The 57671-nt window shown below is 43.6% G+C and carries 57 protein-coding genes and 1 pseudogene (1 of these 58 running past the window's edge); 21 read left to right on the plus strand and 37 right to left on the minus strand.

Annotated features, from left to right (window positions below; translation table 11 throughout):
* The 6 genes and pseudogenes from RJ41_RS11370 to RJ41_RS11395 form a co-directional block, all read right to left on the minus strand.
* Window positions 1-602: pseudogene (locus tag RJ41_RS11370) on the minus strand (hypothetical protein); the annotation flags it as partial.
* Between the two features lie 407 nt (window positions 603-1009).
* Window positions 1010-1498 carry a DUF695 domain-containing protein gene (locus tag RJ41_RS11375; protein ID WP_039220731.1) on the minus strand — a complete coding sequence of 163 codons (489 nt, stop codon included), beginning with the start codon at window positions 1496-1498 and terminating at the stop codon, window positions 1010-1012.
* A 125-nt stretch (window positions 1499-1623) separates the two neighbouring features.
* The gene (locus RJ41_RS11380; RefSeq protein ID WP_039220733.1) at window positions 1624-1890 is read right to left on the minus strand and encodes a hypothetical protein; all 267 of its coding nucleotides are present in this window, start codon (window positions 1888-1890) and stop codon (window positions 1624-1626) included.
* 195 nt (window positions 1891-2085) lie between these two features.
* Entirely contained in the window at window positions 2086-2451 is a 366-nt protein-coding gene (locus RJ41_RS11385; protein ID WP_039220735.1) for a DUF7674 family protein, read from the minus strand.
* A 123-nt stretch (window positions 2452-2574) separates the two neighbouring features.
* Window positions 2575-2994 (minus strand): hypothetical protein, encoded by a 420-nt coding sequence (locus RJ41_RS11390; protein WP_039220737.1) that lies wholly within the window; start codon window positions 2992-2994, stop codon window positions 2575-2577.
* A 123-nt stretch (window positions 2995-3117) separates the two neighbouring features.
* The gene (locus RJ41_RS11395; protein ID WP_039220739.1) at window positions 3118-3555 is read right to left on the minus strand and encodes a GNAT family N-acetyltransferase; all 438 of its coding nucleotides are present in this window, start codon (window positions 3553-3555) and stop codon (window positions 3118-3120) included.
* Window positions 3556-3742: 187 nt separating this feature from the next.
* On the opposite strand from RJ41_RS11395, the gene RJ41_RS11400 reads away from it, so the two are divergent.
* Both RJ41_RS11400 and RJ41_RS11405 read left to right on the plus strand, forming a co-directional pair.
* Window positions 3743-4027 carry a type II toxin-antitoxin system TacA family antitoxin gene (locus tag RJ41_RS11400; RefSeq protein WP_039220741.1) on the plus strand — a complete coding sequence of 95 codons (285 nt, stop codon included), beginning with the start codon at window positions 3743-3745 and terminating at the stop codon, window positions 4025-4027.
* On the plus strand, window positions 4024-4305 hold the full coding sequence (locus tag RJ41_RS11405; RefSeq protein ID WP_039220744.1) for a type II toxin-antitoxin system RelE/ParE family toxin: 282 nt from the start codon (window positions 4024-4026) through the stop codon (window positions 4303-4305). Before RJ41_RS11400 ends, RJ41_RS11405 begins: the two co-directional genes overlap by 4 nt.
* Before the next feature lie 60 nt (window positions 4306-4365).
* On the opposite strand, the gene RJ41_RS11410 is transcribed toward RJ41_RS11405, so the two are convergent.
* The 4 genes from RJ41_RS11410 to cysK all read right to left on the minus strand — a co-directional run bounded on the left by RJ41_RS11410 (window position 4366) and on the right by cysK (window position 7205).
* Window positions 4366-4860 carry a P-loop nucleotide/nucleoside kinase family protein gene (locus tag RJ41_RS11410; protein WP_039220745.1) on the minus strand — a complete coding sequence of 165 codons (495 nt, stop codon included), beginning with the start codon at window positions 4858-4860 and terminating at the stop codon, window positions 4366-4368.
* Between the two features lie 133 nt (window positions 4861-4993).
* Window positions 4994-5323 carry a hypothetical protein gene (locus RJ41_RS11415; protein WP_039220747.1) on the minus strand — a complete coding sequence of 110 codons (330 nt, stop codon included), beginning with the start codon at window positions 5321-5323 and terminating at the stop codon, window positions 4994-4996.
* Between the two features lie 227 nt (window positions 5324-5550).
* The gene (locus RJ41_RS11420; RefSeq protein ID WP_039220751.1) at window positions 5551-6009 is read right to left on the minus strand and encodes a nuclear transport factor 2 family protein; all 459 of its coding nucleotides are present in this window, start codon (window positions 6007-6009) and stop codon (window positions 5551-5553) included.
* Window positions 6010-6239: 230 nt separating this feature from the next.
* On the minus strand, window positions 6240-7205 hold the full coding sequence (gene cysK, locus RJ41_RS11425) for a cysteine synthase A (protein WP_014949690.1): 966 nt from the start codon (window positions 7203-7205) through the stop codon (window positions 6240-6242).
* 271 nt (window positions 7206-7476) lie between these two features.
* On the opposite strand from cysK, the gene RJ41_RS11430 reads away from it, so the two are divergent.
* From RJ41_RS11430 to RJ41_RS11440, 3 genes are read left to right on the plus strand one after another with little or no spacing between them, the layout of a single operon-like run.
* Window positions 7477-8313, plus strand: a complete 837-nt coding sequence (locus tag RJ41_RS11430; RefSeq protein ID WP_039220753.1) for an AAA family ATPase — start codon at window positions 7477-7479, stop codon at window positions 8311-8313.
* On the plus strand, window positions 8313-9494 hold the full coding sequence (locus tag RJ41_RS11435; protein ID WP_039220755.1) for a vWA domain-containing protein: 1182 nt from the start codon (window positions 8313-8315) through the stop codon (window positions 9492-9494). The genes RJ41_RS11430 and RJ41_RS11435 overlap by 1 nt, the downstream gene beginning before the upstream one ends.
* Before the next feature lie 48 nt (window positions 9495-9542).
* Window positions 9543-10262, plus strand: a complete 720-nt coding sequence (locus RJ41_RS11440; protein ID WP_039220757.1) for a nucleotidyltransferase family protein — start codon at window positions 9543-9545, stop codon at window positions 10260-10262.
* 22 nt (window positions 10263-10284) lie between these two features.
* Here the strand turns inward: RJ41_RS11440 and RJ41_RS11445 are convergent, their stop codons facing one another.
* From RJ41_RS11445 to cmoA, 9 genes are all read right to left on the minus strand, one after another.
* Window positions 10285-11658: an MATE family efflux transporter gene (locus tag RJ41_RS11445; RefSeq protein ID WP_039220758.1), complete on the minus strand. Its 1374-nt coding sequence runs from the start codon at window positions 11656-11658 to the stop codon at window positions 10285-10287.
* A 100-nt stretch (window positions 11659-11758) separates the two neighbouring features.
* Window positions 11759-12973, minus strand: a complete 1215-nt coding sequence (gene moeA / locus RJ41_RS11450; protein WP_039220760.1) for a molybdopterin molybdotransferase MoeA — start codon at window positions 12971-12973, stop codon at window positions 11759-11761.
* Between the two features lie 138 nt (window positions 12974-13111).
* The gene (locus RJ41_RS11455) at window positions 13112-13825 is read right to left on the minus strand and encodes a phosphoglycolate phosphatase (RefSeq protein WP_039220762.1); all 714 of its coding nucleotides are present in this window, start codon (window positions 13823-13825) and stop codon (window positions 13112-13114) included.
* Between the two features lie 57 nt (window positions 13826-13882).
* Window positions 13883-15637, minus strand: coding sequence for a sugar phosphorylase (locus RJ41_RS11460; protein WP_039220764.1), 1755 nt, complete (start codon window positions 15635-15637; stop codon window positions 13883-13885).
* Window positions 15638-15642: 5 nt separating this feature from the next.
* Window positions 15643-16866 (minus strand): glycosyltransferase family protein, encoded by a 1224-nt coding sequence (locus RJ41_RS11465; protein WP_039220766.1) that lies wholly within the window; start codon window positions 16864-16866, stop codon window positions 15643-15645.
* Between the two features lie 12 nt (window positions 16867-16878).
* Window positions 16879-17688, minus strand: a complete 810-nt coding sequence (locus tag RJ41_RS11470; protein WP_039220770.1) for an HAD-IIB family hydrolase — start codon at window positions 17686-17688, stop codon at window positions 16879-16881.
* A complete protein-coding gene (locus RJ41_RS11475; RefSeq protein WP_039220772.1) occupies window positions 17685-18557 on the minus strand; it encodes a kinase in 873 nt (290 codons plus the stop codon). The genes RJ41_RS11470 and RJ41_RS11475 overlap by 4 nt, the downstream gene beginning before the upstream one ends.
* A gap of 94 nt (window positions 18558-18651) precedes the next feature.
* Complete coding sequence (cmoB, locus tag RJ41_RS11480) at window positions 18652-19650, minus strand: tRNA 5-methoxyuridine(34)/uridine 5-oxyacetic acid(34) synthase CmoB (RefSeq protein WP_039220774.1); 999 nt, start codon at window positions 19648-19650, stop codon at window positions 18652-18654.
* A gap of 57 nt (window positions 19651-19707) precedes the next feature.
* Complete coding sequence (gene cmoA / locus RJ41_RS11485; RefSeq protein WP_039220775.1) at window positions 19708-20439, minus strand: carboxy-S-adenosyl-L-methionine synthase CmoA; 732 nt, start codon at window positions 20437-20439, stop codon at window positions 19708-19710.
* 172 nt (window positions 20440-20611) lie between these two features.
* Here cmoA and RJ41_RS11490 point away from each other — a divergent pair, with 172 nt between their 5' ends.
* Window positions 20612-21247, plus strand: a complete 636-nt coding sequence (locus tag RJ41_RS11490) for a response regulator transcription factor (RefSeq protein ID WP_039220777.1) — start codon at window positions 20612-20614, stop codon at window positions 21245-21247.
* Window positions 21248-21442: 195 nt separating this feature from the next.
* Here RJ41_RS11490 and RJ41_RS19380 read toward each other — a convergent pair whose 3' ends face one another.
* From RJ41_RS19380 to purM, 5 genes are all read right to left on the minus strand, one after another.
* The gene (locus tag RJ41_RS19380) at window positions 21443-21685 is read right to left on the minus strand and encodes a hypothetical protein (RefSeq protein WP_039220897.1); all 243 of its coding nucleotides are present in this window, start codon (window positions 21683-21685) and stop codon (window positions 21443-21445) included.
* A complete protein-coding gene (fadE, locus tag RJ41_RS11500; RefSeq protein WP_039220778.1) occupies window positions 21669-24131 on the minus strand; it encodes an acyl-CoA dehydrogenase FadE in 2463 nt (820 codons plus the stop codon). Before fadE ends, RJ41_RS19380 begins: the two co-directional genes overlap by 17 nt.
* A 386-nt stretch (window positions 24132-24517) precedes the next feature.
* Window positions 24518-25279 (minus strand): DUF3108 domain-containing protein, encoded by a 762-nt coding sequence (locus RJ41_RS11505; protein ID WP_231506486.1) that lies wholly within the window; start codon window positions 25277-25279, stop codon window positions 24518-24520.
* The gene (purN, locus tag RJ41_RS11510) at window positions 25239-25889 is read right to left on the minus strand and encodes a phosphoribosylglycinamide formyltransferase (RefSeq protein ID WP_014979424.1); all 651 of its coding nucleotides are present in this window, start codon (window positions 25887-25889) and stop codon (window positions 25239-25241) included. Before purN ends, RJ41_RS11505 begins: the two co-directional genes overlap by 41 nt.
* Complete coding sequence (gene purM / locus RJ41_RS11515; protein ID WP_039220781.1) at window positions 25886-26926, minus strand: phosphoribosylformylglycinamidine cyclo-ligase; 1041 nt, start codon at window positions 26924-26926, stop codon at window positions 25886-25888. Before purM ends, purN begins: the two co-directional genes overlap by 4 nt.
* A 304-nt stretch (window positions 26927-27230) precedes the next feature.
* Between purM and RJ41_RS11520 the strand changes: the two genes are divergently transcribed.
* Entirely contained in the window at window positions 27231-28682 is a 1452-nt protein-coding gene (locus RJ41_RS11520) for a DUF2066 domain-containing protein (protein WP_039220783.1), read from the plus strand.
* A 6-nt stretch (window positions 28683-28688) separates the two neighbouring features.
* Window positions 28689-29426 carry a DnaA regulatory inactivator Hda gene (gene hda / locus RJ41_RS11525; protein WP_039220786.1) on the plus strand — a complete coding sequence of 246 codons (738 nt, stop codon included), beginning with the start codon at window positions 28689-28691 and terminating at the stop codon, window positions 29424-29426.
* A gap of 77 nt (window positions 29427-29503) precedes the next feature.
* On the opposite strand, the gene RJ41_RS11530 is transcribed toward hda, so the two are convergent.
* The 4 genes from RJ41_RS11530 to arsC form a co-directional block, all read right to left on the minus strand.
* Complete coding sequence (locus RJ41_RS11530; RefSeq protein WP_039220788.1) at window positions 29504-31471, minus strand: hypothetical protein; 1968 nt, start codon at window positions 31469-31471, stop codon at window positions 29504-29506.
* Window positions 31472-31514: 43 nt separating this feature from the next.
* Window positions 31515-31937: a DUF2069 domain-containing protein gene (locus tag RJ41_RS11535; RefSeq protein WP_039220793.1), complete on the minus strand. Its 423-nt coding sequence runs from the start codon at window positions 31935-31937 to the stop codon at window positions 31515-31517.
* 77 nt (window positions 31938-32014) lie between these two features.
* Window positions 32015-32605: an NAD(P)H:quinone oxidoreductase gene (wrbA, locus tag RJ41_RS11540; RefSeq protein WP_039220796.1), complete on the minus strand. Its 591-nt coding sequence runs from the start codon at window positions 32603-32605 to the stop codon at window positions 32015-32017.
* Window positions 32605-32958 (minus strand): arsenate reductase (glutaredoxin), encoded by a 354-nt coding sequence (gene arsC, locus RJ41_RS11545; RefSeq protein ID WP_039220799.1) that lies wholly within the window; start codon window positions 32956-32958, stop codon window positions 32605-32607. Before arsC ends, wrbA begins: the two co-directional genes overlap by 1 nt.
* Before the next feature lie 218 nt (window positions 32959-33176).
* Between arsC and RJ41_RS11550 the strand changes: the two genes are divergently transcribed.
* Window positions 33177-33689, plus strand: coding sequence for a TlpA family protein disulfide reductase (locus RJ41_RS11550; RefSeq protein ID WP_039220802.1), 513 nt, complete (start codon window positions 33177-33179; stop codon window positions 33687-33689).
* Window positions 33690-33706: 17 nt separating this feature from the next.
* Here the strand turns inward: RJ41_RS11550 and bepA are convergent, their stop codons facing one another.
* The gene (gene bepA, locus RJ41_RS11555) at window positions 33707-35170 is read right to left on the minus strand and encodes a beta-barrel assembly-enhancing protease (RefSeq protein WP_039220805.1); all 1464 of its coding nucleotides are present in this window, start codon (window positions 35168-35170) and stop codon (window positions 33707-33709) included.
* A 346-nt stretch (window positions 35171-35516) separates the two neighbouring features.
* On the opposite strand from bepA, the gene RJ41_RS11560 reads away from it, so the two are divergent.
* Window positions 35517-36590 (plus strand): AI-2E family transporter, encoded by a 1074-nt coding sequence (locus RJ41_RS11560; protein WP_039220808.1) that lies wholly within the window; start codon window positions 35517-35519, stop codon window positions 36588-36590.
* A 160-nt stretch (window positions 36591-36750) separates the two neighbouring features.
* On the opposite strand, the gene bcp is transcribed toward RJ41_RS11560, so the two are convergent.
* Both bcp and RJ41_RS11570 read right to left on the minus strand, forming a co-directional pair.
* A complete protein-coding gene (gene bcp, locus RJ41_RS11565) occupies window positions 36751-37215 on the minus strand; it encodes a thioredoxin-dependent thiol peroxidase (protein ID WP_014949662.1) in 465 nt (154 codons plus the stop codon).
* The gene (locus tag RJ41_RS11570; RefSeq protein ID WP_014949661.1) at window positions 37193-37756 is read right to left on the minus strand and encodes a glycine cleavage system transcriptional repressor; all 564 of its coding nucleotides are present in this window, start codon (window positions 37754-37756) and stop codon (window positions 37193-37195) included. Before RJ41_RS11570 ends, bcp begins: the two co-directional genes overlap by 23 nt.
* Before the next feature lie 178 nt (window positions 37757-37934).
* Here RJ41_RS11570 and dapA point away from each other — a divergent pair, with 178 nt between their 5' ends.
* The 6 genes from dapA to RJ41_RS11595 all read left to right on the plus strand — a co-directional run bounded on the left by dapA (window position 37935) and on the right by RJ41_RS11595 (window position 44351).
* Window positions 37935-38819 (plus strand): 4-hydroxy-tetrahydrodipicolinate synthase, encoded by an 885-nt coding sequence (dapA, locus tag RJ41_RS11575; protein ID WP_014998514.1) that lies wholly within the window; start codon window positions 37935-37937, stop codon window positions 38817-38819.
* 12 nt (window positions 38820-38831) lie between these two features.
* A complete protein-coding gene (gene bamC / locus RJ41_RS11580; RefSeq protein WP_039220813.1) occupies window positions 38832-39935 on the plus strand; it encodes an outer membrane protein assembly factor BamC in 1104 nt (367 codons plus the stop codon).
* Between the two features lie 12 nt (window positions 39936-39947).
* Window positions 39948-40661 carry a phosphoribosylaminoimidazolesuccinocarboxamide synthase gene (gene purC / locus RJ41_RS11585; protein ID WP_039220816.1) on the plus strand — a complete coding sequence of 238 codons (714 nt, stop codon included), beginning with the start codon at window positions 39948-39950 and terminating at the stop codon, window positions 40659-40661.
* 187 nt (window positions 40662-40848) lie between these two features.
* Complete coding sequence (locus RJ41_RS11590) at window positions 40849-41727, plus strand: DMT family transporter (RefSeq protein ID WP_039220819.1); 879 nt, start codon at window positions 40849-40851, stop codon at window positions 41725-41727.
* Window positions 41728-41778: 51 nt separating this feature from the next.
* Complete coding sequence (locus RJ41_RS18930; RefSeq protein WP_276203240.1) at window positions 41779-41952, plus strand: GGDEF domain-containing protein; 174 nt, start codon at window positions 41779-41781, stop codon at window positions 41950-41952.
* Window positions 41953-42017: 65 nt separating this feature from the next.
* Window positions 42018-44351: a sensor domain-containing phosphodiesterase gene (locus RJ41_RS11595; RefSeq protein ID WP_039220822.1), complete on the plus strand. Its 2334-nt coding sequence runs from the start codon at window positions 42018-42020 to the stop codon at window positions 44349-44351.
* 38 nt (window positions 44352-44389) lie between these two features.
* Here RJ41_RS11595 and RJ41_RS11600 read toward each other — a convergent pair whose 3' ends face one another.
* Together RJ41_RS11600 and RJ41_RS11605 are read right to left on the minus strand one after the other, a co-directional pair.
* Entirely contained in the window at window positions 44390-45487 is a 1098-nt protein-coding gene (locus RJ41_RS11600) for an NADH:flavin oxidoreductase (RefSeq protein ID WP_039220823.1), read from the minus strand.
* A gap of 266 nt (window positions 45488-45753) precedes the next feature.
* Window positions 45754-46110: a hypothetical protein gene (locus RJ41_RS11605; RefSeq protein ID WP_240485788.1), complete on the minus strand. Its 357-nt coding sequence runs from the start codon at window positions 46108-46110 to the stop codon at window positions 45754-45756.
* Between the two features lie 226 nt (window positions 46111-46336).
* Here RJ41_RS11605 and RJ41_RS11610 point away from each other — a divergent pair, with 226 nt between their 5' ends.
* Window positions 46337-46579, plus strand: coding sequence for a DUF2164 domain-containing protein (locus tag RJ41_RS11610; RefSeq protein ID WP_039220826.1), 243 nt, complete (start codon window positions 46337-46339; stop codon window positions 46577-46579).
* Between the two features lie 101 nt (window positions 46580-46680).
* Here the strand turns inward: RJ41_RS11610 and yfaE are convergent, their stop codons facing one another.
* The 4 genes from yfaE to ubiG form a co-directional block, all read right to left on the minus strand.
* A complete protein-coding gene (gene yfaE, locus RJ41_RS11615) occupies window positions 46681-46953 on the minus strand; it encodes a class I ribonucleotide reductase maintenance protein YfaE (protein WP_039220829.1) in 273 nt (90 codons plus the stop codon).
* 12 nt (window positions 46954-46965) lie between these two features.
* Window positions 46966-48096: a class Ia ribonucleoside-diphosphate reductase subunit beta gene (gene nrdB, locus RJ41_RS11620; protein ID WP_039220832.1), complete on the minus strand. Its 1131-nt coding sequence runs from the start codon at window positions 48094-48096 to the stop codon at window positions 46966-46968.
* A 122-nt stretch (window positions 48097-48218) separates the two neighbouring features.
* The gene (gene nrdA / locus RJ41_RS11625; RefSeq protein WP_039220837.1) at window positions 48219-50540 is read right to left on the minus strand and encodes a class 1a ribonucleoside-diphosphate reductase subunit alpha; all 2322 of its coding nucleotides are present in this window, start codon (window positions 50538-50540) and stop codon (window positions 48219-48221) included.
* Between the two features lie 544 nt (window positions 50541-51084).
* The gene (gene ubiG, locus RJ41_RS11630) at window positions 51085-51789 is read right to left on the minus strand and encodes a bifunctional 2-polyprenyl-6-hydroxyphenol methylase/3-demethylubiquinol 3-O-methyltransferase UbiG (protein WP_039220840.1); all 705 of its coding nucleotides are present in this window, start codon (window positions 51787-51789) and stop codon (window positions 51085-51087) included.
* A gap of 302 nt (window positions 51790-52091) precedes the next feature.
* Here ubiG and gyrA point away from each other — a divergent pair, with 302 nt between their 5' ends.
* From gyrA to cmk, 4 genes are all read left to right on the plus strand, one after another.
* Window positions 52092-54806: a DNA topoisomerase (ATP-hydrolyzing) subunit A gene (gene gyrA / locus RJ41_RS11635; RefSeq protein ID WP_039220843.1), complete on the plus strand. Its 2715-nt coding sequence runs from the start codon at window positions 52092-52094 to the stop codon at window positions 54804-54806.
* Between the two features lie 143 nt (window positions 54807-54949).
* Window positions 54950-56035, plus strand: coding sequence for a 3-phosphoserine/phosphohydroxythreonine transaminase (gene serC / locus RJ41_RS11640; protein WP_039220845.1), 1086 nt, complete (start codon window positions 54950-54952; stop codon window positions 56033-56035).
* A 1-nt stretch (window position 56036) separates the two neighbouring features.
* Window positions 56037-57323 (plus strand): 3-phosphoshikimate 1-carboxyvinyltransferase, encoded by a 1287-nt coding sequence (gene aroA, locus RJ41_RS11645; RefSeq protein WP_039220902.1) that lies wholly within the window; start codon window positions 56037-56039, stop codon window positions 57321-57323.
* Window positions 57324-57491: 168 nt separating this feature from the next.
* On the plus strand, window positions 57492-57671 hold the 5' portion of the coding sequence (gene cmk, locus RJ41_RS11650) for a (d)CMP kinase (protein ID WP_014976668.1). Its footprint extends 492 nt past the window's final position; only the first 180 of its 672 coding nucleotides appear in the window; it begins with the start codon at window positions 57492-57494; its stop codon lies off the right edge, out of view.

A 57671-nucleotide genomic window follows, 5' to 3' on the forward strand; every position in this document is an offset into this window, starting at 1 on the left:
GGAATGGGCCGGAACATGCAGTTAAACCGTTTGACGTCACGAGAACGCTTCACAAACGAATTATTTGGGCTTATTTCAGATATGTCCTTTAACGCTATGGTTAACGGTGCATAAAGTCCGTAGCGGATGATTAAGTTTTTCCCATGAATTGAAATGGGGCGCTTACCAACAGCTTTGTATTCTGCCAAGAAAAATATAAGCCCGAAGAGTGTAAGTCCTGTTGTGATATTTGCGGCGACGCTTGACCATAAAAAGTGAAGGAGTAAGTGGACAAGTGGCATTTCGATAATTATGAGGAGTATAAAGCCAAATAAGTTACTCTTAGCGTCATCCTTTCTATCGTAGAAAAAATGTTGTTCGCCACGATATGCGTTACTTTCAATTTGAGAAGCAAAAAGTGCAAAGCTCCAGACGCGTCCTTCAATTGCTAGAATTGAGCTGAACAGCGAAAATCCGAAAATTTTCTCGATAGGATTTGCTACTGCTAAATCTGGATCTTCTTTGTTCGCAAGCGCAGCGCGAACGGCTAAACATACCGTAACTATTGCTATGAGCTCTAACACAAGAATGATGGCTATGACAAAATAACGCACCACTTTCAAGGAAATGAAAAATGACTTTGTTTTGTTCGGGAATTACAAGGCTTCCTATGAACACGGAAGTACTACACAAAATTGCCGCTTTTAAAAGTGCTTTTTGTTTATCTGATTCGCAAAGAAAGCACAAAATTGGGAGTGCTAATAGTGCGTCTAGCATAAATAGCCACTCATATTTGGCATTCCCATATTCGTTTAGGGCATTTGAAGTCGCGTAATAATACCACCACCAAATCGAAATGATGGTCAGAAACACTAGTGGAATTTTGCTTTTAACACTCGGGTTCATAAAATCCTTTTAGCGGTATAACATTAAGCTAAGCGGCGCAGTTGCGTGGGGCATAATGGCGAAGCCGCCCCGCGTGTATGCGTCCCAGCGACCGAAGGGAGCGAGTTAAGCGCATTGTTATGTTTCATAGCTGTTCGAAGTACCATTTTGCTTGTTTCCATTCGAGGTCTTGCTCCATGTGCCAATCAAAAGGGCTGGGATGTTTTTGGTTGTCAATTATATGCTGAAGGTGTGCATGAGCTATTTCCGGGTCATATACGCGCCATACTAGGCGACGAGTTTTATTCCAAGTTTCGCGAACAAAAAATAACGCATTCCCACCCGACTTAATATCCTCATCGAGTTTGTCACAAAACGGTTCGACGATCTGTCTTTCTTCTTCGGATGGCATTCCATTTTCGATACTATCCGTGAAGTCGATTATGACGGAAAGGTGCCAGCCAAAAACTCTTTTAGGTTCGAAGTTTTTGAGCGCAGAATTCAATACCCCAACGCATGGAAGTTTGTCCGCTTCCCACTCCATGACAGTGTAAGTTTCTTCCGGTAGTGTTACTCGCACTTTGTTTTCCTTAACCGGTTGATTTTTCTTCTTTCCAAAGAACCTACTTAACATGGTTTTCCTCCTGAAATATAACACGCGCATAAAGAGCAAAATATGTGGGCTATAACACTAAGCGAAGCGCAGGGAGGCTGCGTGTATGCGCCCCAGCGAAGGTAGTGAGTGTGTTAATTGGGTTGTTATGTGCGTAGTTTTATAAGAGCAAAGCGCTCTTGCTTTTCTAAAGCAAATCCAATCATAAGTACCATACAACCCCCCATTGGTAGCCAAGTTGTACCTGCGAACAAAACCAGTGAAAGACCATAGGAAAAAGCAATCAGCCATTTTACAGGGCGGGGCAATCGAAAATATGAAACTGTGAATAGTGTCGGCTTGTTAACGTAGAAAGCAATAAGCCCGATTAATATGACTGTGAAGAGAAAATAACCAATAAATGCAGAATCCATTCGCTGTACTCCCAAAGTAGGTTTTAACCTAAGTCTAAATTAAATCTGATTATGACCAAATGTTCAATAGCACATAATTTTAAGCTAAGGGGGGCTAGCACCTGGGCTAAAATCCGAACGAAGTGAGCAGCCCACATGTTTGCGTCCCAGCCCTCGCAGCGGGCGAACTTGATTTTTGGTTAGGAGCGTGCATTTTTAAACCACTACCCTTGGTGGTTTACCATGAAAGTCCAAGTACAATTTTCTTAGATTATCTGGCACGAGAGGCCAGCCACGTTCAATACCTTCTTTGGTACCTTTCCAGAATAAGTGTTCTGTATAATATACATCTATGTACTCGAATTCCGCCTTGGTTGCAGTATCTAGTTTCTCGCTCATGTACTGCAACTGTTCTAGTGCTTCTTCTAAGTCGCCTTGGTTTAACAAAATAGTTGTTAAATTTGCGAACTCTTTCATTAGAAATGTGAGTGCCCAACTCTCATGTTGTTCCATAAGAGGAACAACGTCAGGAAATTTAGTGCGGATTTCTTTTAAGAATCGTCTTATTTCTGATTTAGCCATTGATTTCGAAGAAGCTCCTAACTTTAAGCTAAGGGGGCGAAACGCATGGCATAATAGCCGAAGTCGCCATGTGTTTTGCTCCCAGCGAGCGAAGTGAGTGAATTGGGCGTTTTGTTATGAGTCTTACTGTAAAAAGCCATCAGATACTCTTTTTAGAGTCTCAGTTGCACCATCCTGATTATCCTTGTAGATAAAAGTATCTTCCGTCACGGAGAGCACCGTCACACATATTTCTCCAGCATTTGCCATTACCCTATAAGTATCGAATAGGAAAACAATGCAGCTTTGGTTGTCTTTGACTTCCCAATTACCGAATGCAAACCAAAACTCTTCTTTATTTTCCTCCAAATAACCATAGGCATGAAATTTTCCTTCTGGTATGTAGTGCATGTATGAAAGGATTTCGCCATCCTCTAAATAGAATTCTGCCCATAAACCATGCAGCTTTGCTTTAAGAGACTCACCAGAACTCGTCTCCGCAAAAACTGGTGTTGAGAAAATCAAAATAAAAGATGCTAGTAAAACTAAAAAAATTCGATTCATACGTGACTCATAACACCCCACAAAGGGGCGATGATACATGGGCAAAAATTAGGAACGAAGTGACGCAGCCCATGTGTTAGCGTCGCAGCGAGCCTGCGAGCGACTACAGCAGATTGTTAGAATTCATAGCTTAATAAGAGCGAGCATATCCTCACCATCTTCGTCCATGCCGATTTCTTGAAACCCAAAGCTGGAATAAAAATCTTTAGCAACAGGATTAGTAGGGTTATAGCATATTTCGATTTCTTTAACGCTGGGAGTTTGCTTTATAGCCTCAATTGCCAGCGTTAAAGCTATCCGACCTATCCCTTGGTTCTGATAATTCTTATCAACCATAAACCGCCAGATTGAAATTTTGGATACTGATTCTTTAACCCACATGAAGAAGCCAACGGGTTTATCGTCGAAGCAGATGGCCTTACAGGTGTGACCTTCGTTATAAAATGACTCAACCAATGACCACATGTTGCACGCGACGTAGTCTTCCTGTGCTTCAGTGACATCAAGGTCACAAACTGACTCATAATTTTTCTTGTTTATTTCTTCCAATGAAATTTGCATGTTCATCCTGAATTCTAACACCCGCATAACGGGCAAAAATACGTAGGCTATAATACCGAGCGAAGCGAAGGGAGCCTACGTGTTTTTGTCCCAAGGAGCGCAAGCGACCGAGTTAATGCGTTTGTTAGTTGCCGTAAATTCAATAGGTGTGCTAACATTTGTGTGTACATTTCATAAGGAGTTTACCATGGATACCCGTATTCAGTTTAGAGTAGATGAAGAAACTAAACGGCTAGCTCAGATAATGGCCGAAAGCCAAGGACGCACTTTAAGTGACGCTTGTAGAGAGCTTACGGAAGAACTCGCTGAACAGCAACGAAAAATAATGACTCATGATCAGTGGCTTACTGAAGAGGTTAATGCTGCGTTCAGTAAATTAGAGAGTGGGCAAAGTAAGTTTGTCAGTCATGAAGAAGCGAACTTGGACATGGAAGCTCGAAAAATGAAAATTAGGAATAAAGCCAAAAAATGATCTTATGGGAAAAAAGTTCGTTGGATGATCGTGAGGCTATATTCGAGTTTTTATACGAATTTAACCCATTAGCAGCTGAAAAAGCTGATGCAATAATTGAGAAGAAAGTTGAAAACTTGAACCAGCAACCTCTTATGGGAGTGGAGAGAGAGGGTATACCGGGAAGACTGTTAATAATTCCAGAGGTTTCAATGATCGTTTCATATTTTATAAAAGACGACATTATTCACATTCTTCGAGTTTTACACCAAAAGCAAAAATTTCCTGTAGGCAACTAACGCCACGCTCTGCGGAAAATTAGGAGCTCCAGCGAGTAAATTTTCCGTACCAGCACTTTGTTATGCACTTTTTGCCACTGCGATTAGATTGAAGCCTTCATCGGGGATAGGAGCCATAAAATACTTTGTAACCTGTTCAAACATATCTGGTGTATCTGTTGCCGATCTTTCTGGCTGTTCTTTTCGCCGTTTTTCAATCTGCTTTAAGCAGTCCGCATTTGGCAGGTCGATGTATATCAAATTATGTGGAGCCTCAATCTCGGAGAAAATACCCCGAAACCAATCTCTTTGTGACAGAGTATTTGCCGGAAAGTCCATTACTACATTAGTTCCTGCAGATAACATAGATTGAACAAGTTTTTTAATCTGAGGCTTAAGTAGATTTGAATATTCGATATAGTCATTGAGTGACGAAATCTTATTTGGGTATACTGACGCGAGCCATTCATCTTCTGAAAGCAATACTGCATTGTTTTTCTGTGCGATTTCACGAGCTTTAGTTGACTTTCCTGAACCCATTTTTCCACAGAAGAAGGTCAATGTTCCTTTGTTCATAGTTGCTCTCTATTTTGAAGCCTAACTTTTAAATAAGGGGCGATAACGCGTAGGGCATAATAGCGGAGCGGCCCCGCGTAAATGCGTCCCAGCGAGATAAGCTTGAGAGCGCCTTTAGTGTTTTGTTATGCGCCTAACCCACTGTATACGATAGTGTGACTGGTGAGCCAATAGAAAAAGAAGCCTTAGAGATAATATTTGGCAAAGTTATGATTCGTGAATCGTATTCAGTTGCAAATGAAACGAAGATATCTGTATTTTCCACTTCTACATTATGTGAAGTTACGAAACTTGCTACAAATTCCAGTGTTGATGGAGTTAGCGGCACACACACTACAAAACCACCCAATTTTCTGTTTGGTCTACAAGATGAGGCTTCATCAATTGATTTGATTTCGTTGGCTAATTCTTCTGAAAGCGAAAAGAATCTGAAGCTGATATCTAATTTAATGTCTGAATCCATTCAAAGTGTCCGTAGGTGCCTAACAATTTAGTATACGGAAAAAATCCTTTATGCAAGGTGGAAAAATTCCGTATATCAGTTTTGTGTTGTTCTAAGTTATCACTCCAAAACAACACATTAAACAAAAGATAAATGTAACTGAGCTTAAAAGCCGGAAAATATCCTTTTTATTTTTACTTATCGTAAAATTGGTGAGCTGTATATAAAAACAGTATTTGGTTTGATTGTTATAAATAGGCATCAGGGTGAATTTTGTTTACCTTCCACTCACCGTCTTCCTTAATCAAATCAAGGCTTCTTAAGTCTTCTACTTTTTCACCATTGTAATTGCCGCTTAAAAATACGGTGATGGTCGACTTTTCTGAAAACTCGTTTCTGCCTATTTTACCTGCACTTTGTGGAGTAACTGTTACCGTGTCGTACTTCAAATTAAGCAGATGGCGCTGAACGTTGCTGTTCGTGTGATATCGCGTGAGTATGCGCGACATTTTTTCGCTGGAAAGTTGAATAGCTGTGTCTAAATTATCATCTTCGTAAACACTTTTTAGGAACATAACTGTGGTGTATTCAGGTGTGCTCCCATCAAGCATCCCGTAGCGTCCAATGCCTTCTTTCTTTTCACCACACGCCGATAAAATCAAAACTGTAAAAAGCCCTAATAGGGCGTACCACATACGCGTTTTCATTTGGGTTACCTTAATCTAAAGAGGTCCGTTTCTTATTGATAGTTTCATATCTTTACGAAGTCAACTAATCGACTGCGTAGATGTTTGCATACCGGATTATTCACAAAAATTAGTGTAAAAGCAAAGGGGCAAAAAATGCTATTTAGCTATCGCAATAAAATGATTTAATTTGATGCATAAAAAAACGAGGCGCAAGGCCTCGTTTATGAATTAATAAAATAGCGAGAAGGTTATTGAACTTCTTCTTGTTCGTCGAAGGCACCAGCAAACAGAGGGCTACTTAGGTAACGTTCTGTGCCGCTTGCTAGAAGTACTACAACCACTTTGTCTTTGTTTTCTGGGCGTTCAGCAAAACGCTTAGCAGCAACAACGGCTGCACCAGAAGAAATACCTGCAAGAATACCCTCATCGGTCATTAGCTTGCGCGCCATGTCCATACATTCTTCGTTGGTAACTTGCTCAACTTCGTCAATTAGGTCTAGGTCTAGGTTACCTGGAATGAAACCTGCGCCAATCCCCTGAATTTTGTGTGGGCCAGGGGTTAATTCTTCGCCCGCAAGCGCTTGGGTAATTACTGGAGAGTCTGTTGGCTCAACGGCAATTGAAGTGATCGCTTTACCTTTTGTATTCTTAAGGTAGCGACTTACACCCGTGATAGTACCACCCGTACCAACGCCAGCTACGAATGCATCTACTTTACCATCGGTATCTTCCCAAATTTCAGGGCCGGTGGTTTTTTCGTGTATAGCTGGGTTTGCCGGGTTGTCGAACTGTTGAAGCAATACATATTTGTCTGGATCTGATGCCACAATTTCTTGTGCAGCGGCAACGGCACCTTTCATGCCCTTAGGCGCTTCAGTAAGAACAAGGTTTGCGCCCAAAGCTTTTAGAAGTTTGCGACGCTCAAGGCTCATGCTGCTAGGCATGGTTAGCGTTAGCTTATAACCGCGAGACGCTGCAACAAACGCCAAAGCGATACCTGTGTTACCACTGGTCGGCTCTACAATTTCTTTACCTTCGGTAAGGACACCGCGTTTTTCAGCATCCCAAATCATGTTTGCGCCAATGCGGCACTTAACGCTGAAGCTTGGGTTACGCGATTCAATTTTTGCGTATACATTACCTGATGTTACGCGATTTAGCTTTACTAGTGGCGTGCGGCCAATAGATAGGGAATTGTCGTCAAATACGTTCATTATAAATCCTTACCTCGTTCCTTATTTTATAGGAAACCCCGTCTGTCGTGATCTGTACGACCTTTTTAGTAGTTAATAATTCAACGCGTGTGATAGTTAATAATTCACAGCCTGAATTAGGGGATTTCGTCATACCCCTATATCATTGGTCCCAATCAGTAAAATGCAAAGTGCTTTTTAGCTATATGTTATATCTATGGGCAATCATGAGAAGGCCTTGATATTATAGTTAAAATTGCAAAGACGAAAAATTATACGGAGTACAACAATAATGGCTTTTAGTGGCACGTCTAATTATATCGCAACCAAAGACTTACAGCTGGCGGTTAACGCAGCTATTACGCTAGAGCGTCCGCTTTTAATTAAAGGCGAGCCGGGCACAGGTAAAACCATGCTTGCTGAAGAATTGGCCGAGAGTTTAGGCACCGAACTAATTCAGTGGCACATTAAATCAACCACTAAAGCACAGCAAGGTTTGTACGAATACGACGCAGTGTCACGTCTTCGCGACTCTCAACTTGGTGATGATCGCGTTCACGATATCAGCAACTACATCGTAAAAGGTAAATTATGGGAAGCCTTTAGCGCAGAAAAGCGCCCGGTACTATTAATTGACGAAATTGATAAAGCTGACATTGAGTTTCCCAACGACTTGCTGCTAGAGCTCGATAAGATGGAGTTCTTCGTTTATGAAACGCAGGAACGTGTAGTCGCGAAGCAGCGTCCTATTGTTATTATTACATCGAACAACGAAAAAGAGCTGCCAGACGCTTTCTTGCGCCGTTGTTTCTTCCACTACATTCAGTTCCCGAATCCAGAGGAAATGCAAGAAATCGTTAACGTACATTTCCCAGATTTAAAGAAAAAGCTGCTTGATGAAGCGTTAAAGGCCTTCTTTGAAATTCGAGATGTACCAGGGCTTAAGAAAAAGCCTTCTACCTCTGAACTTATCGACTGGCTTAAGCTCTTGGTTGCTGAAGATATTCCACCAGAAGCGCTTCACTCAAAAGACGGAAAAGCTGCTATTCCACCACTTTACGGGGCACTACTTAAAAACGAACAAGACATACATTTGTTTGAAAAACTGGTCTTTATGGCGCGTCGCTAATGCTTATTCAGTTTTTTTATACACTGCGAAAATATCAGGTTAAAACCACGCTGCGCGAGTTGCTGGATTTGCTTAGTGCGCTTGAAAAGCACGTGGTGTATGCCGATATCGAAGCGTTCTACAGTTTGTCGCGTACCATAATGGTGAAGGACGAAACTCAGTACGATAAGTTCGACAGAGCGTTTGCGGAGTATTTTGAAGGTGTTGAATCTGTCGATTTGTTTGGCAAAGAGATTCCTGAGGAATGGCTGCGTAAGGAAATTGAGAAAAATTTAAGCCCTGAAGAGCGTGAGGCACTGCGTAACGCCGGTGGCCTTGAAGAATTGATGGAAACGTTGAAAAAGCGCTTAGAAGAACAAGAAAAGCGTCACCAAGGTGGAAATAAATGGGTGGGCACCGGCGGAACATCCCCGTTTGGCGCTTATGGCGACAATCCAGAAGGTGTGCGAATAGGGCAAAAGGGCAATAGAAAGTTTTCGGCAGTAAAAGTATGGGATAAACGCGAGTTTAAAAACCTAAGCTCTGATGTAGAACTGGGTACGCGTAACATAAAAGTGGCCCTTAGGAAGCTACGCAAGTTTGCTCGCACAGGCGCAAGTGAGCAGCTAGATGTGCCAACAACCATAGGTGAGACAGCTAAAAAAGGCGGTTTACTCGATATCCACATGTCACCAGAACGTCACAATGCGGTAAAAGTGTTGATGTTTTTTGATGTGGGCGGCTCTATGGACCCACACGTAAAAAGTACTCAAGAGCTTTTCTCTGCGGTACAAAGCGAGTTTAAATACTTAGAGTACTTTTATTTCCACAACTGCGTGTATGAGGAGGTGTGGAAAGATAACCTTCGTCGCAATAAAGAACGCATTCCTATTTGGGATATCATTCATCGCTACGGAAAAGACTACAAGGTTATTTTCGTAGGAGACGCTACCATGGGACCGTATGAAATAACGTATCCAGGTGGCAGTGTAGAGCATTGGAATGAAGAGCCGGGCAGTGTGTGGATGCAGCGTTTATTGAACCACTTTAACAACGCTGTGTGGCTTAATCCGCAAGCTGAGAATTATTGGCCGTATTATTCGTCTATCAAAATTATTCGTGAAATTATGGAAGACAGAATGTATGGGCTAACGCTTGAAGGGTTAACGGCTGCTATCAAAGGGCTTAGCAGAAGCCGCTAAGCCCTTTGACGTGTCACGTTTTATTTCTTTGATATAACGGATATTGAATTGAAGTCGGAAAATTATGCCGTAGCACTCGTGGTGTTGGCGGGCGGAAAGAGCGCTCGCTACAAGGGTAATAAGCTTTTATCGGAACACCCAATTTCTGCGCTTTCTCTTATACAACACAGTGTGGGGGAGGTAGTTAGTGCGCGCAATGACTTAGCGTTAACCAGTGAATTACCCATTACCGTTGTTACGGGTAGATGGCATGATTCCGTAAATTCGCAGCTAAAACATTCCCCATGTAAGGTTTCTGAACTACCCATCAGTATCGTTCACAACGCTAATTGGGATGAAGGCCTTGCATCAAGTATTCGCACTGGACTCACGCATCTTTTAAGCCATTCATCACTGTCGAAATCAGTATCCCCGACAGCAAAGGGCTCGTGTACAAGACCTACTCATGTGCTATTCACGTTGGCCGATTTGCCGAGTATTAATGCACAAGACTTCGTTCGCCTTATCAACGCTTCTTATGCGAACCCTAATCACATAGTATGTAGTGAATGGCAAAAGCAGGGAGAGAACAATAGTCGATTAACCGTGCCTGCTATCTTTCCTGAAGCGGTATTTAGTGAACTGCTAGCGCTAAGTGGCGATATGGGGGCTAAGCCGGTTATTAAGAAGTATGCGAAATTAGGTAGGGTAACGGCTGTGTCTATACCTAACGCACAATTTGATATAGACACGCCACAAGACTGGGACAAACTAAAAAGCAGGGGGTAACTGCTTTGGTGCAATTGAACGGTTATGCATTCGCGATATGATGCGCAGCACTGGGCCTTTGGATGTAAAGAAGGCGTGCACCTAGCATAACAGCTGCAGCACTCAATCCTACAATGAAGCCAATCCAAAACCCTGCTGCGGCCATTGGTTCTGCCGTTATCCAGTTTGTTCTACCTAAAATAACGCCTGTAGGTAGACCTATTAACCAGTAGGACACAAAGGTAATAATAAACATCGCTGTTGTGTCTTTATAGCCGCGTAATGCATTAGCCGAAATCACTTGAACCGCATCAGACAATTGGAATAACGCCGCATAAATCAATAACGCATTTGCCAAGGTATATACGGCTTCGTCGCTGGTGTACAGGCCAATGATGAATCCCTTTGCTAGCAGGGTGAAGCTAGCCGTACACGCAGCGGTGAAAAAACCGATCAGAATAGCGGTTCGAGCTGCAATTTTTGCCTGTCGTGGATTATTTTGCCCTATGCGATAGCCAATGCGAATTGCTGCTGCCATACCAATGCTCATAGGAAACATGAACATCAGGGCCGAGAAATTCAGTGCGACTTGGTGGGCCGCTACCGTTGTGGCACCAAAAGGGGCTAATAACAACGCAACCAGTGAAAACAGCGTCACTTCAAACAGGATAGTCATAGCAATGGGCAAGCCCATTTTGAAGGTGCGATTTATGGTTACCATGTTAGGTTTATACAATTGTCCGAACAAATTGTACTTTTGCAGGGCAGGGGCAAAACGAACATAGATAACGGTTGCTATAAGCATAGTGTAAATAACAATGGCCGTTGCAATACCACAACCCGCACCGCCCATAGCTGGTAATGGGCCTACACCATAGATAAACAGGTAGTTCCCTACAATGTTCGCCATCAGCCCGATAACTGTAATAATCATAGTGGGTTTGGTTTTACCCAAGCCTTCACAATAGTTTCTAAGCCATTGGTAAAGTGCAAATCCAGGCATAGCGAACAGCACATAAAGTACGTAGTCTACGGTAATGCTAAATAGCTCGGGCGCCATAGGGAACAGCGCGACGATGCTTTCAGTAAATGGAATTAAGCCTGCTACCGCTAATCCCACAAAGAAAACCAGATAACCAGCTTGCTGACTTGCGTCGGCAATACCACTTAAATTTTTGTTTCCCTGCAACCGTGAAATGATTGGGGGAAGTGCCAGCGCTATACCCTGTATAAAGCAAAGCAGTGGCACAGTGATGCTAAATCCAAGTGCTACCGCAGCCATGTCGGTTGCACTGTAACGCCCAGCCATAATAGTATCGCTAACGCCCATTAGCATTTGAGTAATCTGCGCAACCAACAATGGCCATGCTAGTTTTAAAATGTCTCTTCCTTCTAAAAGAAAGCGTTTCTTATTCACGGTAATGTGTCTCTATATGGGTCGCCTAGGGCGATAAAAATGCAGAAAATAAAAACGAGCTTAAAAGCCTTAACGAAGTAGCGTTTCAACAACGAACTTGTTAAAAATGTAGCGGTATAACCGGAACCGTATCGCCAACTTTTAACTCACTTATATCTTCATGTACTACCATTAGGCAGTTAGCAGAAGTGATTGAAGTCATAACGCCAGAGCTTTGTGACTTAAATGGTGTGACTTCCCATTCACCTTGATTATTTCTTACCATGGTTGCACGCTGAAAGTCTCGGCGGCCTGCACGTCGCTTAAGAGGTGTCGTAATGCTAGCGTTAACAAAGAACTGCTCGTGCGGTTGTACTTGCCCTTGCATTTTTTTGATAACAGGCACAACCAATAATTTTGCGGTAACAAATGAAGACACAGGATTGCCCGGCAAACCGCAAAACAAGGTGTTGTTTATTTTACCCAGAGCAAAGGGTTTACCCGGTTTAACTGCGACTTTCCAAAAGTCGATAGTGCCCAATTCAGCGATGATATCTTTTACATAGTCGGCATCGCCCACAGATACACCACCGCTACTTACCATTACATCTACACGCTCGCTCGCCTCAATGAAGAGTTTACGCAAAGAAGCTTCGTCGTCTTCTACAATGCCGAAATCAACAAGCTCTACGTTTTCATTGCTTAAAATGCTGCTTACACCAACGCGATTAGACTCGAAAATTTGTGTCGATTTACAGGGTTTGCCAGGTGCAGCAAGTTCAGAACCAGTCGCGACTACACCAACGCGAAGTTTTCTGAATACTGCCACCTTACTGTTTCCTTGGGAGGACAGCAGCATAAGGTGTTCGGCGTGAAGGCGCGTGCCCTTGCTTATTAGTGTATCGCCACTAGCGATATCATTGGCCTTTTTACGTATATTCTCTTGCGCCGATGGAATTTTATTGATCAAAACCGCGCCATCATGACTTTCGGTATTCTCTACCATTACAACGGCGTTAGCATTGGCAGGCACCGGGGCCCCCGTCATTATTTTAAATGCTTTGCCTTTTTCAAGCGGCTCATCAGCACTCATGCCAGCTGTAATTACACCCTGTACTTCGAGTTTACCACTGTGTTTAAGATCTTCTGCATTTACGGCATAGCCATCCATTGCTGAATTATCCCAGGGCGGGACATCAACATGGGCAGTTACATCTTGGGCCAAGATGCGGTTGTTGGCGTCAAAAATGCTCACTTGATCAATGTCGTTTATCGCTTTTGCAGCGTCTAATGCTTTAGTGAGGGCTTCTTCTAGTGAAAGCCATTTAGATGACATACCAACAACTCCATGAAATGATTTAACACGCGGATATTACAGAAAAAGCGGCCTTATACCAAAGGTTAAAGCGTGAAATAAAAGAAAGTATGCGTAAACGATGCAATTGAAGTTGTATCAACGGCTATGTCAGATAAATTAAGAAGCGAGCGTTAATATCTCTTCAAAATCGTCGAAAACCCAGTTAGGTTTATATTTTGCGATGCTCTCACCATAGTTATACCCGTAGGTAAGCCCTATACTTTTTATGTTCGCGGCTTTTGCGGCAACAATGTCATTTTTAGAATCTCCAACCATTACACACTGTGAGGGCGAAACACTAAGCTTTTCACAGGCGTGCAGAAGGGGAAGGGAAGAAGGCTTTTTTTCCGGTAAACTATCACCGCCAATGGTAAGCGAAAACAACGAAAATATTGAGAACGATGAAAGAATAGGCTCAATAAATTCCGAAGGTTTATTAGTGATTAATGCTAGCGTGAACCCTTGTTCTTTTAGCGCGTGAAGTGTTGAGAACACGCCGTCGTACAGCACTGTACTCTTAGTATCTAGCGTTCGGTAATAGAACAGAAATTTTTCTAAAGCGGCATCAATCTCGTTTGATGTGTAATGGTGTCTGATCTCCGCACTGCCGCTCAATCCGCGTTCTACCAGAACACGAGCACCATTTCCAACCCAGTGTCTAATTGTCTGCTCGTTATAAGTTGGTAATTGGTAGTCGTTTAATGTTTGATTTAACGCTGTTGCCAAATCAGGAACAGAGTCCACCAAGGTTCCATCTAAATCGAAAAAAAAGGTATTAATTTCTTGCATTACAAACTTTTGATTTGCTAACTCGTGTGACAAGCATAACACCGCAGTATCCTTACCGCGGTAGATTTATCAGTCGACTGGCGTTATAAGCTCAAAGATTCATTCAAAATCTTGGTTGCTGATCCACAGCACTTGATAAGGCTTCATTTGTAAGAAACCACTAGAAAGGGCTATCTCGTCACGGGTGATGAGATCAATCCAATTATCTGTGCCAATAAGATTTATGTCAGACAGCAAAATTGTTTGTTCTTCGTCTGAAATATTACTAATACAGAAAATACTTTGCTTTCTATCGAGACTTTGTCGCCAGTAGCCAAATAATTGATTACCAAGCTGCAATGTAAACTGCGTTGCATTGGGGTGAAATGCGGGCTGCGCTTTACGTATGCGTATAAGCTGCGAGATTCGAGTGAGTACTTTATGATGCTGTGAAAAGGGCGAGTCTAACAGAGCCTCTAATTCGTTAAAGTCCCAACGTTTTCTGTTGATTGAACGATTTTGTCCTGTATTAGCGACTTTTTCGTAATCGTTGGATGTGCCGAGTAAACTGTGGATGTAAATTCCTGGTATACCTTCCATACCTAACATGATGGCGTGAGCACAAATAAATCGATCCACTTGATATTTATCAGGGCCCTTGGTGGTTCCTTGCAGCGCGTCGAACAGGGTGATGTTTATCTCGTAAGGCTTTTGCTGACCGTGATCAGAAGCGCGCCACGACACCTTGCCGCCAAAGTGCTGCATGGTGTGCACAAGCTCTGAAATTTCTTCATCTGACAGTAGGCCTTCCGCCGGACGCAAGCCAATACCATCGTGCGAAGCGATAAAGTTAAAGTAGGCTGTGCCGTTTTGCGCCGGTGGCATACTCATCATCCAGCTTTTCAAATACGTACAATCACCCGTCACTAATGTATTTACAAGTAAGGGCGGAAGCGAAAAGTTGTAGATAGCATGGGCTTCGTTAGCATTACCAAAATACGTTAGGTTTTCCCTGTTGGGAATATTGGTTTCGGTAATGATTATGATTGATGGATCAACATGTTCAATCAGCGTTCGGATCAAACGTATGACTTCATGGGTTTGGAACAAGTTGATGCAGTTAGTGCCAACAATTTTCCAAAGGAAAGCCACAGCATCTAAGCGAAATAGCTTAGCGCCTTTATCAATATACAATTTTATAATATCAATAAACGCTAGCAATACTTTGGGGTTTCTAAAGTCAAAATCAACTTGGTCGTGACTGAAGGTACACCATACATGTTTGGTGCCGTGCGCGGTTTCCGTTTCACGCAGCAAGGGCGACACACGAGGGCGAGTTACCATGGAGAGGTCATCAGATGGGTCTGCTGTGAAGAAAAAGTCAGATCCTGGTCCTTCACCCTTCACAAAGTTATCAAACCACACGCTTCTTGCAGAACAGTGATTTATCACTAAATCCGTCATTAGCCCATAGTCAGCGGCAATAGCTTCTATGTCGTCCCATGAGCCTAATGCCTCGTTAACGGTTGAATAGTCAATCACCGAAAACCCATCGTCCGAACTGTACGGAAAAAACGGTAAAATATGAACGTTATTTACCGTGTTCTTACAATAGCGGTGTAAGAACTTATTTAACGTAACCAAGGGGCGCTCACCCTCATCAATAACGCTATCACCATAGGTAATCATTATGATGTCGTCTTCATCCCAATAATTGTGATGAGACTGAGGTGAAGCAATATCCGTTTGCTGCTGAATGCCTATTGTGTTCATTAAATCCGTCGCTAGCGTCTCATACGAGACGTCTAGCGATACATCGGCATAAATGCTTTCTAAATGGTGTTTTACTTTGTCATGGAGATGGTCCCATGCCATATTACTTACTCCATATATTCTGCAGTATCGGCTTCAACCGCTTCTAATAGTCGCTCTAAGATATCGGGTACCGCACTGGTTACACGGTTCCAGCTTGGTATAAACGGTGTTTCCATAGGGTTTTCTAAAAAGTTTTGCCCCGCTTTCATAATGTTGCTGGCAAACATTTCTACTGCTTTTTCTTCGCTGTGAATATCTAAGCTTAGACCATTCATTACCGCGTCATTGTGGTAGGTTTCTATAAAATCGAGCGCAATACGGAAATAGGTGGCTTTAATAGAACGGAACATTTCGTTGCTAAACGTATAGCCTTGCGTGGCAAGTTTTCTGAAAATGGCTTTGGTAATGTCGATAGACATTTTAGACAAACCACCTTGGTCGTTATTAAGCGATAAATCCTGATGTTTATGGTCGTAAATATCACATATATCTGCCTGACACAGGCGGTTGTGCGAATAGTTGCGGTGCATTTCAGAAAGCACACCAATTTCTAAGCCCCAGTCACTTGGAATGCGAATATCGTTTAGTACGTCGCGTCTAAACGAAAATTCACCCGCTAATGGATAGCGGAAGCTATCCATAAACTCCAAGTATTCGTTGTCTCCCATTATCCGTTTCAATGCACGAAGTAGTGGGGTAACAAGAAGGCGTGAAACGCGGCCATTAATTTTGCCGTTAGCCACACGCGCATAGTAACCCTTACAAAACTCGTAGTTAAACATGGGGTTGGCTACAGGGTAGATAAGCTTTGCGAGCAAATCTTTGTTATAGGTAACAATATCGCAATCGTGTAGTGCAACAGATTCTGCTCGATTCGATGCTAGTACGTAGCCCATGCAGTACCAAACGTTTCGGCCTTTACCTAACTCCTTTGGCGCCAAGCCTTGAGCCTGAAGCTCTTCATCAAGTGCTTTAAGGCGAGGACCGTCGTTCCATAGCACTCTGTGATGCTGAGGAAGTTTGCCGAAGAATTTTAGTGCGTGTTTGTACTGATCTTCATTGGCTCGGTCTAGACCGATGACAATTTCTGATAAGTAGGGCACGTCTGTTAATTCGTTGACGATATGTGGAAGTGCGTCGCCTTCTAATTCAGAAAAGAGCGACGGTAAAATAAGTGCCATAGGGCGCTTTTGTGAAAACTGTAGAAGCTCTGCTTCAAGCTCTTCGGTAGGACGACGAGCTAAGTTATGTAAAGTAGTAACCACACCATTTTGATAAAAATCAGCCATGTGTCCTCCTGATCATAGGGATAGCAATTGAGTAAGCATTTCATTCCAGCCTTCAGGGCCGGTTAGGGTGCTGGTATAGACCTCTTCTTTTTTTACTGCTGGTGGAGGATTTACCGGGGATAAAATGCGAATGGGGACGTGCGCCGCTTCAAGCATTGCAACGTCGTTCTTACCATCGCCAAGGGCGATAGTGTTAACTTTGGTGGTATGCTGTTTTTGATATTCATTGGCCAACCATTTCAGTGCTTGGCCTTTATCGCAATTACCTGAAATATGAATGAAGCGGCCGCCTTCCAGAGGGAAAGCACCGCGATCTTTTACTACCTTTAAAAAGCGTTGTTTTTCTTCGTCAGTGCCAAGCCACAAAACCGGTTCGCCGAACTGGCGCTTAGCAGCAAGTGATGCTGAACGTTCATCAAGACCTGTACACTCCTGAATCTCTTCGTTCGACATTTTAGAAAATTGCTTATATTTGCCCTCAAATTCACTTCCGATTTTTTCTAATAGCTTAATCCAATAGTTTTTATTAGAAATGAAGGCTTTACACCAGTAACCATCTATCCAAACCGTACCGCTGGGTTTTTGTTTGAAAAAGCCATGAGGGATGAAAATAGCAGCGCCATTTTCAATAATAAAAGGCCCGTCTAAACCAATACTCTCGCGAAGCGGTTGTAATTCAGCAAAGGTTTTGCTGGTAGTGGGAATAACGGGAATGTCCTTTTTTTCTAATGCCGTTAAAGCCGGTTTCGCCGCCTCAAAAGAGTAGGTATGGTGGTCTAACAGCGTGCCGTCCATATCGGTGAAAACAAGCGTTTTCGTCATCGTTTTACGTCCTGTTTAGTTATCGTTCTTGTTTCATCTAGATAAAACACGGTGTCGCACTTTTCAGGCAAGTGACATAATGCGTGTTCAGTGATGCGTTGGTAGTGTTGCACAAAGTTTGCCACTTCTTCATCAGACATCACTCCATCGCTATCTTTTAACGCTTTTTGGGCGAGTTTATGTTCTTGTTCTAACCGCCATTGATAAACACAATCGAAACTCGGTGCCTTCAGCATAATGCGGTAGTCTATTTTGTCGAACAATGTTTGATAATCGCCCGCTAGTTCAGTGTTTACGAAAGAGCGCCAAATGCCCAATGGATCCTCTATTTCTTCAAGGTGGTTTACTGGCCACTTAAGTTCGCTAGATGTTTGCGCAATAGCGCCCACACACCATCCTTCAAGTATGATGAAATCGGGTGAAGATTCGATTACAGGCCACTGTTCTTTGGGGATCGGGTTATCTGTAGCTTTGTTAAAGCGGGGCAGCGATGTACGCGTGCCTTTTTCTAAACTGCGAAACGTATTTAACGCTAGAGGAATGTCATGGGTACCCGGTACCCCACGAGTTGATAGAAGCGGGTGCACTTTTATCGCTAGCGCATTTCGCTGTGACTGGTCGTAGTAAAAATCGTCAATTGAGAGTGATACCACTTTTTTGTTGTGGACCGAAGTAAGGAAGGACTCGATAAAACTGGTCAGAGTTGATTTACCTGAACCCTGACTGCCATTTATGCCCACGATAAATGGTTGTGTTGCACCTTTTTGGTGCTTAAGCAGTTGCTCGCATAATGGAGTGAACCATTTTTGTGCAGTTTCTGCATAGGTACTAGGCAATTGATGCGTCGTTAGAAAGCCATGTATATCCATGTTGTCACCTTAATCAATGCAGAATTCGTACGTTCTTCTTGATTACGGTAACAACATTTGTGCCAATAGAGTACTATGGGCGTGGGTATACTACCTACTTCTTATTAGCGACAATTACGGCCCGTTGTGGTGCAGGGTAACCTTCGATGGTGCGAGTAATATCTTCCGGATCGAGAAAATCTTTCAAAGATTGGGTTTCCATCCAAGGCGTTGCGCGCTGCTCATCTAGGGTTGTGTGGTTGATATCTACAACGCGAATATTTTCAAAGCCTAAGCGGCCTAACCAAACAGAGAGGGCTGCAGTGCTCGGTAAGAACCACACATTTCGCATTTGTGCATAGCGTTCACCCGCCATCAACACTGTGTTTTCATCACCATCTACTACCAGTGTTTCAAGTATCAACTCGCCACCTTTTCTTAGCTGGTCTTTAAGTTGCTGCAGAAACGCCATTGGGTCTTTACGGTGGTAAAGTACACCCATAGAAAACACAGTGTCGAAAGCTTTCAGCGGCTGCATATCTTCAATGCCCATAGGCAGAAAATGTATGTTGTCGGCAACGGCATCAGTATTACTAATAAATTGTTTAATGGCGTGAAATTGAATTAGAAACAGTTGGGTAGGATCTATGCCAATTACCTTGCTGGCACCTTCGCCAAGCATTCGCCACATGTGATAACCACTACCACAGCCTACATCCAATACGTTTCGATCCTTAAGTGAGGCAATGTGGGGTGCCACGCGCTCCCATTTCCAATCTGAACGCCACTCAGTATCAATGTGAATGCCATATAGGTGAAACGGACCTTTTCGCCACGGCATAAATTGCTTTAACAGGCCCTCTATTTGCTTTTGAGTATATTCATCAACGTCATTTTCGGTGCCGACGGAAACGCTTGATGATAAATCAACAAAGCTTGGATATGTGGAGGGTAGTTTGTTAAGTAAGCGGCACCATTTATCAAATTCACCATGCTTGGCGTTTCGCTGCCAGTCATTCATTTGTGCTGGTAGCGTTTGCAGCCAATGTGATAGCGGGCTGTCAATTAACGATTTATAGCAATCGTTAAACCAAGTCTGTTCTAGTTTACTCATAATATTCTTTGTATATTTTAAAAGTCGAAATGGTGCGTATGGACAACGCGCTCGAGATTAACCCTTAATAGCGACCATAGATGTGAAGTTATAGCACTTGTACCACATTACAACATCGGCAAACCCCACCTTTTTTAAGCGGCTCTCATGCTCACTGAACGTGTCAGTTAGCATTACTTTCTCTAACGCAGCACGTTTTTGGCTGACCTCAAGTTCGCTGTAACCGTTGTCGCGCTTAAATTGATGATGTAAATCTATCAGTAATTCATTTCCATTAAGGGTAGGGTGACGAATTTTTTCAGACAACACCAACATGCCGCCAGGGTTCAACCCATCGTAGATACGTTTTAATAGCGCCTCACGGTCATCTGGAGGAATGAATTGTAAAGTAAAGTTCATTACAACCATTGAAGCGTTGTTTATTTCAACGTTTTGAGCATACCCGTACTCAATGGAGATTGGGTTTGGTAGCGAAAACGTTTGTACAACGCGTTTGCATCGTTCAACCATTGCTTCAGATGCGTCAATACCTACTATTTTGCATGTATTATTGGGCAACGATCTAGCTACAGATAAACTCGCGGCTCCAAGGCTACAGCCAAGATCATAAACAGTCGAGTTTTGAGATACTACTATTTTGGCAAGCTCACCTATCGTGTGGACAATGGTTTCGTATCCAGGCACCGAGCGCTGAATCATATCTGGAAACACATCAACTACAGACTCATCAAACTTAAAGTCATCTACTTTGTTGAGTGCCTTTGCGTATATATTGTCGTGTTTCTTCACTGCGAGCCTTTAATTTGCTAATTTGGGCGCAATTTTACCGTCTGACGCGTAAATGCCAATGGAAAACACTAAATTTGTTGAATTTCGTATTATTTTTGAGGATTAGGTCTTTTCGTTACTGGTCTAAAGTATTAATCTATACCCATATTATAATAAGGAAGCAGTAACGCTAATGACGAGAATTCTAGTAGCAGACGATCACCCATTGTTTCGCGAGGCTTTGAGCGGCGCGTTAGAACCTTACTTTGAAAATGCACAAATTATTCAAGCTGAAAGCTTGGATGATGCGTTGGCAAAGCTAAACGAATTTGACGGCGTCCAGCTAGTGCTTCTTGACCTTAACATGCCTGGTGGTGAGTATTTCAACGGTCTTATCACGCTACGCGAGCAATATCCAAATATTCCTGTTGGTGTGGTTTCGGGCAGCGATACTGTTGAGGTTGTCGCTCAAGTAATGAGCCTAGGTGCGCAGGGCTTTATCCCTAAAGTGTCGCAAACTCGAGAAATTGCTCAGGCTATTGTAGATATTATTGGTGGTAAGAAGTGGCTTCCTGATGGTATGGAAGAAGAACTAGAGAAAGTTGACGATGAGCTAAAAGTACTTCTTCAGCGTTTCCGTGAACTTACACCGAAACAAATCCAAGTGCTTTCTTATCTGAGAGCAGGCTTAATGAATAAGCAAATCGCTCACGAAATGAACGTAACGGAAGCAACAATAAAAGCACACATCAGCGCCATATTACGTAAGCTAGAGATTAATACACGTACACAGGCCGTGTTGCTGATGGATAAACTTCAGCTAAGTTAAGTCGTCTTGAAGGTATAAAAAGACCGGACTATTCGTCCGGTTTTTTATGTTTTTAAAATTATCACGCCGCTTTCGGTTACAATACCCAAGCCCTTATCTGGCATATGCTAAAACTCCTTTTTGCGTTTTAATAATAGCGTCGACGATGACATACCATCAGTCTACTGAACTTGGCTTGTCGGCCATATCCTTAGCTTATATTTCCGCTAGCTGTACGAGCGTCGGATTACAATGCAGTACCTTGCGTTTTTGCCCGTTATCGTTAGCAATTACTAAAGATAAAGCTTGTGCTTGCTCACTGGTGCCGCATGTAGCGGTATCGGCAATGATGTTGGCATGACGGACAAGTACCAACAGTGTGGAAATGACGCGCTTATGACAAAAAAGGCCGCTATCGCGGCCTTTCTTTCTAAATGGTGAGCTAAGCAGCTTTACCACCACGCTTCTTAGCAACGCTAGTAGAGTTTACTTTCGCTACTAATTCTTCGTGGTCGAAATCATCGACATTGATTGTACGAAGTCGTCCAGCTTCTGTCTTACGAAGAAGGTTTGCCTCTTCTTCGTTGATTACACCTTCGGCTAGTGCTTCGTCAGCTAACACGTCTAGACGTGTAAACGGAAGCTTAGCTTTCTTATGCTTACAAATGCGCTCAAAAATAGGCTCACTTGCCAGTACATCATCAAGCGTTTGCTCTAAATCACCAAATAGGCTGCCTTCTTCGCGGGTAAGGTACTGACCATACCCTAGACGGCTACGCGCAGTTGACGGCGTTTGAAGCATTTGCGCAATGGCGTGTTCTGTTTTATCAGAAGGCTTACCAACACGTCGGCCAAACGGAATCACCATAACGCGAAGTGCTGCAGCGATTGCGCGGTTAGGGAAGTTAGCCAAGAAGTCATCAATTGCCGTTTCGATATCGTGCAACGTAGTTTGCATTGCCCAATGCAGAAGCGGAAGATCTTCTTTTAAGCGGCCTTCTTCGTCGAAGCGTTTAAGGGTAGTACTTCCCATATAGAGGCCACTTAGGATGTCACCTAAACGCGCTGACAAACGCTCGCGACGCTTAAGATCACCACCAAGCACGCCCATAGACACATCGGTTAGTAGTGCTAAGTTTGCACTGTAGCCTTGAAGTAGTTTGTAGTAACGTGCCGTTTCGTCAGTGAACGGTGCGCTGCTGAATGCACCATTGGTTAACGAGAACCAGATACTGCGAACGGTATTAGCTACCGCAAAGCCAATATGACCGAATACCGCTTTATCAAACGCTTTCAAAGCTTCTTTCTTGTCTTCGATAGACGCAGCTTCTATTTCTTTAAGTACATAAGGGTGACAACGCATTGCACCTTGACCAAAGATCATCATGTTACGGGTTAGAATGTTTGCGCCTTCAACCGTAATTGACACTGGTACACCTTGATAGCCGCGACCAAGGTAATTGTTTGGCCCAAGCATAACGCCTTTACCGCCGTGAACATCCATCGAATCATTAATGATTTGACGCATCTTCTCGGTTAAGTGGTACTTACAGATAGCCGAGATAACAGAAGGTTTCTCACCAAGGTCTACACCCACCGTTGAGAAGCGTGTTACGCCATCCATCAAATATGCATTACCACCAATGCGTGCAAGCATTTCTTCAACACCTTCCATATGACCTACAGGCATACGGAACTGGCGACGAATACGTGCATATGCACCTGTTGCAAGAGATACTGATTTAGCACCACCAGCAGCAGATGAAGGAAGGGTAATACAGCGACCTACCGACAAACATTCAACCAGCATGCGCCAGCCGCGACCTGCCATTTTCGGACCACCAATGATGTAATCGATTGGAACGAAAATATCTTCACCCTTAATAGGGCCATTTTGGAATGGTGTGTTAAGAGGGAAGTGACGACGACCAATCTCTAAACCTTTAGTGTCGCGAGGAATAAGGGCACATGTTATGCCAGGCTCTTTATTGTCACCTAGAAGACCTTCTGGGTCTTGAAGTTTAAAAGCAAGACCAATAACCGTAGCAACAGGCGCAAGGGTGATGTAGCGTTTGTTAAACGTTAGGCGCATACCCAACACTTCTTCGCCATTCCACTCGCCTTTACATACAACGCCAACATCAGGGATCGCACCTGCATCAGAGCCAGCTTCTGGGCCTGTTAATGCAAAACAAGGGATTTCTTCACCGGCAGCAAGACGGGGAAGATAATGATCTTGTTGCTCTTTTGTACCATAGTGCTGAAGTAATTCGCCCGGGCCCAATGAGTTTGGTACACCGACTGTGCTTGATAGCACCGCGCTAACGCCTGCAAGTTTTTGAAGAACGCGAGACTGGGCATATGCCGAAAACTCTAGACCGCCATACTCTTTCTTGATGATCATCGCGAAGAATTTGTGTTCCTTAAGGAACTGCCAAATTTCAGGTGAAAGATCAGCATCTTTATGGTTTATTTGCCATTCATCGACCATTGAGCACACTTTGTCACAAGGACCGTCTAAGAATGCTTGCTCTTCAGCAGTGAGTCGACCTTTCGGAATGCGGTGTAATTTATCCCAGTCTGGCTTGCCGCTGAAAATATCACCGTCCCACCATACCGTACCTGCGTCGATAGCTTCTTGCTCAGTGCTCGACATTTCAGGCATAACTTTGCGGTAGAAGGCTAGCAGCTTCTTAGAGATGTGCTGCTGTCTGATATTTGCAAGCGTGAACGGCAGTGTTAAAGCAAGGAACACTACCCAACCAAGCAGGCCGATGTCACCGAAAAGGGTGCCTAAAATCATAACACCTGCGCCCATGGCAACCGCTGTTACCAAGCTGGTTCGCTGATAACTAGCTACCGCTAGTGTCAGAACGACCAGTAAAAACCATATAAAATCTGCCATACTTCACTCCTGAAAGGCGTTAAACGTTACGCTAGTCTTATCTGGAGCATAGTGAGTTGCTTTATGAAAAGCAGTCACAGATCGAGGTCAGACCAGCATGCTGTAAACCTATTATTTAATAGGGCAAAGATCAAGATTTTTACATGAATATTCTATTAACAACGACATAAATAATAGGGTAGTGCGTTATCCGCTCTATAAGTATAGTCGTTGCTTATAAATACTGATTTAGAATGTGAATTGTGTTGCGAAACGAGAAGAGGTTACGTGAGGATAAGACAGCAACAGTGTAAATAAAAAAGCACGTCTGAATGCTAGTTCATAACGTGCTTTATTCAACAATTGTGAAAAAGTTGTTGAGACAAAAAACGGTTTATCTTTACGCTTTACTGCGTCTCAAACGATTTCAGTTTGATATCGCCCTGTTCATCGCCTTCTTTGAACTGTTGCAGACGAACTAACGTGTAGTTAAGTGATGGCGCAAACCAAGCAAACGTCTCACGCTTATTTGAGTCGCGAATAAGCTTAACTTTTACAGTTTCAATTTTACCGAAAGGTAAAGATAATACCTCTTCATCCACCACTTGAACGCCGTAGTGACGAAGTTCGCCACGATAATTCACGAAGTGGTATTCTAGCGATGTCTTACCTTCCGCTAACTGCTTTGCAAGGTCAATACGATAAATTTGGTTATCAAATTCACCGTTCCAATCAAATGTTTCGCCATTCTCGACTGCAATTTTGCCTTGTCCCTGATGACTAAACGTTACCTTAAGCTCTTTATCAGGCCCTGTGCCAGAACGATTATAGTAGTACTCAGAGGGTACGACGGTATTATCATTAACAGTAAAAATAGAATGTTCACTGCGTTTGTCAGACAAGAAAAACTTAGACACTTTTGACGTGTAAATTAGAGAATACTGTTGGTCACCTAATTTCGAGAGCTCAATATTCGCTTCGCCTACGTCGTCACCCCATTTGTATGCGGTATAGGTTGCCTTGTAGGGCTGAAGCGGTAGCTCTGCACTATCAGTATTTTCTGTACTAGGGTTTGCTTGCGCGGCCACTGAAAGCGATGCTGCTAACAGTGCGCCTAAAGCAAAAGGCTTAGTCGCTTGCATAACCAGATTCTGGTAATTCTTGCTCATCTAAAACTGCCTTATTGTTTCGCATCGATAATCGGCCTGCACTAAACCAAGATAGTACAAGCGGATAGATACGACGTTCTTGTTCTTGAACACGCTCGGCCAGGTCGCTTGCTGTGTCGTCTTCAAACACAGGTACGCGGCTTTGAATGATAACAGGGCCGCCGTCGAGCTCCGGTGTAACAAAGTGCACGCTAACGCCGTGCTCCTTGTCTCCATTGTCGATAGCTCGCTGATGCGTATTCAAACCTTTGTACTTCGGCAACAAAGATGGATGAATGTTCACTAATTTTCCAGCAAAGCTGTCGACGAACTCCGGTGTTAAGATACGCATAAAGCCCGCAAGAACAACACAGTCTGCGCCAAAAGCCTCAATTTGTGCTTTGAGCGCCCCGTCATAAGACTCTCGTGAATCGAAGCCTGTATGATCTAAGCAAACCGCATTGATCCCGGCTTCTTTAGCACGTTCCAGACCATAAGCAGTAGGGCGATTACTGATCACGCCGCTGATTTCCGCATTCAGACGGCCTGCTTTTATTTCATCGATAATGGCTTGTAAATTGCTGCCATTACCTGAAATAAGTACGCATAGTTTGGTTACACTGTTACTCACGCGTTGATCTCTACTTGCTCTTCGCCATCTTTTGCTGCGATATCACCAATAACCCAAGCATTTTCACCGTGTTGTTTAAGAATATTCAGTGCAGCATCGGTATCGCTTTCGTCAACAACGATTACAAGGCCAACACCACAGTTAAACGTGCGGTACATTTCGTGGCGAGTCACGTTACCGTTTTCTTGTAACCAAGAGAAGATTGCAGGCCATTCCCAGGTGCTTTCATCAATAACCACTTTCGCATCTTCAGGTAGCACGCGAGGGATGTTCTCCCAAAAACCACCGCCCGTGATGTGAGAAATAGCGCTCACTTGTACTTCTTCAAGCAATGCCAATACCGATTTTACATAGATTCGAGTAGGCTCAAGAAGTTGGTCGATGATAGGCTTGCCGTTTAGGTCGGCGTTTACATCTGCACCACTAACTTCAATGATCTTCCTAACTAATGAGTAACCGTTTGAGTGAGGGCCCGATGAACCAAGTGCAATTAGTTTTTGACCTGGTTTAACGTTAGTGCCGTCAATAACCTTATCAGCTTCAACCACGCCTACGCAGAAGCCTGCAATATCGTAGTCGCCATCGTGATACATTCCAGGCATTTCGGCTGTTTCACCACCAATTAAAGCACAACCTGCTTGCTCACAGCCGGCGCCGATGCCGGTAACAACCGACGTGGCTACATCAACGTCAAGCTTGCCAGTTGCGTAGTAATCTAGAAAGAACAGGGGCTCAGCACCTTGAACAATAAGGTCGTTTACGCACATTGCTACTAAGTCGATACCAACACCGTCATGACGGTTAGCATCCATAGCAACTCTTAGTTTTGTACCCACGCCGTCAGTACCTGAAACAAGTAGCGGCTTTTTATATTTAGTAGGCAGTTCACAAAGTGCACCAAAACCACCCAGATTACCTTTTACTTCTGGTCTATGGGTTTTCTTGGTAACAGATTTAATGCGTTCAACAAGTTGATTACCTGCATCGATATCTACGCCTGCATCTTTGTAACTTAAAGAGGTTTTATTTTCGCTCACGGTTGGGCCCTGAAACTAAGAGGTAGAAAACCGCGGATTCTACCAGCAAGTCGTCACAAGTCCAATTTGTGAAGGCTATTTTATGCGCTTTTTGATCTTTTTTATTTTAGGGGTGAAATTAAACCCAATATAAAAGACAATAGAAGGCTATCTTTTGGTGAACATCTTGCTTGATAAAATGTCTCGCTCTAAAAAGTAGAGTGAATTGCGCGCGGGTTAGTCCAAGTTTACCGTATATAGGTAAACGAGATTAACTGACGATTCGATAGGTAAGGAATTGATTTTAAGAGAGTATGGAGTGTCAATGTTAACGGCAGTAAAGCGTAACACCAATGGAACTAATTTAACGAGAGTTAGCTTGAAAGGCATTCTGGGCATTTCATTTCTTGCTGCGCTGACTTACGCCCCCTTTATAAATGCGGCTCAACGCGTTGTGGTCAACGAAGCGCAGATTCAAGTTGAAGATCAAACTCAGCGTACCCAACAAAACGCGCTTAAAAAAGCATTAAGGCAGGTTTTTGTGAAGATGTCGGGCAGCACAATCGTGCTCGATAATGCCGGTGTTAGAGCAGCGTTATCGTCGCCTCAATCGCTGCTTCGTTCCTATCGATTTGCTTTTGACAAAGGTAGAACGTATTACGTTGCGGAGTTCGATCAAGCAAAACTCAATGAACTTCTTCAGCGTGAAATGCTACCGCTCTGGGGTGATAGACGCCCTGAAACGATAGTGTGGCTTGCGCAGGAAGACGAAAACGAAACTCGCGTCATCTTAGATGAATCTCTCAATACAGAATTACAACATACGCTCAAACAAACAGCGAAAGAACGAGGCGTACCATTAAGCTTGCCTTTAATGGACCTTACCGACAATGTAAATATTTCTACCTATGATGTGTGGGGACGATTTGTTGAGCCTTTGCGCAAAGCATCTACACGCTATAGCGTCGACAACATTATTGGTGCCAGAGTTTATCGTAACGACGCGAGTGCAATTCCTGATTTGCCGGAAAACGTTGTGCCTTCTGGCACAGTAGAGTCTCTTGATAGCGTGCTAGATGAAGAAGCACAGTTTAGAGCACAAACTGATGAACAAAGTTTCGATGAGCGAAATCCGCGTGTAGATAATACGGACGCACAGCGCACTTTTTCAGATAACGTTGAGTCCGGTGCGATGAATAACGGTGTTGATGCTCAGTTAAACGACGGTTATGACGAAACAAACCAAAACTTAAATAATGCTGACGGAACCTCGGCGAAGGAGCTGGCGCAGGAAGAGAGCACAACGATGCCGTTCACCATGAACGAGTTTGCCAACTATGCGAAGCGTGCCGATGAAGGTGACTATGCACTAGACTGGGTGTTCGTTGGTGGCGGTAAGGTTAGCTATGGCAGCATATACGGTGATTCGCCCGAAGTTCTTGGCAATCAGTTAATCGATGCCTACTCAAATTATTTATCGTCGCTTTATGCCATCGTAGGAATCGAAGCGTCTGAGCGAGAAGTTATCAAGGTATCGATTGCCAATATTGGCTCGGTAAAAAGTTACGCCAGCGCTACTGACTATTTAAATAGTTTAAGTGTGATTGAAAACGCTACACTAGTAGAGCAATCTGGTTCTGTTGCCACGTACTCACTTACATTAATTGGAACGGTGGACGATTTACTTAACAGTATTAAACTAGAAAGCAAATTACGTCCCGTAACCGATTCGTACGGACAATCCGTGAAAGGACACAGTTTCTATTGGAGCAATTAATTTAGCATGCAGCTGCCTTTGCCTGTCACGCTACCTGTTGACGAAAACTTCGATAGTTTTGTCAATAAGGGTAACGAAGAAGTAGTTTCAGTCCTTGAGCAGATTGCAGATGCGCCGCCACACTGGCGCGAGGCTCCTGAATTGGGGCCTTTAGCATCGCTTCAGCTGCCTTTGCTTACTTTACTAGGCAGTACCGCTATCGGTAAAAGTCACTTATTGTTTGCCACTTGTCATCAACTAGCCGAAAAATCGGTTAGTCACCTTTATTTAAATCTTAATAATTACGAAGCGTGGTCGCTCGATATTTTTGAAGGCCTAGAGAATCTTTCGTTAATCGCATTAGACAACATTCACGCGATAGCGGGCGATTTACGTTGGGAAGAAGCGTTGTTCGATTTGTTAAACCGAGTGATTGAGACTAAACAAACCATGGTACTTTGTTCTAGTCACCTAGGCCCATCTAACCCGGCTTTTGTTTTACCTGACTTGCGTTCTCGCTTGGCGTGGGGGGTTATTTATCACGTAAACCAACTGGATGACAATGGTCGTGAAGAAGCCGTGCGCTTACGTGCAGCGGAACGTGGATTAAAGCTATCAAACCAAGCACTACAGTTTCTTTTGCACCATAGTGAACGAGACCTAAAAAGCCTCATGTCACTATTAGCCCGTTTAGACACACGCTCACTCCAAGAACAAAAACGCTTATCGGTGGGCATGGTTAAGCGCGAGCTTAACCTAAGATAGTCTAAGCGCGAGCTTAACTTAAGTTAGCCAAAGCGCGAGCTTAACCTAAATTAGTCAAAGCGCTGCTGTGTTGCCGTTTATTGTTCTTTTCTTAAACTATGAGCGCTTGATGTGGTGCTAAATTCTTCTGCTACCGTCATTAGAGTTCCATCGGAAGTAACCGAATTGTTTCCGCCTTTCTGTAGCATTAACTTATCGCTCGCAGACTGTACGTTTGGATTTGTACTAGACGCAGAGTCCCGCCAAGTAATATCGTTCGGAAGCAGATAAGAGCTTGGAAGTGACGCTTGAATAGCAGGTACATCGAGTTCGGGTAAAATTCTACTTAATACGTAATCTACGCGCATAGTAACGTTATCATCATTAACACGGTTTCTCTGAGCCCAAGTGGGAATGAAACTGCCGTCTTCCAGTGTCTCTCTTGTAAATACGCCTACATCCGCTTCTGCCTCAAGCCGGTAAAGCATCATGAAGCGCTCGAATAACATGGCGAGATCTTCTCGTTCCGTAAAGTAAGAATAGAAAGCAACCGCACCATCATCCTCAAACCAATTTGCCACTTGTAGCGCGGTATAATTTCGCTGCGCGCTTGAAGCGGTTGCACCGCCGTATCGAACTTCGGCCAAAGCATGGAGTTGTGACGACGTAAGAGGCAATGAAGTTGTTAGCCCCGTAGAAATGGGAGAGCTGTCATCATAAGACGACAGTGGGCTCGCGCTATTGCTGAGTTGTTGCCATTCGGTGTAGTCGAAAAAGTCATTGGCGTGAGCTAGCTCGTGGTATAGCAAATAGCTTAATGCTGCTTCTACGTCGCTCACGTCACGTGGAAGTCTATCTGCTACGTTCGCTGTGCTGATATTAGGGAAATAATAGACCCCGTTTTTCACGTAGCGCCATGACGTCGTAAAATCGAGCTCACTACCAAAACCACTTCTATAATCTGGGCGAGTATTTAGCGTGTCTCGCTCTTGAGGTGTGCGCCAAAAGTTGTTGGCATCTAAGTAAATGGCACCAGTGGCTACCCAATAAAATGACGGGCGGATATCGTAAGAAATCACAATCGCGTTAGTTGCGCGTAGTAACTTAAGTATGTCATCACGGGTTGCTGAAGTTTCTAAATACGTTCTAAATGCATCGCCCATCCACGGATGCGAGACGTATGTTCTATCTAAAATATCATCGATAGTGGGGCTTTCGGTGACTTGGCCAATCAGTGGTAGCTGAGAGAACGTACAGCTGTTTGAAACCTGATTGTTATAAACACAATCAACAAGTGCCGACGCGTAAGGGCTGTCGGCTCTATAGGGCTGCATATGCGCGCTTACCGTTTCGGGAATACTTGTCTCGTCATCTACAAAAAAGCCGCTATTGTTAATGTCGATGTTTTTCACTAGAACTTGCGCGCTATCGGTTAACACCTCGCCATTTGAGAGTGTAACGGTACTTTCTATTTCAATGATTGTGTCGTTGCTGACTCGAGGCGCTTGAAAATATATCGAATGAGAATAATCGCCATCATCAAAGTTGAAGTCATTGACGATTGGTCCAGACGTTTGTTGCCACGTGATATTTGAGATTGTTAACCCTTGCGAGTTAACGGTGTCAACGCGAAGAGAAACTCTGCCGCCTTCGGATGCCTCATGACCCAATCGTAATGCGGCAATCGGCGCGCTACTTTCGTTCGTTTGTAACGTTATGGTGTCTGTAAGCGTTGTGCCATTTTCTAAGCTAACGTTTACGGCGATATCAAAGCTACCTGAAGAGGTAACATCAAAGCCGATAGCCTGCGTGTGAGCACTGAGAGGCTGCTGTGATACGCCTGAGACTTGCCAATTGATGTCTACAATAGCGTGGCCAGTAGGCGAGGCGACAGCAAAGTCGACCGCATCGCCTACAACGGCGTTTGTAGGGCCTGAAATGCTAATGGTTGGAGGAATGGAAGGAGTGCTTGGGGCTGAACTATCGCCTGAACCAGAACCTCCACATGCTGCAAGTAACGATAATGATGCGATTACTAATGTAAATTCAGGCAAATGGCGTGTCATATTAACCCCTTGGCAGCATGTGTTTTCGCTGTGTATTACATGATCATTGTTGACCTTGCTCAAAGCGTGCTTTTTCTTCTTGCATCTCTTCTTTAAGCTTTTTAAGGCCCAAACCCAATTCACGACCACGTTTTCTAGCAAACGCACTACAGCCGACAAACATACCCGTGCATAGAATAATCTCTACCACAGCATACCAACGTTCATCAGGTACAGCGTATGCCACAGTGCATCCGTGAATGAGGTAAAACAAAACGACAAAATTGGCCCATGCGTGAGTATATGGCTTGCCTTTTAATATACCCCAGTAAGGTAACAATAAAGGTAAAATATAAAACAAGGCAATAAACAAAGGAGAGTAAGTATGCTCTTTAGTAAATGTAAATTGCCACAGTGTTATCCATACGATTAACCCGGTGTGGCTTATAAGTGCGAGATAGCGATAAAAACGCGTATCTGGTGCCATGGTAATGTCTCCGAAACAATTTGTTTTTTTAATGTTCTTTATAAGGTCTACGTTTTATGCGCCAAATAACGTAACTGTTAGGCGTTGTCTGCTAGTTTTTTAGCGAACATTGCAAGTCGCTTACCCTGAGCAATGCATAGCGCTTTTTCATCTTCACTCAATTGCTCTGGTGCACTTAAACTGTGATGAGCGACGTGTGTTACACCGTAAGGGCTGCCACCCATTGTGGTGTTGTGTAGAGCAGGCTCACTGTAAGGTAGCCCGCAAATCACCATGCCGTGATGGATAAGGGGAACCATCATGGAAAGTAATGTGGATTCCTGGCCGCCGTGCATGGAAGAAGAAGATGTAAATACGCACGCAGGCTTATCAATCAACGCGCCTTTTAACCATTGACTGCTTGTAGAATCCAAAAAGTGCTTTACTGGCGCTGCCATATTGCCGAAACGTGTAGGGCTACCTAGTGCCAAGGCACTGCACTGTTCAAGCTCCTGAAGAGAAACCTCGGGTACAGCACTAGATGCCGCGTCATTAGCTGCATCGCTGATACTCTTGACTGTACGTACTATCACAGGAACATCTAATGACGATACACCTTGAGCGATGGCATCAGCTAATCGCTTTGTGCTGCCGTTGCGGCTGTAATAAAGCACGAGAACAGGTTGCACTATACAATTTCCAAAACAGATTCGGGCGGACGACCAATTCTGGCTTTCTCGCCATTAATAACAATGGGACGCTCTATCAACTTGGGCGTGTGAGCCATAGCTTCAAAAAGCGCATTGTCAGACAGTGCGCTGTCACCTAAGTTAGCATCTTTATATTCTGCTTCTTTAGTACGCATCATATCTCTAACCGATCCAAGGTTAAGTTTTTTAAATATCTCTTTCAGTTCTTTTGCGTCAAGAGGGTGCTTTAGGTATTCAACAATAACAGGCGCTATACCTTGCTCTTCAAGTAGTGCTAGGGTTTGTCTGCTCTTTGAGCATCGAGGATTGTGAATAATAGTAATGTCTGTCATAAATACTCTTGTTCATGATTATATGAATTGGCGCGAACTATTGCGTTTTTGCCATAGAATATCAAGCAGTTTACCGATAACGGGTAATAAATTCGTACTATTCTTTGTTTACAGCATCGTTTCTGGAAAACGGTATTTAAGAAGCGTGGTTGAATTTATGTTAGTGCGCGAAGTAAGAATCTGGCACTATGAAAAAATAATCAAAATTAGAAGGTTATATGTTGTTGTCACAGCCAAAAAGCAATGCAGGAAAAATAAAGCCTATACTCTTCCTAGTGCTGTTAGCGCTTGTTGCGTTTGCCGGTGCATATACGTATCAGCGTCTTCAACATGACTTTGAAACATTAGATGGAACTGCTTACCTTTGGCAAGATCTTGAGGGGAAGTGGGTTGTGGTAAATTACTTTGCGCCGTGGTGTGCACCATGTCTACGAGAAATGCCTGAGCTCGTTACATTTAATCATTCGCTACCTGATGATACCCGTCTTTTTGCTATTAATTACGATCTTAAAACGAAGCCTGAACTCAAAGCCATGGCTGAGAAGTTTGATATTGATTTGCCTGTTATTATAAGTTCGCCAGAAACTAAACTGCCCATGCAAAAACCCCCTTATTTACCAGCAACGTTTATTCTTGGACCTGATGGGAAAATAAAGGATACGATAATGGGAGAAATTACGGCAACGCATCTGCGTCAGCGCCTAGCTGAATTGAAGGGCGCTGACGAATAGCAGGGACGTGCGATGGTCTAGAGTCGTTGTAAACGCTCTTCTTGGTCGCGAAATTGTTTTATTCTCGCTCTAATTCTTTGTTTTTCAAGATGATCATCGCCTGCGAAATTATACGCATATTGAAGTTCGTCAACCGCGCGGTTATAAGCACCATAAAGTGCATATACTTCCGCTTTGCTCTGATGCATTTGCGAGAAACGTTTCGACTTTTGATACGCCTCACTCATTAACTGATGTGCCAGTTGATAATCTTTTTTAACCAGCAGGAAATCCTTAAGTAGAGACACCGCTTCTTCATATTTGTTTGCGCTTATGTAAGCATTGGCCTGGTTTAATGCCAATACTTGATTTCTAGGGTTATGCGTAACGTGAGGTCTTAGCATTTCAACGGCTTTTAAAGGCTCACCTAGCGAAATATAGATATCTGTCATAGCGTCGAGATAAAAGAGGTTTCCTCTATCTTTTGCTATTAACTCATCCATAATGTCTTTGGCTTTTTCGATTTTTTCGGCGCGCATATAAGCAAGCGCTAAACCATATAATGACGCTTCTTTACTGCGCTGTACGTCTTGAGCCACTGCCGCTTCGAAATATTCTACAGCGTAATCAGCTTTAAACGAGTAGCGTGCCTTTATACGTGCTTTAGCCAACTCGAATTGCTTGTTAATGGGTAAGTAGCGTCTAGGATAGTCACCAGCGCGATTTCTCGCATCAGCAATACGGGTTTCGGTTAAAGGGTGAGTGAGCAGCCTTGCGGGTGGACGAGAAACCATACGGTATTCTTCTGCCATTGTTGAGAAAAACGATGCTGCAGCATTGGGATCAAAACCGGCTCTCGCCAGCATAGCAATGCCTATTCTGTCTGCTTCTTGTTCGTTGGAGCGGGTGTAGTCGATTTGCATCTGTGCTGAGGCTGCTGAACCTGCCTGCATGGCGGCAATGCCCGCTTCTGGGTTAGCCATTGCAATGAGTACACCGCCGATAAGTGACGCCAAGGCTAGGGGAGATGAGCGCTGCTGCGCCTGCATACGTCGCGCTATGTGGCGTTGAGTTACGTGAGAAATTTCGTGCGCTAGCACCGAAGCCAGTTCACTTTCATTTTCAGCACGACGCATTAAACCTGTGTGAACACCAATGTGACCGCCAAAAAACGCAAATGCGTTAATGGCATCATTATTGACCCAGAAAAATTCAAAAGGAAACTTGGCGTTGTCAGCATGGACAACCAATCGGTTGCCAACATCCTGTAGATATTCATCCAGAACCGGATCTGAGATTACTGGACTTTGACCGCGCATTTGCCGCATTACGGCATCGCCTACGATCATCTCCTTATCAAGCGATATGGCGTCTGACGCAACAACACCTATTTCAGGTAACGCATTTTTATTACTGTAATTGGCATCTTGTGCAACAGCCGTGAGGCTCGATGTGAGCACGAAGGAAAGGGCAACCAAAGATGCTGAAAACTTTTTTCTCATGAACCTACAATCATTGTATATGGTTAATACTGCTTAATCCTTAGAGCGCTAAGTTGCTAAACAGTTTCAATTTTTATTTATTTCTTATATGCGTTATTTTCGAATAAACGAGACAATATCGCCTACGCTATTTCGTTTATGACACGACGTTTGTACCAATGCGACACACAAACGCATCCAGTTTATTCTTTTACTGTTGTAACAACCACTCTACACATTAATGCTTATACTGTAAAAACATCATACCAGTTTGATTTTGAAAGATTCTTAACTACTACTTATTGCTAATTGCCTGCGCTATCAACTATGATGCGTGTCCTATTCTTGGTTATTTCTAGGCGTTCCTATGATTAGCGTTTTTGGTCGATGGTACCGACGCAAATTTTCCGATCCAGATGCAGCGATGCTGCTGATTTTGATTCTTCTAACTACAACAGTATTGCTGTTGTGGGGCGAACTAATTATGCCTGTGCTGGTTGCAGCGGTTATAGCTTATTTGCTTGACTGGCCGGTAAGTCGCTTAGTGAATGTTGGTGTTAGTCGCACCTTGGCATGTGGCGTTGTATTGCTCGGGTTTATCACCATCACTATTTTAACCTTGATTGGTCTGGTTCCCATTATTTCCAAGCAGAGTGTAAACCTTATTCAGGAAACGCCGTTAATTTGGCAAAAAGCTCAAGAGTGGATATTGACGTTGCCAGATAAGTATCCAGATTACGTGCAGGTGTATCAAATCCATCAAATGATGGAAGGGCTAAATGACAAGTTAGTAGAAGTGGGGGAAACCCTAATTTCTGCTTCGTTCAGCAATATTGCCAATTTAGCCGCACTGCTAGTTTATATGGTGCTGGTGCCCTTGATGGTATTTTTCATGCTGAAAGATAAGCTTTTCTTTCTAGACAGCATTTCTCGTTTGTTGCCAAAAGAGCGCCGCTTAATCACCCAAGTGGGCCACGAGATGAATTCTCAAATCGCTAATTATATTCGCGGCAAGGTGATTGAGATTATTATAGTTGGCGTAGTGAGTTGTGTAACCTTCGTGCTTATGGATTTACGTTACGCCATCTTACTTGGGGTTTTAGTCGGGTTTTCTGTACTTATTCCATATATCGGTGCTGCAGTGGTAACCATACCCGTCGCAATTGTTGCAATGTTTCAGTGGGGTATATCGCCAGAGTTTTGGTATCTAATGATAGCTTACGGCATTATCCAGGCGTTAGATGGTAATTTACTGGTTCCGTTATTGTTCTCTGAGGCGGTAAGTCTTCACCCGCTTTATATCATTGTTGCTGTTCTGGTGTTTGGCGGTCTTTGGGGCTTTTGGGGCGTCTTTTTCGCTATTCCTCTCGCTACCCTCGTGAAGGCGGTAATTACAGCGTGGTCTAGTAACCCCGTTATTGTACCCGAAGAGGCAAAGTAGTTATTCCCATTTGGCGAACCAGTCAGCGCCATCCAGTACGAGATTCAAAACGAGTACTGATTCAAATAGGCGTTATAGGTAAACACTGATACGAATTGAGTAAGTATAAAAAAGCCCCGAAAACATAATGTTATCGGGGCTTTTTAAATTCTATACCGGTTTAGCTGTTTAGATAATCAAGTACTACGGTGTGGTGTTCTTTTGTTTTGAACTTGTTGAAAACGTGCTCAATAACACCGTTTTCATCCACGAGGAATGTTTGACGATGAATGCCATCATACTCTTTACCCATAAACTTTTTAGGTCCCCACACACCAAAAGCGTCGGCAACGGCGTGGTCTTCATCAGAAAGCAACGTAAAGTTTAGGTTTTCTTTTTCGATGAATTTAGGCAGGCGTTTAACTGCATCAGGGCTAATTCCTAGCACAACCACATTTTTCGCCGTTAGTTCTTCGTTTACATCGCGTAAGCCCTGGGCTTGTACTGTGCAACCTGGCGTCATCGCTTTAGGGTAAAAATAAACCAGTACTTTTTTACCTGCGAAATCAGCTAAAGATACGGTTTCATCATTTTGGTTCTGCAATGAGAATTGTGGGGCTTTATCACCAGCTTGTAACGTTTTCATTGGGATCCTTTTTTTGTTTGTCTACAACTTTGCCTGTCACATTTAACGAAGTGAACAGGGACATTAGATCAGATTCTAGTGCGTCTACATTTTCATTAGAGGGAAGAGAAACAACAAATTTGCAACGCATGTTGTCTTTACCCGATGTCTTGTCTTTAAATGTGCGTTGTCTAAATGCGCTTATCATTGCATGACGCTCGGCAAAAAAGCCGGTTACCGCTTTAATCAAGCCAGCTGCGTCTTCTCCGCTAAACTCGACATTAAAAAGATGGGCGAGGTTTTGCTTTTCGTGATGGCTAGTGCGCTTCATCATAGAAAGCAGGTCAAGGCGCTGAAATAGCGCAGGTAAAATACATTCAGCTTTTGTGATAGCGCTTTGCGTTCCTTCTATGATCATGGTCAGCGAGAACTCTTTGCCGTAAATGGCTTGCCTGCTATCTAGAATATTGCACTGAGCTTCTGATACCGTCGTTGCAATTTCGCTTAAAATGCCACTTTTGTCTGTCCCTAGAATGGTGACGATAAGTTGGTGTTTCGACATCTACTTCACTTCAATGTTAATAATGTCGGGATGTTAGCACAGAGTTTTTTTATAAGTCAGCGCCTTTTTCTGGCCTTTGAATAAGATATTGTCAAATTCTTGTCATTTTACTTGCGCTATTACTTGTGTTTAAGCACCGACATATTTACCATGTGCGCTCACATTTTTCGGAGAGATTATGTTTACTGGTAGTTACGTTGCACTCGTCACGCCGATGTTCGAAAACGGCGATATTGATTACAAGTCTTTAGAGAAACTTGTGAAGTTTCATGTAGAGCAGGGCACCCACGGAATAGTGTCGGTCGGGACTACTGGTGAGTCAGCAACGCTACCTTTCGATGAGCACATTGATGTGGTTAAAGAAACCGTTGCAATGGCATCGGGAGCAATTCCGGTAATTGCGGGTAGTGGCGCAAACTCTACGGCAGAGGCTATTTTTCTTACGGAGCAGTTAGGCTCTACAGGTATTGACGGTTTCTTAAGTGTTGTACCTTATTACAACAAGCCTCAACAAGCTGGCATGGTCGCACACTTCAATGCAATTGCAGACGCCAGCGACTTACCGGTTATTCTTTACAATGTACCTGGCCGTACTGTTGCCGACATGCTTCCTGAGACGGTAGCAAAACTAGCAACCCACAAAAATATCGTTGGTCTTAAAGACGCAACCGGTAATATCGCACGCCTTAAGGCTACTCAGCCATTGGTTCCAGATGACTTTGTACTACTAAGTGGCGACGACGGCTCAAGCTGCGAGTTTATGTGTGAAGGCGGCCACGGCGTTATCTCTGTTACCGCCAACATAGTGCCAAAAGCGATCGCGCAGATGTGTGAAGCTGCACTAGATAAGAATTTTGATAAATGTCGCGAGATTGATGAAACCATCAAGTTGCTTCATAGCGAGCTATTTATTGAGCCAAATCCAGTAATGCCCAAGTGGGCATTGTACAAAATGGGCATGATGGAAAGCGCAGTGATGCGATTACCTATGGTTTTACCGGAACTATCAAGCCAAAAACGTATCGAAGAACTACTAAAAAAATACGCATTGATTTCTGGTTAATAAGGAACACAGATGAAAAGAACGCTGGCTATAGCAAGTTCAGTAGCGATGGTTGCACTTGCAGGTTGTTCAAGCCAAATAGATAGAAAAACCGCGTCTGGCAGCTACGAATACTTAAAAACTAAAGAACAAGAAACGCTTAAAGTACCCTCTGACTTAGATGCACCTGCTTTTTCTCGTGATTTTACATTACCTGAGCTAGGCCAAGAGGCCGACCCGAAGCTAGTGGGCAAATCTTTGATGATTCGTTCGCCTGCGCTTGTTTTACCATTAGTAACTGGCTCTCACATTGAAGAGGGAAAAAGCTCAGCAACCATTTGGTTTGACCAAGTTGATGACAGCCAGCCATTAAGTCGAGCAATTTGGAATTCGCTTTTGAGCTTCCTTGATGAGCAAGGGATTGGTGTTGATAGCTTTAGTCCGGAAGAAAAAGTGCTGGTCACTGACTGGATGGTTATGACTAAAGAAATCGAAGGTCCTTGGTATAGCTTTATAGATGAAGAAAGCGAAATCGGTCGACGTTTTGAATTCAGCTTAGACGTTAAGCCTCATGGCCGAAGCGCTGCGTTGACCGTGGAACTTAAAGACTACATGCAAACCTTGGGCAATGATGTGATTGCAGAGGTATCTTCGATGGAAGAACGCCGTGAAGAGGTAGAAGTCTTAAACCAGGTTATTGGTCATTATGAATATCAGATTCAACTAGCAGAAACGCGAAGAATTGCTCGTATCCGTCAGGGTATCAATACCGAGATGGGCTTTAATGCCGATGGTGATGCGGCGTATATCGTAGAAGCTAAGTATGATGTAGCGTGGCCAAGAATGCTGTTAGTACTGCGTAAGCTTGGTTTTGACGTTAAAGATTTAGATAAATCAAACGGCCTATTATTTGTCACTTACAATGGTGATCAAGGTAGTTGGTGGGATGGTTTATTCTCAAGCGATAAAGAGTTACTAAAGAAAGGTGACTATCGTTTGAAAGTTGCAAGAGCGGGTGCAGATCGCACGTCAGTTACCTTCATGAATAATGAAAGTGTACCGTTTGAAGCAAATCAGGTTTCCGACCTTTACAGTGCATTTGCTGAGGTCATGTCAGAAGATAACCTTGATATATAACTGAGACTGAGAATGGAAAAACGCGACGAGCTTTACCGCGGTAAAGCAAAAACTGTTTATTACACTGATGATAGCGATAAACTTATTCTTCACTTTAGAAACGACACTTCGGCGTTTGATGGTGAGAAGATTGAACAGCTAGAACGCAAAGGTGAAGTAAACAACAAGTTTAATCACTTTATTATGACAAAGCTTGAAGAAGCAGGCATTGCAACGCAAGTTGAGGAGCTGGTTTCTGACACTGAGTCTTTGGTTAAGAAGCTCGACATGATCCCTGTTGAGTGTGTGGTGAGAAACTTGTCTGCTGGCTCTTTAGTTCGCAGACTAGGTGTGGAAGAGGGCAAAGAGCTTAACCCACCTATTTTCGAGTTTTTCTTAAAGAATGATGCACTTCACGACCCAATGGTAAATGACTACCATATTTTATCATTTGGTTGGGCAACCGAAGCGCAAATTGCTGAAATGAAAGCATTGACCTTCAAGGTTAACAGTGTTTTGAAAGCACTTTTTGATGACGCGGGTATGTTGCTTGTAGACTATAAACTAGAGTTTGGTGTCGACAAAGATGGCAATATCGTACTAGGTGATGAGTTTACACCAGATGGCTGTCGTTTGTGGGATAAAGAAACCCGTAAAAAGATGGACAAAGACCGCTTTAGACAAGGTTTGGGCTCTGTTGTCGAGACATATATTGAAGTGGCTGAGCGCTTAGGCTTATCGCTTTAATAATCTCATCTCTTAGATACTTGTTAAAAGAGGACCATGATGGTCCTCTTTTTTGTTTATACATTCTTTCTTCACTTTTCACCTGTTAAATCATTACATTATCCGTATGTTAGTTTTCCTTACGGACTAAAACAGGATAAGTTAGTGCTGTTGCTGGATATTTCATAATTAAATAGGGAGTTTCAGGTTGTTGAAAACGTTTCTTTTGGTCGCTGTAGCGATGGGCGCTTTCGCTGCAAATTCTCTACTTTGTCGAATGGCACTTGCCAATACCGACATAGATCCAGCTAGTTTCACACTTTTACGCTTAACCAGCGGGGCGTTAGCGCTATTACTGTTATCTTCTTACTCTCTGCGTCGTGGCGTGAAAAGCGCGTCTTCTCAAAGCGTGTTTAAAGGGCTCAAAGCCAACGCAAGTGTGCTTGGTGGAATCACTTTGTTTGTTTACGCTATCTGCTTCTCATTTGCCTATATTTCTATGTCGACAGGGACTGGAGCGTTATTACTATTTGGTGCAGTCCAACTTACCATGATTACGGTAGGCTTAATAAACGGGGAACGATTTAACAGTCGACAGTGGCTGGGTTTTGTTCTGGCGTTTATAGGTCTGGTAATTTTATTATTGCCCAGTGCATCAGCGCCTTCGTTACTTGCCGGTTCACTCATGGTTTTAGCTGGTATGGCATGGGGAGTCTATTCGCTGTTAGGTAAAAAAAGTAGCTCAGCCCTTATGTCTACCACTGGAAATTTCATTTACGCGTCTTTTTTGTGTGTTCCCCTAATAGGTGTTGTTTTGTCAGTGGGAGCAGACCAATTTGTATTAGATAAAGTAGGAATGTATTACGCGCTTGCATCAGGAATATTTGCTTCGGGCTGTGGATACGCAATTTGGTATCGTGCGCTTCCTCTTATCAAGTCGACCACCGGCGCAACTGTGCAACTAAGCGTTCCTGTACTCGCTTCATTGATGGGATGGTTGGCGCTAGGCGAACAGTTTACAGCGCAAATAATGCTTGCTTCGGTAATGACGTTAGGGGGAATTTACTTAGTGATAAAGAAGGCATAGCATGGTTGTCATTGCTTATTGACCAGATGTCGAGTGTAAGCCAGCCTCCAAATTAAGAGCACGAAACCATTAGATGTTAATGGAAAGTTTATTGATATCACCGTCAGTGCAGGTGTATCTTATGTAAAAGAGCATCACGACACTGTTGAGTCAGCACTATCGGAAGCCGATGACGCATTATATAAAGCCAAAGGGAGCTGCAGAAATAATGTCCAACTGGCCTGATAACGCTATTGAAATCGCGCGGAAGTCCGAGCGTAATTCGACCGGGTGTGATTTAGGAGCGAATTGTGCGCGCACCACCGATAATTTCTAATGAACATGAACGCGTTGCTGCACTCAAGCGACTGGGTGTGCTAGACACTCCGCCGGAAGAGCGTTTTGACCGTATAACGCGACTCGCTAGCAGCGTTTTTAATTGTAATTTCGCATCGATAACGCTTATTGACGAAAACAGGCAATGGTTTAAGTCTGCCGTTAATCTTGATATGGCCGAAACAACGCGGGACGTGGCTTTTTGCGCTCACACTATTACGCAAGACAAAACTTTAATTGTGCCCGATACGCTTAACGATCCTCGGTTTAACAACAATCCCTATGTAGTTGGTCATCCTCACATTCGCTTTTATGCCGGTGTTAGACTGATGGTTGAAGGATTCCCAGTCGGTACACTGTGTGTATTTGACGATGTTGCAAAAACGCTTAATGACGCCCAAATACAACAGTTAGAAAACCTCGCGCAACTTGCTGAATCTGAACTTAAGAGGCAAGAATACAATGACCTTTCTCTTCAATTGGAAGAATATCAATATCGACTAGCCCAGACACAAAAAATTACACGTGTGAGGAGCGCAATTTTAGAAAAAGTGGTGAACGCAGAATCACTACATACCGTGCTTCATGACATTGTAAATGCTATTGAAGCTGAATATACAGACCAAATATGCAGCATTTTGTTGTTAGACGACGGTAAACTAAAGAAGGGGGCCGCTCCCTCGTTGCCTGATTTCTACAATGATGCAATTGATGGCGTTGAGTATGGTGTGGGCAGGGGATCCTGCGGTAATACAGCTGCAACGAATTTACCGACTATTGTCGAAGATATCAGTAAACATCCTTATTGGGTTGAGTGGAAAGATTTAGCCTTGAGCGCGGGTGTACGTTCGTGTTGGTCGCAACCGATTCAGGGGTCAAACGGTGAGGTCATTGGTACCTTCGCCATCTATCACAAAGAAAAGGCTATACCGACGGCCGATGAAATGCTGCTAATTGAACAGTTCGCGCACATTGCCAGCATTGCCATTGAAAGAGAGCTCGCGAACCAACTTATCTGGAGACAGGCGAATTTTGATTCGCTCACTGGGCTTCCCAATAGAAATCTTATGTTGGACCACTTGCAGCTGGCATTAAAAACCGCTGATAGAGACAATGAAAAGGTAGCAGTGATATTTTTAGATTTAGATAATTTTAAAGATATCAATGATACGCTTGGTCACGATATGGGCGACAAGCTTCTTATTGAGTGCGCTAAGCGAATAAAACAATGTTTGCGTTCAGATGACACCGTATCCCGGTTAGGTGGTGATGAATTCGTTATTATTCTGAACAGCATCAAAGGCTTGAGTTCTATCGAGCAGGTCATTCAGAAATTGCTTAGAACAATAGGTAAGCCTTACATATTAGAGTTAGAACGTGTGCATACTAGCGCAAGTTTAGGGGTTACGCTGTACCCTGACGATGCGAAAGACGTAAAAAGCCTCTTAAAGAATGCCGATCAAGCGATGTACGGTGCGAAAGACCAAGGTAAAAATAGTTACCAGTATTATACCCACGACATGCAAACTGCAGCAATCAAAAGAATGACCTTGTTGAATGATTTGCGCTATGCAGTTAAGAACAAAGAATTGTTTATTGAGTACCAGCCAATTGCATGTTTCAGTAGCCAGAAAGTGATGAAAGCTGAAGCGTTACTTCGATGGCAGCATCCCACGAAGGGGAGAATTACACCTGATGAATTTATTCCACTTGCTGAAGAATCTGGACTCATCATTGATATCAGTAATTGGGTATTTAATGAAGTCTGTGCCAATATCAAACAATGGAAAGCCGAAAACCGTCAAGAGCTGCAGGTGAGTATTAATACGTCACCTAGCCACTACTTCAATTTAGAATCTAATATAACTCAATGGTTAAACCTGCTTTTAGACCAGAAGATCTCTGCGCGTTCTATACTTCTTGAAGTCACGGAAAACTTATTAATGGAAGCCAACGAGATGGTGTCCAAGAAGCTTTTCCAGTTTAGGCAAGCAGGCGTTGATATCGCGTTGGATGATTTTGGTACAGGTTACAGCTCTATTTCATATTTAAAGCGCTTTCCTACAGACTTTATCAAGATTGACAGGAGCTTTGTGAAGTCGATGACTGACGTTAGCAATGATAAGGTGCAGTGTGAAGCCATTATTGTAATGGCAAAAAAACTCGGTATAAAAGTTGTGGCTGAAGGTGTAGAGACGCAAGAGCAATACGATATTTTAAGGAGTATGGGCTGTGATTACGCGCAAGGCTATTTGATTGCCGAGCCTCTGAGCAAAACTGACTTTGAGGCTTTCTGGCAAAAGCACTAGCACAGCTAGAACAGTGCTAGTGCTTGCAGAAATCCGCCCTAAGAAAGGGTTGCCAACGCTTTGCCTGAGTATTGCTCTAGTTCATCCGTCCGGTTTTCTTTTATCTTGTTCGCCCAATTAGGATCTTGTAAAAGTGCCCGTCCCACTGCGACCAGATCAAACTCGCCCGCATCCAGCCTCTCTAGTAAGTCGTCCACCGAACGAGTACTTGAATCTTGTCCTTTAAACGCACCGAAGAAGTCGTCATTTAAACCTACCGACCCTACTGTAATGGTGGGCTTACCTGTAAGCTTTTTCGTCCAGCCAGCAAGATTCAAATTGCTACCCTCAAACTCGTTTTCCCAGTAACGGCGCTGAGAACAATGGAAAACATCAACACCAGCTTCACTTAGAGGTATTAAAAACTGCTCTAACTCCTGAGGGGAGTGGGCCAAGCGTGCGGTATAGTCTTGTTGTTTCCACTGTGAATAGCGAAGAATAATAGGGAAATCTGGGCCTGTAGCAGCGCGTATAGCCTTAATAATTTCGACAGCAAAACGCCCGCGGTTCTCCATGCTGCCTCCCCAACTATCACTTCTTTGGTTGGTGCCTTCCCAGAAAAACTGGTCGATTAAGTAACCGTGTGCGCCATGAATTTCTATCCCATCCATACCGATGGATTTAGCATCAGCTGCAGCTTGCGCAAAGGCCGCTATCACAGACTCAATGTGTTGCACAGTCATCGGTTCAGCACCTTGTTTTCCAGGTTTGAATAAACCTGAAGGTCCTGCACTTGGTAGGTCAGGAAAAGGCGCTTTTTCTGCAACCCTTGCCATACCTACGTGCCACAGCTGAGGCATAATTTTTCCACCTACACTGTGAACCTCATCTACTACGGTTTTCCATCCGCTTAAGGCTTGTTCGCCGTGGAATTGAGGAATATTGGCGTCCATTGTCGCAACGTTATCGTTAACCGTGGTGCCCTCAGTAATAATTAACCCTGTACCACCTTGCGCACGACGCTTGTAATAAGCCGCAACATCAGGTGTTGGAACACCGTTCGGTGAGAACTGGCGGGTCATAGGGGCCATAACGATACGGTTGGTTAATGAAAGATTGCCATGTGAGTAAGGCTTAAACAGGGCGTTAGTTGCCATCTTTTATTCCTGAAATTTATTTTGCGTTTGGGCCTTTTGGTAGTATCACCTACTAGGTAACTTACTGGCCTGACTAAAATACTTCCAACATCCAACGGGGTAAGAGACATTGAAATTGAAGAAAATCAAACGGTTCCTTTTCGCAAAACCGTCAAGTACATTTGATACTACTGTGGAAGACAGCTAAGTCAATTTTCAAATGCTGATAGTAGGCCATAAGTAACAGTTAACTGTAGAGCACTACCGAAGTGCTCTAGACAAAATGCTCAATCGAGGATTTCGACAATTTCTCTTGTGGCTTGAATTAGTCTAACCACTTTGTTCTCAATGCGAACGGTAATAATACCGTCATCACCCATTGGGACTATTACTTTTCCATGTTCGTAAATATCGTGGTCCAAACGCTTGCCAACAATTAGTTTCTTTTCCCAACCTGGCGGTAGTTTGCCCGTGCGCTCATACTTCTTCTCTATGCCCGGAGGAAGTGTCTTATCCTTTTGTGGGTAATTGGGGTTGGCATCTGCTGGTAGACTGTTTATTGTGAATGCACACGCTATACCTAGAAGCAGTAAAATTTTCATGGTTAACCTCTCGTCTTGTTGAATAGCGACCTTCTTTAGCATTAGCTCTGCCAGAGCGCTATTAGGGTAGAAGCATACAAAGCTCAACGTCCAGCTACTTCCATTTGATACTCATTAAAAAATATAGCTGAGTGACGGATTTACTGCGAAAAACATACCAGCTAGATAAAACTTTTTAGGTAAATAGCTCAATAAAAATAAAATAGACATGTAATTTAAAATGCAATTTAAAATCATGTGCTTAGGTAAGAACGAAAGAGAGAATACAATGAGTGATATTCCATTTACACGAGAAGAGAAAGAAGTATTGGTCGCTAAATTGCAACAATATTTTGATGATGAATTAGGTATTGAACTGGGTCAGTTTGACGGTGACTTCTTGCTTGATTTCATTAGTAAAGAGATGGGTGCATCGTTTTACAACAAAGGAGTGAGCGATGCGAGAACCGTTGTTGCGTCGCGTCTGCAAGTGATTGATGAAGAGTTGTACGCGATTGAAAAGATCCTTTAATGCAAGATTAGGTTTCTTCTTTCCGAAATCAGGTGCTAAAAACTGAAGAGGTTCGCGGCAAAGCCATAGATAATACGATTTTTTCAGGCTTGAGTATGAAGTTAAAGAGGAACTTTTATTTTTAATGGGCGTTTAGCCACGCAACAACATGGAAGAATCTCATCGTCGTCAATGAAGGCTAGGGGATCGGTAGTGTACTCAACTTCGCCTTCAATAAGTTTTGTTCGGCATGCACCACAAAAACCTTCACGGCAATGGTAGTGAATATGAACGTCCGCTTCTTCAAGGGCGTGTAAGAGGGTTTTATCTTGGGGGGCAATAATCGCCCCCACATCGACAACGTCGATGCGGAGTGATTTATCGTTACTACTCATTAAGCTGTAGTTTTACAGCTCAAAATCAGCAAAGTCATCTTCGCTTACAGCAGAATCGATCTGTCCTACCAGATAAGAACTGATTTCAGACTCTTGAGGTGCCACCTGCACATTGTCTGAGTTCAGATAGTTGTTCATCCATGGAAGTGGATTACTGCTAACCTCAAATGGCATGTCTAGGCCAATGGCAGACATACGCTGGTTAGCAATATACTCGACGTATTGGCAAAGAATTTCCTTGTTCAGACCAATCATTGAACCGTTTTGGAACAAGTAGTCAGCCCACTGCTTTTCTTGCTCAACGGCGTTCATAAAGATAGCACGCGCTTCTTCTTTACATTCTTCTGCAATTTGCGCCATTTCAGGGTCATCTTTACCCTTAGCCCACAAATTAAGGATATGCTGTGTTGAAGATAAGTGCAGATTCTCGTCACGGGCAATCAAACGAATAATCTTAGAATTACCTTCCATCAGCTTCCGCTCAGCGAAAGCGAATGTGCAGGCAAAAGACACGTAGAAACGGATTGCTTCCAGTGCGTTCACCGAGTTCATGCATAGGTAAAGCTTCTTCTTAAGCTCATACATGTTGATAGTGTGTGCAACACCATTCACTGTATGTACGCCTTCACCCTGTGTCTGCCAAAGCTGAGTGGCGAAAATGAGATCATCGTAATATTTAGAAATATCAGCAGCACGTCGCTTAATTTCGTCATTCACTACGATATCTTCGAATATTTCGCTTGGGTCTGAGAACAAGTTTCTCAAAATATGAGTATACGAACGTGAGTGAATAGTCTCAAAGAAAGACCATGTTTCAACCCAAGTTTCTAACTCTGGTAGTGAAATAATAGGCAAGAACGCGATGTTCGGACTACGGCCTTGCACCGAATCTAACAGGGTTTGGTACTTAAGGTTTGAAATAAAGATGTGCTTTTCTGGGTCGGTTAGTTTTTGAAAATCAACACGGTCGCGAGAAACGTCAACTTCTTCAGGGCGCCAAAAAAAGCTAATTTGCTTCTCAATAAGCTTTTCGAATATGGCATGCTTTTGCTGGTCGTAGCGTGCAACGTTTACGGGGTTACCGAAAAACATCGGCTCGATCAATGGATTAGTACTTTGCTGATTAAACGTAGTGTATTTCATGATGGCCTAACTAAAAACTTAATGATTAACGCGTATTATTGTTTGTGTTCTTGCTGCGAAACGTTAATGGCAAATGCAGTTAACTCCTTTTATGCATTTGCCATTTAAACAGGGGGCGTGTTCTAAATCTTACACGCACCACCTGCACAATCATCATCTTCCTCTACAACCACTTCCTCTTGACGTGGCATAGGCTCGCTCGCTTTAGCATCGAGAGCAGAGGTGTCTGACGCGCCGTCGCGAGTGTTATGATAGTAAAGTGTTTTAACGCCCAGTTTATACGTAGTAAGAAGGTCCTTAAGAAGAAGCTTCATTGGTACCTTGTTACCTTCGTAACGGCTTGGATCGTAGTTGGTATTCGCTGAGATAGTTTGGTCGATAAACTTCTGCATGATACCAACAAGTTGTAGGTAACCATCGTTTGAAGGAATATCCCAAAGTAGCTCATATTGGTCTCTTAGCGTTTCGTACTCAGGTACAACTTGCTTAAGAACACCATCTTTGCTCGACTTAATGCTGATAAAGCCACGCGGTGGCTCAATGCCGTTTGTCGCGTTAGAAATCTGAGAAGACGTCTCTGACGGCATTAATGCTGACAGCGTAGAGTTACGCAAACCGTGAGTTTTGATTTCTTCACGAAGTGCATCCCAGTCGTAATGAAGTGGTTCATTACATACGCTGTCAAGATCTTTCTTGTAGCTATCAATTGGCATGATGCCTTGAGAATAGGTGGTTTCGTTAAACTTAGGACACGCACCTTTTTCTTTAGCAAGATTGTTCGACGCTTTAAGTAGATAGTACTGCATTGCTTCGAACGTGCGGTGAACTAGACCGTTCGCGCTGTGATCAGAATATTTAACGCCATTTTTAGCAAGGTAGTATGCAAAGTTGATAACACCAACACCCAGCGTACGACGTCCCATTGTTGCGTTATACGCAGCAGGAACAGGATAGTCTTGGTAATCAAGCAGGTTATCTAGCGCACGTACTGCAAGGTCAGACAGCTCTTCAAACTCGTCCAGTGATTTAATCGCACCTAAGTTAAACGCTGACAGCGTACATAGTGCAATTTCACCATTCTCATCATTAACGTGCTGAAGCGGCTTAGTAGGTAGCGCAATTTCAAGGCACAGGTTGCTCTGACGAACTGGCGCAACTTCTGGGTTAAACGGGCTGTGCGTATTACAGTGGTCAACGTTTTGTAGATAAATACGACCTGTGCTTGCACGCTCTTGCATGAACAAGCTGAATAGCTCCATGGCTTTAATTTGCTTTTTGCGGATGCTGTCGTCGTTTTCGTATTTAACGTATAGCTCTTCAAACTTCTCTTGGTCAGCGAAGAAGGCATCGTAAAGACCAGGCACGTCAGACGGGCTGAATAGTGAGATGTAGCCGTCTTTCATCATGCGCTGGTACATTAGTTTGTTGAACTGAACGCCGTAGTCTAGGTGACGTACACGGTTTTCTTCAACACCGCGGTTATTCTTAAGCACTAATAGTGATTCTACTTCCATATGCCAGATAGGGTAGAACAACGTAGCAGCGCCACCACGAACACCACCTTGTGAACAGCTTTTAACGGCTGTTTGGAAGTATTTGTAGAATGGAATACAACCCGTATGGAATGCTTCACCGCCGCGAATAGGGCTACCTAGTGCGCGAATACGGCCTGCATTAACACCGATACCAGCACGCTGACTTACGTATTTAACAATGGCACTTGCCGTTGCATTGATTGAATCTAAGCTGTCGCCGGTCTCGATAAGTACACATGAGCTAAACTGGCGAGTAGGCGTACGTACGCCAGCCATAATAGGTGTAGGCAACGACAGCTTGAATGTTGAAGCAGCATCGTAGAAGCGGCGAATGTAGTCCATACGCGTCGCTTTGTCATAATTTGCGAAAAGACAGGCAGCCACTAAGATATATAGGAACTGTGCACTTTCGTAAATTTCACCAGTAACACGGTTTTGGACCAAGTACTTGCCTTCAAGCTGCTTAACTGCGGCATAGCTGAAATTCATGTCTCGCCAATGGTCAATGTACGTGTCCATCTCAGCAAATTCTTCAGGCGTGTAGTCTTCAAGCAGGTGCTTATCATACTTGCCCATATCAACCATCTTACTTACATGCTCAAGTAGGGCAGGCGGCTCAAATTGACCATAGGCTTTTTTGCGAAGGTGGAAAATGGCCAAGCGCGCAGCTAGGTATTGATAATCTGGCGCATCGGTAGAGATTAAATCTGCTGCTGATTTGATCAGGGTTTCGTGGATCTCACTGGTGTTAATACCATCATAGAACTGAATCTGTGCCTTGATTTCAACTTGTGAAACAGAAACGTTTTTAAGTCCTTTCGCTGCCCATGTAACGACTTTGTGAATTTTCTCTAAGTCGATGGACTCTTTTTCACCGTTGCGTTTGGTGACGAATAAGTTGTTGTTCATGTTACTGGCCGTTTTTCTGTTAGCGCTTGAAGCGTGGACTATCATGAGCCCATTTTCGTTTTTAATTTTAATTGTGGGCGCTGTTATCGAACTTGGCTCACGCCAGATAACTACACACACTAAAGCGGCCTAAACCAATACTGGACGTATAAAGTAGAGACTGCCTTTTTAATTCTTTACTGCTTTGTATTTTCAGCGAGGTTAACGTTGCAGGCCATAAATGACACCACCAAAGATGATCTGCAGATCTGTTTGATCCCGAAAATCTGTGTTGGGATCGCGTGCTGAATTAAACACAAGATAGTGAGGTTTTGACTTGATTGCAACCCAATATCTGGTGGTATTTCGAGCACTCAATCTGGCATGAAATTTATGTTAGTAACAACTAACTTTTTAGCGTTCTACAAGCGTAAAATATCTGGAATGCAAGCGTTTTAAAGAAAATCTTAATCGTAAAAATTAATTTATTCTTAGAATTAAGTTTTTATATAAACACGATATATGGTGTTTAAAATATCGCCGCAGCCCAATATATAGTGTTAAATTAACTTTGCGCTACTGTATATAGTAAGTAGTTTACGTCTACATTATTAGACGAAAGATAAAAGCCCTGCGAAATTGGGTCCATGTGCAAACCCGTCATATCACGGGGTAAAAGACCTGCTTGGTCTGTCATCGACATAAGTTCAGACGGCTTTATAAATTTACTGTGATCGTGGGTGCCTTTTGGAACCAGTTTAAGGATATATTCCGCTCCTACGATCCCCATCAGATACGACTTTAGGTTTCGGTTAAGCGTAGAAAAGAAAACATGGCCACCAGGCTTAACCAACTTAGCACAGGCCAGCACAACAGAAGCCGGGTCGGGTACATGCTCCAACATTTCCATACAGGTCACCACGTCGAACTGTCCCGCATTTGCTTCTGCGAATGCTTCGGCAGTTGAACATACGTAGTCAACTTTTACACCTGATTCTAAACCGTGCAGCTTCGCTACTTCTAACGAGGCTTCTGCCATATCTAAACCTGTTACCGTCGCGCCTGCACGTGCCATAGACTCTGCTAGAATACCGCCACCACAGCCAATATCGACGACCTTTTTGTCAAACAGGCCTTCACTGTGTTGATTAATGAAGTCTAAGCGAAGTGGGTTAATAAGGTGCAATGGCTTAAATTCACCTTCTGGATCCCACCAGCGAGAAGCGAGTTCAGAGAACTTATTGATTTCTTGTTGATCGACGTTCGTCATGAGTAAAACAGTCCTTAATCTATCTCTTTTTAAGATATCGTAAATTAAGGTTATGTTTCACTGTTTTTAAACAGAAATAGGCAAATTATAAGAAGGGGTGAACGAAAAATAATCGCTTGCCTTTTAGTTGATTAATAAGCGTAATTAAGCGCTACATAATTCTGTCATCAAGTGGTACACTCGAAGCACGATTATGACCCACATAATAATAACAGTGCGCTCCCACGCCTTGTTTTCACAATGATGTGAAGCGAAGTGCTGGATAACGCAGAACAAACCAAGATAAAGGGATTAAGCAGTTTATGTCTGATAACGCTAAAGAAATCCTCCCCGTTAATATTGAGGAAGAGTTAAAAAACTCTTACCTTGATTACGCGATGAGCGTTATTGTCGGGCGAGCCTTGCCTGACGTAAGAGATGGCTTGAAGCCAGTGCACCGTCGTGTGCTGTTCGCAATGAACGAACTGAAAAACGACTTTAACAAGCCATACAAAAAATCTGCCCGTGTGGTAGGTGACGTAATTGGTAAATATCACCCTCACGGTGACTCTGCAGTTTACGACACTATTGTTCGTATGGCGCAACCGTTCTCGCTTCGCTACATGTTGGTAGACGGTCAAGGTAACTTCGGATCGGTAGATGGCGACTCAGCTGCTGCGATGCGTTATACCGAAGTTCGCATGGCAAAAATTGCGCACGAATTACTCGCCGATTTAGATAAAGAAACCGTTGATTTCGTACCTAACTACGATGGTACAGAACATATCCCTGAAGTATTGCCTACGAAGGTGCCTAACCTTCTTGTTAACGGCTCGTCGGGTATCGCGGTTGGTATGGCGACGAATATTCCGCCACATAACCTCACCGAAGTGATCAACGGCTGCGTAGCGTTAATACAAGATCCATCAATTACCATTGATGATCTAATGACCCACATTCCAGGTCCTGACTTCCCAACGGCTGCAATGATAAGTGGTCGTAAAGGTATTGAAGATGCGTATCGCACAGGTCGCGGTAAAATTTATCTTCGCGCTAAGGCGGAAATTGAAACTGACAGCAACGGCAAAGAAACCATTGTTGTTAACGAGATCCCTTACCAGGTTAACAAAGCGCGTCTTATTGAAAAGATTGCTGAACTGGTAAAAGAAAAGCGCATCGAAGGCGTTTCTGCACTGCGAGACGAGTCTGATAAAGACGGTATGCGCATTGTTATTGAAGTGAAGCGAAACGAGTCTGCAGAGGTTCTACTTAACCACTTATATGCCAATACCCAGCTTCAGACGGTATTCGGTATTAACATGGTTGCGCTTGATAACGGTCAGCCAAAGGTATTTAACCTTAAAGAAACGCTTGAAGCGTTTATTCTTCACCGTCGTGAAGTGGTTACTCGTCGTACCGTATTTGAATTACGTAAAGCTCGCGACCGTGCTCACATCCTTGAAGGTTTGGCGATAGCGCTTGCGAACATCGACCCAATTATCGAGTTGATTAAAGCGTCACAAAGCCCAGCAGACGCCAAGAAATCGCTTGTAGCACAAGGTTGGGACTTAGGTGATGTAGCGCAAATGCTGGAGCGCGCAGGCGATGACGCTGCACGCCCTGATTGGCTAATGCCAGAATTTGGTATTCGCGACGGCAAGTACTATCTGACAGAACAGCAAGCGCAAGCTATTCTTGACCTTCGCTTACACAAGCTAACAGGTCTTGAGCACGAGAAAATTCTAGAAGAGTATAAGCAACTTCTAGAGATCATCGCAGAACTTCTTCACATCCTAAATAGCCCAGAGCGTTTGATGGAAGTGATTCAAGAAGAACTTGAAAAAGTACGTGATGAATTTGGTGATGAACGTCGTACTGAAATTACGGCAGCAAGTCACGATATTGATATTGAAGATCTTATAGAGCAAGAAGATGTTGTAGTAACGCTTTCTCGCGAAGGTTATGTGAAATATCAAAAGCTTACAGACTACGAAGCACAGCGTCGTGGTGGCCGTGGTAAGTCAGCAACCAAGATGAAAGATGAAGATTTCATCGAAAGATTATTGGTAGCTAATACCCACGATCACATACTTTGCTTCTCAACCCGTGGTCGCTTGTACTGGTTGAAAGTGTATCAATTGCCGTTTGCTAGCCGTAATGCGCGCGGACGCCCAATTGTTAACATTCTACCGCTTGAAGAAAACGAACGTATTACTGCTATTCTTCCTATTAAAGAATTTGAAGAAGGCAAGTTTGTACTGATGGCAACGGCAAACGGTACAGTTAAAAAGACTGACCTAAGCCTATACTCTCGCCCTCGTTCAAGCGGTATTATCGCTGTTAACCTGAACGAAGGTGATGAGCTGATTGGTGTTGATATCACTCACGGTGATGACGACATAATGTTGTTCTCTGACGCGGGTAAAGTAGTTCGCTTTAACGAGAAGCTTCGCGACAGCGAAACCGGTGAAGTTAAGCGTGACCCAGAGACGGGTGAAGAGCTTCTGGCACTTCGTCCAATGGGAAGAACGGCAACAGGTGTTCGCGGTATTCGTCTGCAAGATGGACAAAAAGTGGTATCACTCATTGTTCCAAAAGGCGATGGTCCAATCCTGACAGCTACAGAGAATGGTTTCGGTAAGCGTACTCCGCTTGAAGATTACCCTGCGAAGAGCCGTGCGACACAAGGTGTTGTATCAATTAAGGTGTCTGAGCGTAACGGTAAAGTGGTTGGTGCGGTTCAGGTAGACGAAACCAACGAAATTATGCTTATTAGTGACCAAGGCACACTGGTTCGTACCCGTGTGGGCGAAGTGTCAGTAGTAGGCCGTAACACACAAGGGGTTCGCTTGATACGTACAGTAGAAGGTGAACACGTTGTAGGGTTACAGCGTATTGAAGAAGTGGAAGAGTTACAAGAACTCGATGAGGACGGGAACCCAATCATTTCTGAAGATACGCCAGAACAAGCAGAAACTGCTGTTCAAGAGCAAGTGAACACCGCAGAAGACGGTGACGGCTCAACGACAGAAGAGTAGGGATAGGGCGCAGGTATCCATACTTGCGCATTATCAGTGTTCTTTCAAACAAGCGGCTTTAGCCGCTTGTTTACCTAATAGACCCGCAAAACGTTTAACAAAGCGGGTCAAACGGTAATTATCTACAGGTGTTGAAAAACGCGATGAAAGAGGTTTTTAACTTTAGTGCTGGCCCCGCCATGCTTCCAAAAGAAGTTATGGAAAAAGCACAATCAGAATTTACAAATTGGCGCGATTTAGGCTGCTCGGTCATGGAAGTTAGCCATCGTGGTAAAGACTTCATTGAAATAGCGGCAAAAGCCGAGCAAGATTTGCGAGAATTGCTGTCCATTCCTTCCAACTACCATGTGCTGTTTACGCACGGTGGTGGTCGCGGGCAATTTGCGGCTGTCCCTCTTAACTTATCCAAGGCCGATGACACTAGTCTGCATTTAGTCAGTGGCTCTTGGTCAAAGGGAGCGGTAGACGAAGCAAATAAATACAATCGTGCCGTTGTTGTGGGTCAAGTATCTGAAAAAGATGGCCTACATTATATTGCGCCACCTCAGTTGAGCGACATAGATCAATCTGCCGCGTATTACCATTTCTGTCCAAATGAAACCGTTGACGGAATTGCTTTCGATTGGCTACCAGAGTCAGGCAAGGTGCCACTGGTTTCTGATATGTCTTCGACAATATTGTCACAGCCGTTAGATGTAGCAAAGCATGGCGTCATATACGCTGGAGCACAAAAGAATATTGGACCAAGCGGCTTATCAGTTGTTATTGTTCGCGAAGACTTGGTTGGCAAAGCACGTAAAGAAACGCCCTCTATCTTCGATTATGCATTAGCGGCAAAGTCTGACTCTATGTACAACACACCGCCAACGTTCTCATGGTACTTAGCGGGGCTTGTATTTGAATGGCTTAAAGATATGGGCGGCGTTGACGCTATGGCTAAACGCAATGCTGAAAAGGCGGCGTTATTGTATTCAGCTATCGATAGCTCTGATTTCTATTCAAGTAAAGTTCACCCTGACAACCGTTCAAAAATGAACGTGCCGTTTCATTTAGCCAATGCTGAACTCGACGGATTGTTCCTAAAACAGTCACAAGAAGCAGGGTTACTTGCTCTTAAAGGGCATCGTTCAGTAGGGGGCATGCGTGCCAGTATTTATAATGCAATGCCAGTAGAGGGCATTGTTGCGCTAGTTGAATTTATGCGCGAATTTGAAAGAGTGAATGGATAAAATGGAGCAGTTAACATTAGACCCGATTGCAAAAGTATCGGGAGAGGTCAATGTACCTGGCTCAAAAAGTCTGTCTAACCGCGCACTACTGCTTGCCGCGTTAGCTGAAGGTGAAACTGAATTAACCAACTTGCTAGATAGCGAAGATATTGAGCATATGCTTAATGCACTCACCAAATTAGGCATCAACTACCGCTTGAGCGAAGACAAAACTCAATGCGTTGTTCAAGGTAACGGTGGCGCGTTCAACGTAGCTGAGCCACTAGAGCTTTTCCTAGGCAATGCCGGTACTGCAATGCGACCTTTGTGCGCTGCACTCGCTGCTAGTAACGTCGACACAGTACTTACCGGTGAACCGCGTATGGAAGAGCGTCCAATTGGTGATTTAGTGGATGCGCTGCGCGAAGCTGATGCTGACGTCACCTATCTCAAAAACGAAGGTTTCCCGCCGCTTCAAATTAAGGGTAAAACTTTAAACGGTGGCGAAATGTCGGTAGACGGCAGTGTATCTAGCCAGTTTTTAACTGCTCTTTTGATGGCTGCGCCGTTATTTTCAGGTGATGTGACTATTCGTATAAAAGGTGAGTTGGTTTCTAAGCCTTATATCGATATCACGTTAGATACCATGGCAAAGTTCGGCGTTACAGTTGTAAATGATAACTACCAAACGTTCACGGTTTCTGGTGACGCTAAGTATATTGCGCCGAGTAAATTTATGGTAGAAGGCGATGCATCGTCAGCGTCTTACTTCCTTGCAGCCGGTGCCATTAAAGGTGGAACGGTACGCGTAACCGGAATTGGCCAAAACAGCATTCAAGGTGACATTCGTTTTGCTGATGTACTCGAGGCCATGGGAGCAACGGTGGTTTGGCACGATGAATATGTTGAAATAACGGGTGCGCCGCTTAAAGGCGTGAACATGGATATGAACCATATTCCAGATGCAGCGATGACCATTGCTACGACGGCATTGTTTGCTGAAGGTCCAACTACCATGACCAACATTTATAACTGGCGTGTCAAGGAAACAGACCGTCTAGCGGCTATGGCCACTGAGCTTCAAAAGTTGGGGGCGAAAGTAGAAGAAGGGCACGACTATATTAAAGTGTGGCCAACTGACTCGCTAAAACATGCTGAGATAGACACGTATAACGACCATCGTATTGCCATGTGTTTCTCGCTTGTTGCACTAAGCGATACGCCGGTAACAATAAACGACCCGGGCTGCACGCGCAAAACGTTTCCAGACTACTTTACCCGCTTTAAAACACTGTATAGCAATCAGTAAAGTGTGGCAACGACCTTGCGTAATCGTGTAAGGTCTTGGTCACATAACGCGTAACCGCGCCATATTTATCCAAATGTACAATGCCACCGCTAGTAGGTGGCATTGCTTATCTTGAACTAAAGCGTATAATTGCGCGCGATTTTTAGTAATTTAAACGATGGAGCAGGTATGCATTCCACACCCGTAGTCACGGTTGACGGTCCTAGTGGTGCAGGTAAAGGTACGTTAAGTAGCTTACTGGCAAAGAAATTAGGGTGGCACTTTCTAGATAGCGGCGCAATTTACCGCGTATTAGCAGTTGCCGCACTACACCACGACCTTCCGTGTGATGATGAAGAATGTGTTGTT

This window comes from Alteromonas marina (genome assembly GCF_000808575.1).
In the GTDB taxonomy this organism is placed as follows: Bacteria; Pseudomonadota; Gammaproteobacteria; order Enterobacterales; family Alteromonadaceae; genus Alteromonas; species Alteromonas marina_A.

What these genes read in the sequence shown, in the direction of transcription:
- RJ41_RS11435 (WP_039220755.1), top strand. Translation starts at nt 8,313, where the DNA reads ATGCTTATTCAGTTTTTTTATACACTGCGAAAATATCAGGTTAAAACC.
- bepA (WP_039220805.1), bottom strand. Translation starts at nt 35,170, where the DNA reads ATGAGAAAAAAGTTTTCAGCATCTTTGGTTGCCCTTTCCTTCGTGCTC.
- RJ41_RS11475 (WP_039220772.1), bottom strand. Translation starts at nt 18,557, where the DNA reads ATGGATATACATGGCTTTCTAACGACGCATCAATTGCCTAGTACCTAT.
- RJ41_RS11375 (WP_039220731.1), bottom strand. Translation starts at nt 1,498, where the DNA reads ATGTTAAGTAGGTTCTTTGGAAAGAAGAAAAATCAACCGGTTAAGGAA.
- RJ41_RS11570 (WP_014949661.1), bottom strand. Translation starts at nt 37,756, where the DNA reads ATGTCGAAACACCAACTTATCGTCACCATTCTAGGGACAGACAAAAGT.
- RJ41_RS11530 (WP_039220788.1), bottom strand. Translation starts at nt 31,471, where the DNA reads ATGACACGCCATTTGCCTGAATTTACATTAGTAATCGCATCATTATCG.
- RJ41_RS11405 (WP_039220744.1), top strand. Translation starts at nt 4,024, where the DNA reads ATGATCTTATGGGAAAAAAGTTCGTTGGATGATCGTGAGGCTATATTC.
- hda (WP_039220786.1), top strand. Translation starts at nt 28,689, where the DNA reads ATGCAGCTGCCTTTGCCTGTCACGCTACCTGTTGACGAAAACTTCGAT.
- cysK (WP_014949690.1), bottom strand. Translation starts at nt 7,205, where the DNA reads ATGAACGTATTTGACGACAATTCCCTATCTATTGGCCGCACGCCACTA.
- RJ41_RS11550 (WP_039220802.1), top strand. Translation starts at nt 33,177, where the DNA reads ATGTTGTTGTCACAGCCAAAAAGCAATGCAGGAAAAATAAAGCCTATA.
- RJ41_RS11520 (WP_039220783.1), top strand. Translation starts at nt 27,231, where the DNA reads ATGTTAACGGCAGTAAAGCGTAACACCAATGGAACTAATTTAACGAGA.
- RJ41_RS11390 (WP_039220737.1), bottom strand. Translation starts at nt 2,994, where the DNA reads ATGAATCGAATTTTTTTAGTTTTACTAGCATCTTTTATTTTGATTTTC.
- aroA (WP_039220902.1), top strand. Translation starts at nt 56,037, where the DNA reads ATGGAGCAGTTAACATTAGACCCGATTGCAAAAGTATCGGGAGAGGTC.
- RJ41_RS11415 (WP_039220747.1), bottom strand. Translation starts at nt 5,323, where the DNA reads ATGGATTCAGACATTAAATTAGATATCAGCTTCAGATTCTTTTCGCTT.
- ubiG (WP_039220840.1), bottom strand. Translation starts at nt 51,789, where the DNA reads ATGACGAACGTCGATCAACAAGAAATCAATAAGTTCTCTGAACTCGCT.
- serC (WP_039220845.1), top strand. Translation starts at nt 54,950, where the DNA reads ATGAAAGAGGTTTTTAACTTTAGTGCTGGCCCCGCCATGCTTCCAAAA.
- RJ41_RS11380 (WP_039220733.1), bottom strand. Translation starts at nt 1,890, where the DNA reads ATGGATTCTGCATTTATTGGTTATTTTCTCTTCACAGTCATATTAATC.
- RJ41_RS11430 (WP_039220753.1), top strand. Translation starts at nt 7,477, where the DNA reads ATGGCTTTTAGTGGCACGTCTAATTATATCGCAACCAAAGACTTACAG.
- RJ41_RS11385 (WP_039220735.1), bottom strand. Translation starts at nt 2,451, where the DNA reads ATGGCTAAATCAGAAATAAGACGATTCTTAAAAGAAATCCGCACTAAA.
- RJ41_RS11505 (WP_231506486.1), bottom strand. Translation starts at nt 25,279, where the DNA reads ATGAGCAAGAATTACCAGAATCTGGTTATGCAAGCGACTAAGCCTTTT.
- moeA (WP_039220760.1), bottom strand. Translation starts at nt 12,973, where the DNA reads ATGTCATCTAAATGGCTTTCACTAGAAGAAGCCCTCACTAAAGCATTA.
- cmoB (WP_039220774.1), bottom strand. Translation starts at nt 19,650, where the DNA reads ATGAGTAAACTAGAACAGACTTGGTTTAACGATTGCTATAAATCGTTA.
- RJ41_RS11600 (WP_039220823.1), bottom strand. Translation starts at nt 45,487, where the DNA reads ATGGCAACTAACGCCCTGTTTAAGCCTTACTCACATGGCAATCTTTCA.
- RJ41_RS11605 (WP_240485788.1), bottom strand. Translation starts at nt 46,110, where the DNA reads ATGCTAAAGAAGGTCGCTATTCAACAAGACGAGAGGTTAACCATGAAA.
- RJ41_RS11465 (WP_039220766.1), bottom strand. Translation starts at nt 16,866, where the DNA reads ATGGCTGATTTTTATCAAAATGGTGTGGTTACTACTTTACATAACTTA.
- yfaE (WP_039220829.1), bottom strand. Translation starts at nt 46,953, where the DNA reads ATGAGTAGTAACGATAAATCACTCCGCATCGACGTTGTCGATGTGGGG.
- gyrA (WP_039220843.1), top strand. Translation starts at nt 52,092, where the DNA reads ATGTCTGATAACGCTAAAGAAATCCTCCCCGTTAATATTGAGGAAGAG.
- fadE (WP_039220778.1), bottom strand. Translation starts at nt 24,131, where the DNA reads ATGGCAGATTTTATATGGTTTTTACTGGTCGTTCTGACACTAGCGGTA.
- RJ41_RS11535 (WP_039220793.1), bottom strand. Translation starts at nt 31,937, where the DNA reads ATGGCACCAGATACGCGTTTTTATCGCTATCTCGCACTTATAAGCCAC.
- RJ41_RS11410 (WP_039220745.1), bottom strand. Translation starts at nt 4,860, where the DNA reads ATGAACAAAGGAACATTGACCTTCTTCTGTGGAAAAATGGGTTCAGGA.
- dapA (WP_014998514.1), top strand. Translation starts at nt 37,935, where the DNA reads ATGTTTACTGGTAGTTACGTTGCACTCGTCACGCCGATGTTCGAAAAC.
- bcp (WP_014949662.1), bottom strand. Translation starts at nt 37,215, where the DNA reads ATGAAAACGTTACAAGCTGGTGATAAAGCCCCACAATTCTCATTGCAG.
- arsC (WP_039220799.1), bottom strand. Translation starts at nt 32,958, where the DNA reads ATGACAGACATTACTATTATTCACAATCCTCGATGCTCAAAGAGCAGA.
- RJ41_RS11560 (WP_039220808.1), top strand. Translation starts at nt 35,517, where the DNA reads ATGATTAGCGTTTTTGGTCGATGGTACCGACGCAAATTTTCCGATCCA.
- RJ41_RS11490 (WP_039220777.1), top strand. Translation starts at nt 20,612, where the DNA reads ATGACGAGAATTCTAGTAGCAGACGATCACCCATTGTTTCGCGAGGCT.
- RJ41_RS11470 (WP_039220770.1), bottom strand. Translation starts at nt 17,688, where the DNA reads ATGACGAAAACGCTTGTTTTCACCGATATGGACGGCACGCTGTTAGAC.
- RJ41_RS11610 (WP_039220826.1), top strand. Translation starts at nt 46,337, where the DNA reads ATGAGTGATATTCCATTTACACGAGAAGAGAAAGAAGTATTGGTCGCT.
- nrdB (WP_039220832.1), bottom strand. Translation starts at nt 48,096, where the DNA reads ATGAAATACACTACGTTTAATCAGCAAAGTACTAATCCATTGATCGAG.
- RJ41_RS11395 (WP_039220739.1), bottom strand. Translation starts at nt 3,555, where the DNA reads ATGCAAATTTCATTGGAAGAAATAAACAAGAAAAATTATGAGTCAGTT.
- purC (WP_039220816.1), top strand. Translation starts at nt 39,948, where the DNA reads ATGGAAAAACGCGACGAGCTTTACCGCGGTAAAGCAAAAACTGTTTAT.
- nrdA (WP_039220837.1), bottom strand. Translation starts at nt 50,540, where the DNA reads ATGAACAACAACTTATTCGTCACCAAACGCAACGGTGAAAAAGAGTCC.
- RJ41_RS11460 (WP_039220764.1), bottom strand. Translation starts at nt 15,637, where the DNA reads ATGGCATGGGACCATCTCCATGACAAAGTAAAACACCATTTAGAAAGC.
- RJ41_RS11400 (WP_039220741.1), top strand. Translation starts at nt 3,743, where the DNA reads ATGGATACCCGTATTCAGTTTAGAGTAGATGAAGAAACTAAACGGCTA.
- bamC (WP_039220813.1), top strand. Translation starts at nt 38,832, where the DNA reads ATGAAAAGAACGCTGGCTATAGCAAGTTCAGTAGCGATGGTTGCACTT.
- RJ41_RS11420 (WP_039220751.1), bottom strand. Translation starts at nt 6,009, where the DNA reads ATGAAAACGCGTATGTGGTACGCCCTATTAGGGCTTTTTACAGTTTTG.